This window comes from uncultured Pseudokineococcus sp., assembly GCF_947495735.1.
In the GTDB taxonomy this organism is placed as follows: Bacteria; Actinomycetota; Actinomycetes; order Actinomycetales; family Quadrisphaeraceae; genus Pseudokineococcus.
On record NZ_CANMAA010000007.1, the window covers coordinates 56,189 to 113,859 of the forward strand.

The window sequence follows — 57,671 nt, forward strand, 5'->3', positions numbered from 1 at the left end:
AGGCGGTCCAGGCGCCCGCCGCCAGGACGAGCACGACGCCGACCAGCAGCACCCACCCGACGGCGCGGCGCATCAGACCTTCTTCAGCCTCGCGGAGGCGTACGAGCGCATCGGGGTCGTGGGCGTCGCCACGTCCAGCGCCCAGAGCAGGTCGCCGTCGACCGCCCCGTAGATGCGCTGGCCGGCGGTGTACGTCCCCGTCGAGGTCGACGTGCGCGCCACGAGGTCGGTGGTGAGCTCGACCTTGGTGCCCGAGGCGCGGCCGACGTAGATCTCGACGGCGCCCTCGGGCTGGGCCAGCAGCAGCTCGACCTGGACGCCGCCGCTGCCGTCGTCCCCCGTGCGCCAGACGCCCGACTCGGACGTCATCGGCTCGGTGGGAGTGCCGTCGTCGTCGAGGTACCAGCTCTGCGCGCGGTAGGCGAGCCCCCCGCGCCCGTCGTGGGCCAGGACGACCTCCTGCCCGAAGCGGCGCTCGGGGACGTCGTCGTAGCCGACGACGCCGGCGCCCTCCCAGCGGCCCTCCATCCAGGCCAGGGGCACGAGGGAGGCGGGCAGGTCAGCGCGGATCTCGAACGGCATGCGGGCTCCTCCGTGGTGTCGGTCTCCCCGGGCCGGGGCGGCCGGGGGCGGGCGCCCGGGTGCGTGCGGCTCCGCCGGGCGGCCAGATCGTGCCCCGTCCACCCGGCGGGAGCGAGCGGAGCCAGGTCAGCGCTGACCGGTGAACAGCTTGTAGACGACGTAGACCGAGAACCACCCGATGACCAGCGAGGACAGCACCAGCAGGGACGTGTAGAAGACCTCGAGCGCGTGGAGGTCGTCCTGGGTCAGCTCCATGCGCGAAGGGTAGCCCTGCCGCGCCGCGAGCTCGCCCGGGGCCGCCAGCGCCCCGGGGCCGTCAGCGGGAGGGGCGCCCGGCACCCGCCGGACGGCCGAGGCCGTGCGCGGCGGCGCGGCGCCTCGCGCGCAGCCAGGCCGCCGCCGCGACGGCCGCGAGCGGGGGCACGAGGAGGTCCGCCACGGTCACGCCGCGACCGGGGGCGAGCTCGACGAGCACGGCGCCCTCGACCGGTCCGTTGACGAGCCACCACGCCACGCCGGCCGCGAGCACCGCCCCGACCGACCAGGCGGCCGGGCACCAGAGCGCCACGGCCGTCGCGCCGAGCAGCGACAACAGCACCACCCCGACGACCACCGCACGACCGTAGTGCTCTGCGGCCCAGCGCACCTCGCCGACCGGGCGGCCGTCACCCGCGCTGGTCGCCCGGTCGGCGGTCAGGGAGCGACCACGAGCTCCTGGGCGGCGGTGACCGCCCCTCCCGCGGGGAGCGCGGCCAGCAGCACGGCGTCGGCCGGGGTCGAGCGCTTGACCACGGCCAGCGCCACCGGACCGAGCTCGTGGTGGCGGGCCGCGGTGGTCACCGCGCCCACCGCGCGCCCGGGGGCGCCGTCCTCGCCCGTCAGGGAGACGACGCTGCCGGCGGGCGGCAGGTCGTGCCCGTAGCCGTCCAGGTGGAGCGCCACGAGCCGGCGGGGCGGGCGGCCGAGGTTGTGCACGCGCGCCACCGTCTCCTGGCCGCGGTAGCAGCCCTTGCGCAGGTGCACCGCCGTGCGCAGCCAGTCGAGCTCGTGGGGGATGGTGCGGTGGTCGGTCTCCGCCCCCGCGCGGGGGCGCCAGGCCTCCACGCGCAGGGCCTCCGCCGCCCAGGTCCCGGCCAGGTCGCGGTCGGCGGTGAAGCCCACCAGCTCCTCGCGCGGCACGAGCACCTCGCGCCACGCGCGCGAGGCCCCGGGGTGCTCGGCGTCGGGGACGGCGGCGTACGCCACCCCGGACGGCGCCGTCGCCGGCCACGGGTCCACCCAGGCCAGGGGCTCCCCCGGGGCGCTCTCGCGCCGCACCGGCTCGCCGACCACGGCCACGCGGTCGGTGACGTCCTCGACCTCCACGCGCAGCATGAACCGCATCCGGTCCAGGAAGGTCACGAGGGCGGCCTGCGCGCCGGGCTCCACGGTGATCCACGTCGCCTCGCCGTCGTCGACGACGTGCATGGCCTGCTCGACGTGGCCCTTCGGGCTCAGCAGGAGGGCCTCGGCGCTGGTGCGGGGCGCCAGGTCGGCGAGCGCCTGGGTGGTCAGGGAGTGCAGCCACGAGAGGCGGTCCGGCCCGGCGACGCGCACGACCCCGCGCGTGGACAGGTCCACGAGCGCCAGGCCCTGCTGCAGGAGCCGCTGCTCGCGCACCGGGTCCCCGTAGTGCCAGGCCGTGCCCGCGTCGACCCCCTCGGCCGGCACGGCGCCGGGCAGGTCGAGCAGGGGGGACGCCGGCTGCGCGGGTGCCGCGTCCGGCCCGGCTCCGGTGCTGTCCCCGGGGGCGGGTGAGGCCTCGGGCGGGGCGGAGGGGGTGCTCGCCGTCATGGCCGTGCCAGCGCTCGCCGGTCCGCGGCTGTTCCCCGCGCCCGCCCGGGCCGGGCGCGGGCGGCTCAGCGCCGCGGGTCCTCCGGGCGCTCGGCGTCCACCTCGACGGCCCACCCGTCCCGCTGGCCCACCTCGTACCAGTCGATCCGCCCCTCGATCCGCACCCCGCGGTCGGCGTACTTGCGGCGCGCGCGCTGCAGGTAGGTGCGCACCGTCGCCTCCCCGACGCCCATCTGCCGCGCGACGGTGCGCAGCAGCAGGCCCGAGCCGAAGAGCACCAGGGCCCGGCTCTCCTGCGGGCTCAGCGCCGGCCGCCACTCCTGGCCGGCGGCGAGGACCTCGGCCAGGGCGGGCGTCACGTACGACTCGCCGGCGGCGGCCGCCCGGACGGCCGCGAGCAGCTCGGCCCGCCCGCTGACCTTGGGCACGTACGCGAGGGCGCCGGCCTCGACGGCGCGCTGGACGGACGCCGGCTCGGCGTCGGCGCTGATGACCACGACGGCGCAGCCCTCGGCGACCAGGCCGGCGACGCCCGCTCCCGGGGAGGACCCGTCGTCGAGGACGAGGTCGAGCACCACGACGTCGGCCGGGTGGGCCGGCGAGGCGCGCAGCGAGGCCAGGTCGCCGTGCGTGCCGACCAGCTCGACCTCGTCCTGGGCCGCGCCCATCCAGGCGGCGATGCCGTCGAGGATGACGGGGTGGTCGTCGACGACCGCCACGCGCGCGCGCCCGCTCACGGGGCGCCCTCCACCGCCGGGGCGCCGACCTCGAGGACGAGGAGCTCCTCCTCCTCGATCCAGGCGGCGCCGAGCTCGTCCAGCAGGTCCGCCGCGAGCCCGTCGCCCGCCAGCTGCGGCGCCCCGCGCACGGCCACCACGGCCCCGCCCGCGAGGAGGACCACCGACACCTCGCCCCCGAGCGCGCCGGCCCGGCGCACGAGCGCGACGAGCGGGCCGCGCAGGCCGGCGCCCAGGTCGTCCTCGCCGTCGACGGCGCGCACCACCACCGCGGGCGCGGCGCCGCCCCCGACCTCGCCGGCCAGGGCGTCGTCCAGCCAGGAGCGCGCGTCCCCGCGCAGCAGCCGCGCCCGCAGCCGGCGGCTGCTGGCGACCGCCGCGGCGGCGTCGGCCGGCTCCAGCGGCACGGGCGCCCCGGCGACGACCCGCTCCAGCAGCGGGCCGACCTCCGCCCGCGCCGCCGCGAGCCGCACGGCGCCCTCCTGGGCGGCGGCGGCCGCGGCCCGGCGCTCGCCCTCCTCGCGCGCCGCCGCGGCGTCGGAGGCGCGACCGGACTCCACGAGACGGGCGACGAGCACGAGGTAGGTCGCCCACGCCACGACGGGCACCGCCCCGACCGCCGCCATCTCCGTCCCCCGGGCGAGCGCGAGCCCGGGCGCCGCCGTCTCGTGGCGCAGCGAGCCCCCCAGCATCACGAGCGCGTGCAGCCCCCCGGCGACGACGACCACGCCGAGCGGCCGGACCGCCAGCAGGCACAGGACCGCCACGCCGACCCCGGTGGCGGCGAACAGCCCCTCCCCGTAGACGCCGCGGTGGGCGGTCTGGGCGATCACGACGACGTCCACGCCCAGCAGCACGGCGACCACCGCCACGACCACCGGGCGCGAGCGCACGAGCCGGTGGGAGGACAGCGCCACGAGCAGGCCCGGGACGGCGACGAGCACGGCCAGCGCCCCCGCGGCGACCGCGGCCGAGGCGTAGGTGCCGGGCGGGGAGACGAGAGCGCGGAGCACCGCCTGCAGGGCGACGACCGCGACGAGGACGAAGAGCGTGGGCCGGGCGCCGGGCAGGACCTCCTCCTGCCGGACCCGCCACCAGCGGCCCTCGCCGGGGACCGCGGCCGCGGCGCCCCGCGACCACGAGCGCCCGGCCCCGCGGGCCCCCCGCGCCGCGGCGTCCGCGGCGCTCACGCCCCGCACCCCCTCGGGCCGGGGCGCGGGGCGGGAGAGGTGCCGCGCGCCCGCACGGGCCGCAGCGGCGCCTCCACCTGCACGACGGTCCCGCGCCCGGGGCGCGAGCGCACGGAGGCGCTGCCCCCGACGTCCTCCAGGCGCCCGCGCACCGACCGGGCCAGGCCCAGGGAGCCGGCCGGGACGGCCGCGGGGTCGAAGCCCGCCCCGGCGTCGACGACGAGCACCCGCGCGCTCCCCGGCCCCGCCGCCCACACCAGCAGCGCCGAGCTCGTGCCCGCGTGGCGCTCGACGTTGCGCAGGCACTCCCCGACCGCGCCGAGCAGCGCCTCGACGACCTCGGGCTCGGGCTCCGGCTCGGGGACCGCGGGGCGGACGGCGCCCGAGCAGGCGTCACCGGCCCGGACCGGGGCGGCACCGGGCTGCGCGGCGGCCTCGTGCCGCAGCTCCACCACGAGCCCGGTCTCCGCGGCGCGCGCCACGAGCCGGACCAGACCCGCCTCCAGCGCGGAGAGCGGCTGGTCCGGGGCGGTCGGGGCGTCGACGTCGCGCCCGGCGCCCTCGGCGGGCTCCCGCCGCCCGGGAGCCCGCACCGGGGCGTCCGCGGCGTCCGGCCCGGCGGCCACGAGCAGCGCGAGGGCCTCGGCCGCGAGCTCCCGGACGGCGGGGGCACGGGCGGCGTCGGCGGTGACCATCGTGGCGAGCGAGCCCAGGACGATGTCGTGCAGGCGCACGTCGAGCCGCCGCCGGGCGGTGGCGAGCTCGCGGGCGACGAGGAGGTCGACGGCGGCGACGCGCCGCGCCGCGAGCGAGCGCTCGGCCCGGGCGGCGCACCCGTGCGCCACCAGCAGCGAGGCGACGGCGAGCAGCGCGGTGACGAGGGGGCCCACGACGTCCAGGCGCCCGAGTCCCACGAGCCCCGCCGACACCGAGGCCAGGGCGAGGGCCGCGGCGCCGACCACGACGGCGCGCACGAGCACCGGGGCCACGCGCCCCGGCGTCCCGGCGAGCAGCCACAGCACCGCCGAGGCGGTGGTGGGCAGCACGCGCAGGACGCCCTCCTCCTCGACGGGGGTGCCCGCCGCGACCAGCGGGGGCAGCGCGGCCGCGCAGACGAGGCCCACGAGCACGAGCAGCGGGACGGGCAGCCCTCGCACGAGGTGGGCGACGGCGAGGGCGAGCCACCCCGCCGCCAGCGCGGCCCCGACCACCACCGACGGGCTCCCCCCGCCCGGGGCGAGGGCCGCCCCGGTCAGGGCGGCGACGACGACGAGCAGCTGCAGCACCACGACGACCGCCGTGTAGACCCGGCGCCCCCGCTCCAGGACCTCCCGGAGCTGCCGGGACCCGGTGTCGAAGCCGGTGTCGGGGTCGCTCCACCCCCCGCGGCCGGGAGCGGGACCTGCGCCGGGACCGGGGGCCCCTCGACCTGCCGGCGCGCCCGGAGCCCGGTCGGCGTTCGTCGCGGGCGCGGCGGCCTCGCGGGTGACCACGGCCGCGGCTCAGCCGCGGTCGGCGCCCGGTCGCCGCCGCAGCGGCTCGGGCGGTCCGGCGTCCGGGCCCAGGACCCGCGCGAGCACCTCCACCGCGGCGGCCACGACCGCGGCGCTGTCGGCGAAGCCTCCCGCGGGGCCGGCCAGCGGGTCGGGCACGTCGTCGTCCTCGGGGCGCCGGGGCGGCGGGGCCCCGGCGCGCAGCCGTGCCGCCGTGCCGGCGGCGGCGCGCACCCGCGCCGACGGGTCGCGGCCGGGCACCCGGGCGCCGTCGAGCACCCGCGCGAGCTCGCGCAGCGTGAACGTCCACCGCGCCGCCCGCGGTGCGGTGCGGGCCACGTCCGCGGCGTGCACGCGGGTCAGGGCGATGACGAGGTCGGCGCCGAGCAGGGAGCTCGCGTCCACGCGCCGGGAGCGGAAGTCCTCGACGGAGCCGCCGTGCTCGAGGACCTGGCCGACCGCACCCGGTGCCATGGCGGACCCCGGCGCGGCGCGCATGCCCGCGCTGGACACCTGCACCCCCGGGCCGAGGGCGGGCGCCAGCAGCCGCTCCACCATGGGCGAGCGGCAGGTGCCCTCGCCGCAGACGGCGAGGACCCGGGCCGTGCCGGTCAGCGTCGGGCTCACGGGCGCACCACCTGGGCGAGGAGCTGGACGGGGACGGCGGAGAGGCTCACGGCCACCAGCCCGATGACGCCCGCGAGCCGTCGCGACGTCGACCGCGGGAGCGCCACGAGGAGGCGGTCGACCGAGCCGACGACGACGGCGAGCACGACGCCGAGCACGGCGCCCTCGACCGCGGTGACGGCCTCGACGAGCCCGCCGACCACCGCCGCCGCCGCACCGGCGGCCACGAGCGCGAGCGCCCCGGTGAGCCGCTGCGGCCACGGCAGGGCCGTGACGAGCAGGGCCGCCGCCAGGCCCCCGACGCCGACGAGCACGGCGTCCGGCTGCACGGCCGCGGCCGACACCCAGCCGGTGGCCACGCCGGCGACGGCGGCGCCCGCCACCGTCGCCGCCACGGACTCGGCCAGCCGCGGGCGACCGTCGCGGCGCAGGATCTGGTGCACGAAGGCGAGGACGACCGACAGGCCCAGGGCGGCGAGGACGGCCTGGGCGGCCCCCGCGGGCCCGAGGACGTCGGCCACCCCGGCACCACCGGCGTCGCCCGCCCCCGCAGGACCCGGGGGTCCCGCCACGGCGACGGCGGCCGTGGCGGCGAGGCCGGCCACCACGACGACGGCGGTCGTCCCCGAGGGCGACGGCAGCGCGAGGAGGCGGGGCCAGCCGAGGGCCACGAGGACGGTGACGACGGCGACCACGGGGGCGACGGCGACGGGCAGCCACAGGACGCCGGCCGCGAGGAGGCCGGCGGACGCGATTCCGGCCGCAGCGGGCAGGACGCGGCTCACCGCCCGGGTCTCCTCACGCGGGGCATCCTCGCAGACACCTCCCAGGGAGTCCCGCTCCGCGGGACCGCAGCGGCGGGAGGCGCCCCTCCCCCTATCCTTCGTCCCGGACGGAGCCCCCGCCGCTCGGCGGCCCGCCGCGGGCGCCGGCCCCGGTGCGCCGCGCCGGCGCGGGCGCGAGGGGCCGCGAGGTCCGAGGGAGGTCGCCGTGGCGCAGCTGCTGATGCTCACCAACGCCCTGGCCCCCTCGGCGGAGGTCCTCCCCGCGCTCGGCCTGCTGCCCCACCACGTGCGGGTGCTGCCCGCGGAGCCGTCGGTGCTGGTCGACGCGCCCTCCGCCGACGCCGTCCTGGTCGACGGCCGGCGCGAGCTCGTGGCGGCCCGGTCGCTCACCCGGCTCCTGCGCACCACGGGCGTGTCCTGCCCGCTGCTGCTGGTCCTGACCGAGGGGGGCCTCGCCGCGGTCGCCGCGGACTGGGGCGCCGACGACGTCCTGCTGGACACGGCGGGGCCCGCCGAGGTCGAGGCCCGCCTGCGGCTCGCGACCGGGCGCGCGCGCCTGGCCGAGGACGACGCCGAGGTCTCCGACGAGATCCGCGCCGGGGACGTCGTCATCGAGGAGTCCACCTACACCGCCCGCGTCCGCGGCCGGGTGCTCGACCTCACCTACAAGGAGTTCGAGCTCCTCAAGCACCTCGCCCAGCACCCGGGCCGCGTGTTCACGCGCGCCCAGCTGCTGCAGGAGGTCTGGGGCTACGACTACTTCGGCGGCACGCGGACGGTCGACGTCCACGTGCGCCGCCTGCGCGCCAAGCTCGGCGTCGACCACGAGCAGCTCATCGGCACCGTCCGCAACGTCGGCTACCGCTTCGTGCCGCCCGCGCGCGAGCGCTCGGGCGCGGAGCCCGTCGAGGCCTGACGCACGCCGTCGGCAGCCCGTCGCGCCCCGCTCCGCCCCTCGCCCCGCACCCGGACGGCTCCCTCGCGTCGCGGGAATGGTTGCCCGGAGCATAAGGTTGCTTCCTGCACGCAACGAGGAGGCGACGGGTGATCACCACGAGCACGGCCGAGGCCCTGCTGGAGCAGGCGCGCGGGCTGCACCGCTCCAGCCGGGCGATGCTGCGCGCGTCGGCTCCCGACCGCACGGGCGCCGCCGCCGAGGCCGTGCTCGGCGTGGTCGCCGAGGCGGGCGAGTCGCGCCCGGGCGCCCTCGCCTGCCGCCTCGGCACCTCGCCGTCCGTGCTGAGCCGCCAGCTGGCCGAGCTGGAGGACGCCGGCCTCCTCGACCGCCGCGCGGACCCGGCGGACGGCAGGGCGCACCTCGTCCGCGTCTCGACCGAGGGCGCGGCCCTGCTGGCCGAGACGGCCGCCGCCCGCGCCGAGCGCCTGCGGCGCGCGCTGGACGGCTGGACCGAGGACGAGGCGCGCAGCGCGCTGGAGTCGCTCGCGCGCCTGCGCCGCGACCTCGAGGCCTCCGGCCCCGGGCGGGTCCTCCCCGCCCCCGACGACCACCGGCTCCCGCCGGCGACCGGCGGACGACGACGTCCTGCGGTGCAGCACCACGACCCGACGACCGCAGCGACCGGCCCCCGGGCCGCCCGCGCAGAGCAGGAGGTGGGCGCGTGAGCGCCCTGTCGACATCCCGGAGCGCCCCGCCGCCCGGTACCACGGGGCCGACCGCGGCCTCCGTCCCGCCGGGGGCCGCCGGGCCCGGCGGCAGCCCCGCCGGCCCCACCGGCCAGGCGCCCGGCATGAGCCACCGCCAGGTGCTCCAGGTCCTCGCGGGCCTGCTCGCGGGCCTGTTCACGGCGCTGCTGTCGACGACGATCGTCGCCACCGCGCTGCCCACGATCATCGGCGACCTCGGCGGCACGCAGACCGCCTACACGTGGGTCGTCACCGCGGCGCTGCTGGCCAACGCCGTCTCCACCCCGCTGTGGGGCAAGCTCGCCGACCTCTTCAGCAAGAAGCTCCTCGTCCAGCTCTCCCTCGTCGTCTTCGTCGTCGGGTCGATGGTCGCGGGCCTGTCCCAGGACGTGGGCCAGCTCATCGCCGCCCGCGTCGTGCAGGGCGTCGGCATGGGCGGCCTGACCGCCCTCGTCGTCGCGATCATCGGCTCGGTCATCCCGCCCCGGCAGCGCGGGCGCTACTCCGGCTACATGGGCGCCGTCATGGCGGTCGCCATGTCCGGCGGCCCGCTCGTCGGGGGCGCCATCGTCGGCGTCGTCAGCTGGCGCTGGACCTTCTTCGCCTGCGTGCCCCTCGCGGTCCTCGCCCTCCTCCTCATCCAGCGCACGCTGGTCCTGGTCGAGGAGAAGCGGCGGCCCAGCATCGACTGGCCGGGCGCCGTCCTGCTGACGACGGGCGTGAGCCTGCTCCTGGTGTGGGTGTCCTTCGTCGGCGACTCCTTCGCCTGGGCCTCCTGGCAGACCGCGGCGATGGTCGGCGGCGGGCTCGCGCTGTGCACCGCCCTCGTGCTCGTCGAGCAGCGCACCGCCGAGCCGATCATCCCGCTGGCCGTCCTGCGCGAGCGGACGACGGCGCTGGCCGTCGTCGCGAGCGTCGCCGTCGGCATCGCGCTGTTCGGCTCGAGCGTCTTCCTCGGCCAGTACTTCCAGACCTCGCGCGGCTACAGCGCCTTCGACGCCGGCCTGCTCACGCTCCCCAACGTCGCCGGCTCCCTCGTCGGCACCATCGTCTCGGGGCGCCTGATCACCCGCTACGGGCGGTGGAAGAGGTTCCTCGTCGGCGGGGCGCTGCTGATGATCGCCGGCCTCGGCCTCATGGGCACCGTCGACCACCTGACCCCGCTGTGGCACGTGGGCGTCTTCATCGCCCTCATCGGCCTCGGCACGGGCTGCCTCATGCAGAACACCGTCCTCGCCGTCCAGAACACCGTGGCCCTCAAGGACATCGGCTCGGCGTCCAGCTCCGTGGCCTTCTTCCGCACGCTCGGCGGCACCATCGGCGTCTCGGTCCTCGGCTCGGTCCTGGCCTCCCGCGTGGCCGCCCTGACCACGCAGGGCTTCGCCGACGCCGGCGTCGTCACCGGCTCCGACCAGCCCTCCACCGGCGGCGGCAGCCTCGACATCGGCGCGCTCCCGGGCCCGGTGCAGGAGGTCGTGCGCGCGGCCTACGGCGACGCCACGGGGCGCATCTTCCTGATCGCCGCCGCCGTCGCGGTCGTCACGCTCGTGGCGGTCGCCCTCATCCGCGAGGTGCCGCTGCGCACCACCGTCGACGTGGCCGCCCCGCGCGCCGACGCCGCGTCCACCGCGGCGCCCGTCCCCGCGGGGGCCGGCGCCGCAGCGGCCGTCCCCGCAACCGGCGACGCCGAGCCCGCGCCCGAGCGCCCCCGGGGCCGCCACGTCGACCCGACGGCCGACGTCGACGGCGGGCGCACCGCCACCGGGTCCCCCGGGGGCCGGCACGCCGGGAGCCCGCGCAGCGGCGACTGACCCGCCCGGGCCCGGCCGGCGACCCGTCGACGCAGGTCGGGACCCCGCCCGGGCCCTCCGGGGCGGCCGTCGCCGGACGCGGGCACCCGCGGCTGCCTAGGGTGGTCGCCCGTGGCCGAGACCCCCGAGCACCCCGCCCCGACAGCCCCCGAGGGCGCCGACGGCGTGCGCCTCGTCCCGGCGCTCGCGCCGTCCGAGGTCGGCGAGGTGCTCGCCCTCGTGGCGGAGGCCGAGCGGGCCGACGGCGCGCCCCCGGTCTCCGAGCAGGGCCTGCTGCAGCTGCGGGCCGGGGACGCCCGCCAGCAGCACCTGCTCGCCCGGGCCGGCGGGCGCGTCGTCGGGTACGGCAGCCTGCTGGCGGAGCCGGACGAGGACGGCGCGCCCGGCGCCCTGGTCGGCGAGCTGGTCGTGGCCCCGGCCGACCGCGGCCGCGGCACCGGTCGGGCGCTGGTCGAGGCGGCCCTGGCCGCCCGCGGCGAGCGGGCCCTGCGCCTGTGGATGCACGGGGACCTCCCCGCCGCCCGGGCCCTCGCGGAGCGCGCCGGCCTCGTGCGCGTGCGCGAGCTGATGACGATGCGCGCGGACCTGTCCGCGCCGCTCCCGCCGCTGCCGGAGGTCGCGGGCGTGCGGCTGCGCACCTTCGCGGTGGGACGCGACGAGGAGGCCTGGCTCGCCGTCAACGCCCGCGCCTTCGCCGACCACCCCGAGCAGGGCGCCTGGACGCTCGAGGACGTCCGCGCCCGCGAGGCCGAGCCGTGGTTCGACCCGGCCGGCGTGCTGCTGGCCGAGGACGAGCGCACGGGCGCGCTCCTGGGCTCGCACTGGACCAAGACGACGACCGGCGAGGACGGGGCGCTGGAGGGGGAGGTCTACGTCGTGGGCGTCGACCCGGCGGCCCAGGGCCGGGGCATCGGGCGCCTGGTGACCCTGGCCGGCCTGGCGTCCCTGCGCGAGCGGGGGGTCCGCGTCGTCGAGCTGTACGTGGAGGCCGACAACGCCGCCGCGGTCGCCGTCTACCGGCGGCTGGGCTTCGAGCGCTCCGGCGCCGACGTCGTCGTCGCGGCGCCCTCCCGGGCCGGGGCCGCGTGAGCGCCGGGCGCCGCGAGCGACGCCGGCGCCGCTCGCAGCGGGACGCCCGCGGCGGGGCGCCGACCGGGCCCGCCGGTGGCAGCATGGCGGGGGTGACGACGTCGACCACGCCCGGCTCCAGCTCCTCCGCGGACTCCGCGCCCGCGGGCGCGTCCCGCGGCGACGGCAGCCCCGCGGCCAGCGGGGAGGGCGTCCTCGCGCAGCCGGACGCCGTCGCCGAGGTCACCGGTCGGGGGCCCGGCGCCTCGCGCTCGCTCGACATCGAGACGGCGGCGCACCTCGGCGACGCCGCCCCCATGCCGGTGCCCGGGTCGGCCGCCGGGGACGACGAGCCGCTGCCGGAGGACCGCTTCCTGGACCGCGAGCTCTCGTGGCTGGCCTTCAACGACCGCGTCCTGCAGCTCGCCGAGGACGAGGACCTGCCGCTGCTCGAGCGCGCCCGCTTCCTCGCGATCTTCGCGTCCAACCTCGACGAGTTCTTCATGGTGCGCGTGGCGGGGCTCAAGCGCCGCATCGCCACCGGCCTCGCCGTGACGGCCGCGTCGGGGCTGCAGCCCCGCGAGGTCCTGTCCCAGATCTCCCGCCGGGCCCACGAGCTGATGGAGCGCCACGCGGCCGTGCACTCCGAGGTGGTGCGGCCGCGGCTCGCCGAGGCCGGCATCCGGCTGGTGCGGTGGGAGGAGCTGGACGAGGAGGAGAGGGCGACCCTCGGGACCTTCTTCTCCCGCCGGGTCTTCCCCGTGCTCACTCCGCTGGCCGTCGACCCGGCGCACCCCTTCCCCTACATCTCCGGGCTCTCGCTCAACCTCGCCGTGGTCGCCCGCAACCCCTCCACGGGCACCGAGCACTTCGCGCGGATCAAGGTTCCCCCGCTGCTGCCGCGGCTGGTCCCCGTCGACGACGACGACGACGCCGGGGCCCGCGGCGCACCCGCCGAGGTGCGGTTCCTCCCCCTCGAGGAGCTCGTCGGGGCGCACCTGGACCAGCTCTTCCCCGGCATGACCGTGGTGGCGAGCTCGGCCTTCCGCGTCACCCGCAACGAGGACCTCGAGGTGGAGGAGGACGACGCCGAGAACATCCTCCAGGCGCTGGAGAAGGAGCTCCTGCGGCGGCGCTTCGGCCCCCCGGTGCGCCTGGAGGTGGCCCACGACACCGACGAGCACGTCCGCGAGCTGCTCGTGCGGGAGCTCGGCGTGCGCGGCAGCGAGGTCTACGAGCTGCCCGCCCCGCTCGACCTGCGCTGCCTCAACGCGGTCGCCGACCTGGACCGGCCGGAGCTGCACTACCCCAAGGCGGTCTCCCGCACCCACCACCTGCTCACCGAGGGCCGCGAGACCTCCGCGCCCGGCGACGTGTTCACGGCGATCCGCAAGCACGACATCCTCCTGCACCACCCCTACGACGCCTTCTCCACGAGCGTCCAGGAGTTCCTGCGGCAGGCGGCCGCCGACCCCGACGTCCTGGCGATCAAGCAGACGCTGTACCGCACGAGCGGGGACTCGCCCATCGTCGACGCCCTCATCGACGCGGCGGACGCGGGCAAGCAGGTCGTGGCCCTGGTGGAGATCAAGGCCCGCTTCGACGAGCAGGCCAACATCTCCTGGGCGCGCAAGCTCGAGCAGGCCGGCGTCCACGTCGTCTACGGGATCGTCGGGCTCAAGACGCACGCCAAGCTGTGCCTCGTCGTCCGCCAGGAGCGCGACGGCCTGCGCCGCTACTGCCACATCGGCACCGGCAACTACAACCCCAAGACGGCGCGCCTCTACGAGGACATGGGCCTGCTTACGGCCGACGAGGTCGTCGGCGAGGACGTCACCAAGCTGTTCAACCAGCTCTCCGGCTACGCGCCGCGGACGACGTTCTCGCGCCTGCTCGTCGCCCCCCGCTCGCTGCGGGCGGGGCTCGTCGAGCGCATCGAGCGGGAGGTCGAGCACCACCGCGCCGGCCGGCCCGCCAGCGTCGGCGTCAAGATGAACTCCATCGTCGACGAGACGGTCATCGACGCCCTCTACCGCGCGTCGCGCGCCGGCGTCCCCGTCACGATCGTCGTCCGCGGCATCTGCTCCCTGCGCCCCGGCATCCCCGGCCTGTCCGAGACCGTGCGCGTGCGCTCGGTGCTCGGGCGCTACCTGGAGCACAGCCGGATCTTCGCCTTCGCGGCCGGCGGCACGCCGGAGGTGTGGATCGGCAGCGCCGACATGATGCACCGCAACCTCGACCGCCGCGTCGAGGCGCTCGTCAAGATCGACGACGGCGCCGAGGTGGCCGAGCTGCTCGAGTACCTCGAGCTGCAGGCCGACGACGGCACGGCCTCGTGGCACCTGGGCCCGGACGGCACCTGGACCCGGCACAGCCACGACGCCGACGGCCGGCGCCTGCTGGACGTCCAGCAGCACCTGCTGGAGCGGCGGCACACCTCCGCCGCGCGGTCCTGAGCCCGCAGGGGGCGCCCGAGCCGCGGGCTCCCCGTCCCGGACCGCCGCCCGGCCGCCGGGCGGCGCCCCTCCCCCTGCCCGAGAGGGCGTCCGGCTCGCCCCGCCCGCCGTCCGCGCCGGACGGGGTCGGCCCCGCGAGGTGGCAGCATCGGCGGATGGACCCCGCGCCCCGACCCCGCCCGGGCCCCGACCCCTCGACGCGGCGCCTCGCGGCGGCGCCCTCGCCCGCCGTGGCGCAGCGGCCCGCCGAGCCGTCGGCGGCGACGTCGGCACCCGTTGCGCTGCAGCCCGTCCCGCGCTCGTCCGCGCCCTCGGGCCGGCAGGCCCGCGGGGGCGGCCCGAGCGCGGCCGAGGAGCCCGACGCCGCCCGCGAGGCCGGGGACGACGGCCCCGGCCGCGCCGACCCCGTCCGCGCGGCCGGCGCGCTCGTCTGGCGGCTGCGCGGTGACCGGCTCCAGGTCGTCCTCGTGCACCGCCCGCGCTACGACGACTGGTCGTTCCCCAAGGGCAAGCTCGAGAAGGGCGAGACGGCCGTCGCCGCGGCCGTCCGGGAGGTGGCCGAGGAGACCGGGCTGCGCATCGCGCTGGGCCAGCCCCTGCCCGCGGCCCGGTACGTGCTCGGGGCCGGGACGGGCGACCGCGTCGTCAAGCACGTGGCCTACTGGACCGCTCCCGCCCCGGCCGGCGACCTGCCGCGGCCCCCGCGCCCGGACGAGGTCGACCGCACGGAGTGGGTCGACGTCGACGAGGCGTTCCGGCGCCTGACGCGCCGCGGCGACCAGGTGCAGCTGCGCGCGCTGGCCGCCCTGCACGCCGACAGCTGCCTGGACACCTGGCCGCTCGTCGTCGTGCGCCACGGCCACGCGCGGCCCACGACGGTCTGGGCCCACGACGAGGCCGACCGGCCGCTCGTCGCCTCCGGTCGGCGCGAGGCCGCCCAGCTCGTGCCGGTGCTGGCCGCCCGGGCCCCGGCGCGCGTCGTCTCCAGCCCGTGGGACCGCTGCGTGCAGACGGTGCGGCCCTTCGTCGAGGCCTCGGGCACCAGGCTGCGCACCAAGGGGCGTCTCACCGAGTCGGCGCACCGCCGCGACCCCGACAAGGTGGCCCGCTACGTCGGCCACCTCGTCGACAAGGGGCGACCGGTCGTCGTCTGCACCCACCGGCCGGTGCTGGGCACGCTGCTCGGCGCGCTCGCCGGCCGGGCGGCGGGCGGCAGCGGGGCCGCGGCGGCCATCCCCGCCACGGACCCGTTCCTGGCCCCGGGGGAGGCGCTCGTCGCGCACGTGTCGCGGCGCTCGGGGCGGGTCGTCGCGGTGGAGAGGCACCTCCCCCAGCCCTGACCACCGGGCGTGGCTCCTCGGCGCCGCCCGTGGCGGCGCGGCGCCGGCTCGGCGAGCGGACGTCAGCGGAGCGTGGCCACGGCGTCGGAGCGTGGCCGGACCGCCCGACCCCGGACCTCCGGACACGCCTCGTTCACCCCTGGTTCACCGAGCCCCCTGGGTCGCGACACCTCCCCTGCCTACCGTCGGCCCCGCCGGCGGGACTCCCCGCCGCTCGACGGCCGCAACCCGGCCGCCCTACGACGGAAGGCCTCTCCCTGATGCGCAGCTCCACCACGCGCGCGGCGCGCGCCGCCCTGGCGACGACGTCCGCCGCGGCCCTCGCCCTCACCCTGGCCGCCTGCGGCGCCTCGAACGAGACCGGCGGCGAGACGCCGGAGGCCGAGCTCCCCAGCGGCGTCTCCTCCGAGGACCTCGCCGGCTCCATCGCCGGTGCGGGCGCCAGCACGCAGCAGGCCGCCTTCCAGGCGTGGCAGGTCGCCTTCGGCGAGGCCGCCGGCACCACCGTCAACTACGACCCGGTCGGCTCCGGCTCGGGCCGCGAGCAGTTCCTCTCCGGCGGCGTGGACTTCGCCGGCTCGGACGCCTACCTGGACGAGGAGGAGCTGGCGACGGCCGACGAGCGCTGCACGGACGGCGCCATCGACCTGCCCGTCTACGTCTCCCCCATCGCGGTGGCCTTCAACCTCGAGGGCGTGGACGAGCTCCAGCTCACCCCCGCGGCGCTCGCCGGGATCATGTCCCAGCAGATCACCACCTGGAACGACCCGGCCATCGCCGAGTCCAACCCCGACGTCGAGCTCCCCGACACGACCATCACGCCGGTCAACCGCTCGGACGACTCCGGCACCACGGAGAACTTCACCGAGTACCTGGACGCCACGGCGCCCGAGGCGTGGACCTACGGCCCCGTCGAGACGTGGCCGATCCCCGGCGGCGAGGCGGCCCAGGGCACCTCCGGGGTCGTCCAGGCCATCACGAACGGCAACGGCACCATCGGCTACGCCGACGCCAGCCAGCTGGGCGACCTGCCCGCCGCGACCGTCCAGGTCGGCGAGGAGTACGTCGGGCCCACGCCCGAGGCGGCGGCCGCCATCCTCGACAACTCCACCCGCGTCGAGGGCCGCCCCGAGGGCGACATCGCCATCGACCTGGACCGCCAGACCGAGGCGGCGGGCACCTACCCGATCGTGCTCGTCAGCTACCAGGTCGTCTGCAAGGGCTACGAGGACCCGGCGATCGGCGAGACCGTCGCCGCGTTCGTCGAGTACGTCGCCTCGGAGGAGGGCCAGCAGGCCGCCGCCGACCAGGCCGGCAGCGCGCCGATCTCCGAGGACCTGCGCTCGGACATCATGACCTCGCTCGAGCTCGTCACCGGCAGCTGAGGAGCACCTCCCAGGTGACCACCACCACGCCCGCCCTCACGGGCAGCCGCCGCCGTCCCGGGGACAAGATCTTCTCCGGGACGGCGGCGGCGAGCGCCGTCCTCATCCTGCTGATCCTCGCCGGCGTCGGCCTCTTCCTCCTGGCCGAGGCCTACCCGGCCCTCGTCGCCCCGTCGGAGGACATCGAGGGCGGGCGTGGCCTGGTCCTGTACCTGTGGCCGATCCTGTTCGGCACGCTCATCACGTCGATCATCGCGATGGTCGTGGCCGTGCCGGTGGCCGTGGGCATCGCCCTGTTCATCTCGCACTACGCCCCGCGCCGGCTGTCCCAGGGGCTCGGCTACACGATCGACCTCCTGGCCGCCGTCCCGAGCATCGTCTACGGCTTCTGGGGCGTGCAGGTCTTCGCCCTCGCCCTCGTGCCGCTGTACCAGTGGCTGGAGGAGAACCTCGGCTGGATCCCGCTCTTCGCGGGACCGGCGTCGACGACGGGCAAGACCATCCTCACGGCCTCGCTCGTGCTCGCGGTGATGATCCTGCCGATCATCTCGGCGCTGTCCCGCGAGGTCTTCCTGCAGACGCCGCGCCTGCACGAGGAGGCGGCCATGGCCCTCGGGGCGACCCGCTGGGAGATGATCAAGTACGCCGTCATCCCCTACGGACGCTCCGGCGTGGTGAGCGCCTCGATGCTCGGCCTCGGCCGCGCCCTCGGCGAGACGATGGCCGTGACGCTGGTGCTCTCGGCCTCCGGCGGGGTGAGCTTCAACCTCATCAACAGCGGGAACCCGCCGACGCTGGCCGCCGAGATCGCCCTGAACTTCCCCGAGGCGACCGGGCTGCGCCTGTCCGAGCTCATCACCGCCGGGCTGCTGCTCTTCCTGCTCACCTTCGCCGTGAACTTCGCGGCGCGGGCGCTCGTCACCCGTCAGAAGGGCGGCTCCACCTGATGTCCACCCCCAGCACGCGCGAGCCCGCGCAGCGGGACGAGGAGCACCAGCACGGCCCCGGGGACGCCGGCGCGCTGTCGAAGCACCAGCCGCCGTCCCTCGCGGACTCGATGCACGGCTCGCTCCCCCGCTGGGCGGGTGCGGCCGCTGCCGGCCTCGCGGTCCTCGTCGCGGCGGCGCTGCTGGCCGTGACGGGGCTGCACGTCGCCCTCGCGGTCATCGTCGGCGTCGTCGTCGGGGTCGCGGCGTTCGTCATCGCCTCCCGGGCCGTCGAGGGCGAGCGCGCGGCGACCGACCGCTTCGTCACCGCCCTGGTGACGGTCGCCTTCGTCGTCGCCCTGCTGCCGCTGCTCTCCGTGGTCTGGACGACGGTGTCGCGCGGCGCCGCCCGCTTCGACGTCGCCTTCTTCACCCAGTCGATGTCGGGGATCGTCGGCGAGGGCGGCGGCGCTTACCACGCCATCATGGGCACGCTGATCATCACGGGGCTGGCCACGCTGATCTCCGTGCCGATCGGCACGATGACGGCGATCTACCTCGTCGAGTACGGCGGCGACAACAAGCTCTCCAAGGTCGTCACCTTCCTCGTGGACGTCATGACGGGCATCCCGTCGATCGTGGCCGGGCTGTTCTCGCTGGCCCTGTTCACGCTCATCTTCGGCCCGGGCCTGCGCCTGGGGATCATGGGGGCGATCGCCCTGTCCGTGCTGATGATCCCGATCGTCGTGCGGGCCGTGGAGGAGATGCTCCGGATCGTGCCGGCCCGCCTGCGGGAGTCGGCCTACGCCCTCGGGGTGCCCAAGTGGCGCACGATCGTCAAGGTCGTCCTCCCGACGGCGGCCTCCGGCATCGCGAGCGGCATCGTGATCGCCATCGCCCGCGTGATGGGCGAGACGGCGCCCCTGCTCGTCACCGTGGGCCTGACCAGCGCGACGAACTTCAACCCGTTCGACGGGCGCATGCCGGTCCTGCCGGTCTTCGCCTACTACCAGATCATCACGCCCGGCATCCCGCCGCAGGCGTTCATCGACCGGGCCTGGACGAGCGCCCTCGTGCTCATCCTCTTCGTCATGGTCCTCAACGTCGCCGCGCGGGTCCTGGCCAAGGCCCTGGCGCCCAAGACCCGCTGAGAGGCAGCATGAGCATCCTCACGCGCTCCCCCCGCCGCGAGGCGCAGTCCGGCGACCGCCGGGACGAGCGCCCTCCCCGATCCGCAGGAGCAGTCATGAGCCGCCAGATCGACGTCTCCGACCTCGACATCTACTACGGCTCGTTCCTCGCCGTGGAGAAGGTCACGATGGAGATCAAGCCGCGGAGCATCACCGCGCTGATCGGCCCCTCCGGCTGCGGCAAGTCGACCTTCCTGCGCTCGCTCAACCGCATGCACGAGGTCATCCCCGGCGCCCGCGTGGAGGGCAAGGTCGTGCTGGACGGGCAGGACCTCTACGGCCCCGGGGTCGACCCGGTCGCCGTCCGCCGCTCCGTGGGCATGGTGTTCCAGAACCCGAACCCGTTCCCGACGATGTCGATCTACGACAACGTGCTCGCGGGCATGCGCCTGAACAACAAGCGCATGAAGCGGGCCGACGCCGACGAGGTCGTCGAGCAGTCGCTGCGCGGCGCCAACCTGTGGAACGAGGTCAAGGACCGCCTCGACCGGCCGGGTGCGGGCCTGTCCGGCGGCCAGCAGCAGCGCCTGTGCATCGCCCGCGCCATCGCGGTGCAGCCGCAGGTGCTGCTCATGGACGAGCCGTGCTCCGCGCTCGACCCCATCTCGACCCTCGCGATCGAGGACCTGATGGGCGAGCTGAAGAAGGAGTACACGATCGTGATCGTGACCCACAACATGCAGCAGGCCTCGCGCGTCTCCGACCGCACCGGCTTCTTCAACATCGAGGGCACCGGCAAGCCCGGCAAGCTCGTCGAGATGGACGCCACCGACACGATCTTCTCCAACCCGTCGGTCAAGGCCACCGAGGACTACGTCAGCGGCCGCTTCGGCTGAGCCGCCCCTGCAGGCCGGCAGCGATCGCAGGGCCCGACGGGACGCTCCCGTCGGGCCCTCCGCCGTCCCGGACCGTCCGCCCTCTCGCCCCCAGCACTGCGGTGCCGAGGGGCGCCGACCAGGCCCCCTCCCCGGCACCCCGGCACAGTGCCGACACAGTGCGCCAGAACAGCCCCCTCCCCGGCACAGTGCCGACGCAGTGCGCCGACCAAGCCCCCTCCCCGGCACACTGCCGACACAGTGCGCCGACCAAGCCCCCTCCCCGGCACAGTGCCGACGAAGTGCGCCAGAACAGGCCCCTTCCCGGCACGGTGGCGACGAAGTGCGCTGGGCGGGTGCTGCCCGCCCCCCGCCCGGAGGCGACGGGCGCGCAGGAGGTGGGGCGGGCCTCAGGACCCGACGGGCACCAGCGACACGAGGACGTGCGCGAGGGCGGCGAGCAGCCCCGCGGCGGGGACGGTCGCGAGCCAGGCGAGCGCCACGCGACCGACGACGCGCCAGCGCACGCGGTGCAGCGAGGGCACCGCGGCGGCGCCGACCACCGCGGAGGAGACCGTCAGCGACGTCGAGACGGGCGTCCGCAGGAGCACCGCGGACGCGTGCAGCACCAGCGTGGCCGTCGCCTGCGCCACGAAGGCCGTCGACGGCGCCAGCGGGGCGAGCCGCTCGCCGACCGTGCGCACGATGCGCCAGCCCCCGGTGAGGACGCCGGCCGCCAGGGCGACCGCGACGACGACGACCGTCCAGGCCGGGCGTCCGCCCGGGGCGTCCGCGACGAGGGTCACGCCCGAGGCGGCCAGGCCGTAGACGACGACGGCGGCGGTGCGCTGGGCGTCGAGGACGCCGAGGCCGACGGCCGTCGCGGCGGCGGCCACGACCTGCGCGGTGCGCAGCCGCCGGTTCGCGCGGGAGGGCATCACCCCGCGCAGGAGCCAGAGGAGGGCCACGACGCCCAGGCTCGAGAGCAGGGCCGCGACGACCACGACCGCGAGCCCCGGGACGACGACGCCCACGAGCAGCACGTCCCAGCGCACGGAGGCCGCGGGCGCGGCGAGCGCCGCCCCCGCGAGCCCGCCGAACAGCGCGTGCGTCGTGGAGGTGGGCATCCCCCACCGCCACGTCAGGAGGTTCCAGGTGATCGCGCCGAGCAGGGCCGCCACGAGCAGCCGCAGGCCCGGGGCGCCCAGGGGCACGACGGCCGCGTCGGGCACCCCGACGACGACGAACCAGCTCCCGAGCAGGCCGCCGAGCAGCGCGAAGCCGGCGGCCATGACGACGGCGACGCGCGGCACGAGCGCCCGCGTGGCCACGGACGTGGCCACGGCGCCGGCCGCGCCGTGCAGGCCGTTGGTGACCGCGAACGCGAGCGCCAGCACGACGACCGCGCCGAGGAGGACGCCCACCCGCTCAGGGCTCCACGAGGGCGATGACCTCGACGACGTGGGCGAGGCGCTCGAAGGCGCCGACGGAGCGGTGCAGGCCGTCGGCCACGTCGCGCAGGCGCAGCGCCCGGCGCAGGTCCGGGTCGTCGAGCAGGTCGGCGCGCAGCTGCAGGAGCAGGGCGTCGGCGCGGTTGTCGAGCCGGTTGACCTCGACCCAGTACTCGGCGAGGCGGTCGGCGGCGTCGACGCCGGCCATCGCCCGGTGCGTCAGCTCCGCGAGGCGCACCAGCACGGGCGCGACGTCGAGGAAGGCGGGGGGCAGGGCCCCGAGCCGGTGGACGCGCACGACCTGCGCGGTCGCCGTCATCTCGTCGAGGCAGGAGTCCAGGGCCTGGGCCAGCGCGTGCACGTCGCGGCGCGCGAACGGGGGCGAGAACGTCGACGTGAGCCGCCGGGAGACGAGGTGCACGCGGTCGTCGGCGGCCCGCTCGACCTCCTGGAGGGCCTGCACGACGGCCTCGCGCTCCTCGGGCGCCGAGGCGAGCACCTCGGCCAGGAGCAGCGCGCCCCGGTGGACCTGGTCGGCGACGTCGACGAACAGGGCCGCGAACGAGGGCTCGCGCGGTGTCAGGCGCAGGCGCACGACCGTCCTTCCTCGAGAACCCCCCAGCCGCGCCCGGCGTGATCGTCGAGCGGCGGACAGGCTAGGGCACGACGACGGCGCGCTGACGCCCGCGCGGGGCCGGCGGCTACCAGCCGGGGCCGCTCGCCCGTCCGGCGCGGTCGGCCGGCATCCCGAGCGCCTCGTCGATCTCGGCGGCCGTGAGGCAGCCGTCCTTCTCGGAGGCGGCCACGACCACGGCGCCGTAGAGCTCGATCTCGTCGGCGAGGGCGTCGTCGCCCAGCGACGTCGCCCGCAGCCGTCGCGCCGGACCGCCTGCCGGCTGCGCCGGGGCCGCCGGTGCCGGGTGCTCCTCCACGTCCTCTCCCGCTCTCCCCCGTGCCACCTCGGTCTGCTGCGGGTGGTCGAGAGGCCCTCCGGCCCTCGACCACCCCGAGGACGGCGGGTCCCCGCACCCGCCGGACGCCGTGCTCCGACAGCCGCGGGGGCCTGGCGGGGGTGGGCGCTGGGCGGCACCGTACGCCGCCGCCGGCCTCCCCGTGGCCGACTCGCACAGGTCGCCCGCGGGCCTACCGTCGTGGACGTGAGCAGCAGCGGAGGGACCGGCGCCCCGGACGAGGACGACCTGCACGCGCGGGTGCTGGCGGCCCTGCGCCGGACGGCGTTCCTGCTGGAGCGGGAGCTGGCCAGCACGCACCGCGTCAAGGCGTTCCGCGCGGCCGCCACCACCGTGACGCGAACGCCCCCCGCGGAGCTGGCGCGGCGGGTCGCCGAGGGCTCCGTCGAGGAGCTGCCGGGCGTCGGGCGCACCACCGCGGCCCTGGTGGCCGACGTCGCGGCCGGTCGCCGACCCGCCTACCTCGTCGAGCTCGAGGAGCGGGTCGCGCCGCTGGTCGACCCCGGTGACGAGGGCGCCGAGGGCGGCGCCGCGCTGCGGGCGGCGCTGCGGGGCGACCTGCACCTGCACTCGGACTGGAGCGACGGCGGCAGCCCCGTGGAGGACATGGCCGTCACCGCCGTCGAGCTCGGCCACTCCTACGCCGCCCTGACCGACCACTCGCCCCGCCTCAAGGTCGCCCGCGGCCTCAGCCCGGCCCGGCTGCGCCGCCAGCTCGCGCTGCTGGAGGAGCTCGCCGCGCCGCTCGCCCCGTTCCGCCTGCTGTCCGGGATCGAGGTGGACGTCCTGTCCGACGGCTCCCTGGACCAGGAGGAGGGGGTCCTCGAGCAGCTGGACGTCGTCGTCGCGTCCGTCCACTCCGAGCTGCGGATGGAGCGGCGCGCCATGACGCGCCGCATGGTCCGCGCGGTGCGCGACCCCCGCACCGACGTCCTCGGGCACTGCACGGGGCGGTACGTGCAGCCGCGCGAGGGCGTCGGGAAGGCGCGCCCGGAGAGCGAGTTCGACGCCGAGGAAATCTTCGCGGCGTGCGCCGAGGCCGGCGTCGCGGTCGAGGTCAACAGCCGTCCCGAGCGCCTGGACCCGCCGCTGCGGCTGCTGCGGCTGGCCGTCGAGGCGGGGTGCCTGTTCAGCATCGACACCGACGCCCACGCCCCGGGGCAGCTGGACTGGCAGGAGCGGGGCTGCGCCCGGGCCGCGCGCTGCGGCGTCCCGCCGGAGCGGGTGGTGAACACCTGGCCGGTGGAGGACCTGCTCGCCTGGACCGCCGACCACGCCCACCGGCCGGGCTGAGCGCCCGGCCGGTGAGCGCCGCGTCACTGCGGGTCCGCGGTCCCGAAGAGCCTGTTGACCCGCTCGTTCGCCTCCACGAGGGACTCGACCGGCGCGGTGGAGCCGACGACGCGGTCCATGGCGGGCCCCATGATCGCGTTGACCTCCGCGCCGTTCTCGGTGATGGGCACCGGGATCGTCGTGCCCTCCTCCACGTGCACGGTGAAGGCCTTGATGTCGACGCCCGTGGCGGCCAGGGTCTGCTCGGCCTCCGCCACCACCTCGGTGCGGGCCGGCAGCACCACGCCGCCGCGGGCGACCACGGACTGGCACTCGACCGTGCCGAGGTGCTTGACCCACGCCCAGGCCGCGCCCTTGCGCGGGGAGGAGGTGGAGATCGAGTCGGCGAGCGAGTTGAACATGGCGGCGCGCTCGCCGGAGGGCCCGACGGGCGTCGGGAACGTGCCCAGCTCGATGCCCTGCAGGCGTGTGAGGTTGTTGATGTTCCAGGACCCCTGGGTGGCCATGGCGTACCGGTCGGCCTGCAGCTGCTGGTCCACCGACCCGCCGACCGTCTGGGCCAGCGGGGGCATGTAGCCCTTGTCCACCAGGCCGCGCCACCAGGCGATGGTGGCCTGGAAGCGGGGGTCGTCGTACTGGTACTCGGTCCCCCACAGCGGCTGGTCGGTGTGGGTCCAGCCCGTGGCGCCCGTGTACATCGACCACTCGGTCTGGCCGAAGCCCTCGCCGGCCCCCTCGAGGGCGAGCCCGTAGGTGGCCACCGAGGTCTTGTCGAAGCCCGGCTCGTCGCCCCGCACGCCGTTCCGGTCCACCGTCAGGCGGGCGATGAGCTCCTCGTAGGAGCCGCCGTCCTCGGGGTTCCAGTCCAGCTCCCAGAGGTCCTCCGGCGCGTACCCCGCGTCGGCCATCATCTCCGCGTTGTAGAAGACGCCGACCGTGTCGAAGTCCTTGGGCAGCCCGTAGCGGCTCCCGTCGGGCCCCACCCACAGGTCCGTCGTCCCCTCGACGTAGACGGACAGGTCGACGCCGTCCCGCTCCACGAGGTCGTCGAGGGGCTGGAGGAGCCCGCGGGTGGCGTAGTCGGCGTAGCGGGACGTGTGGTCGACGAAGACGTCGGGCGCCGAGTTCGAGACGAACGCCGTGAACAGCTTGTCCCAGTAGTCGTCCCAGCCGAACTGCTCGATCACGACGTCGACGTCGGGGTTGTCCGCCTCGAACTGCTCGGCGCACTGCTGGTAGGCGGGCAGCTGCGCCGAGTCCCACATCCAGTACGTCAGCGTCCCGGTCTCCTCCCAGCCCCCCTCGCCGACCTCGCTCGTCGTGCCGCAACCGGCCACGAGCAGGCCGAGCGCGGTGCCGGCGGCTGCGGCGCGCGCGGCGCGGCCTGGGGTGCGTCGCCTCGTCATCGAGGTCCCTCCGAGGGGGTCGTGGTGGCTCACTTGATGCCCGAGAAGCCGATGGAGTTGACGATCTTCCTGCTGGTGACGGCGAACAGGAGCAGGACCGGCAGCGCCGCGACGAGGGTCGCCGCCATGAGGCCCGCCCAGTCGGGCGTCCCCTGCGGCGTCTGGCTGCGGAAGATGCCGAGCGCGACGGTGAGCACGCGCACGTCCTGGGCGCTGCCGACGAGCAGGGGCCAGAAGTACTCGTTCCAGGCCAGCACGTACTGCAGGAGCGCCAGCGTCGTGATGGGTCCCCAGCTCATCGGCACGATGATCCGCACGAAGGTGCCGACGTGCCCGGAGCCGTCCAGCCGCGCCGCCTCCTCCACCTCGGAGGAGATGCCGAGGAAGAACTGCCGCAGGAAGAAGATGGCGAAGGGCGTCATGAAGAAGAACGGCAGGATGATCGCCGGGTAGGTGTTCAGCAGCCCCAGGTCGCGCATGAGCAGGAAGTTCGGGAGCTGCGTGAAGATCGGCGGCACCATGAGCGCGGTCAGGAAGAGGAAGAACACCGCGTCCCGCCCGGGCCAGCGCATCCGCGCGAAGGCGTAGGCCGCCATGGCGCCGAAGACGACCTGGCCCGCCGTGATGACCGTCGCGACGAGGACGGAGTTGAGCAGGTACCGCCAGAAGCTGATCGCCGCGCCCGAGCCGCCCTGGGCCTGGGCCTCCTCCGTGGTGGCCAGGCCGAAGACGCGCTCGAAGGCGCCCGTCGTCGGCTCGACCGGCAGGAGCGACGAGGGCTGCGTGGCCAGGACGGAGCCGTCGGACAGGGCCGTCCGGAGCATCCAGTAGAAGGGGAAGAGGGTGATGGCCATGATGCCGACGAGCGCGGTCCAGGCCAGCACCCGGCCCGCGGTCGGGCGGGGCCGCCGGCGCGGGCGCACCCGCCCGCCCGGGTCCGCGCCGCCGCCGCCGGCGGTGCCGGTCGGGGTGTCGTCCGCCGCCGGTCGCGACGGCTCTGTCGTGACTGCCACAGGAGCCTCCTAGCCCAGGTCCGACTCGTTCGCGCGCGTCAGCCGGAGCTGGACGACGGCGACGGCCATGAGGATGAGGAGCAGGACGACCGAGACCGCCGAGGCGTAGCCGTAGTCGAGCCGCTGGAACGCCAGGTCGAAGATGTAGTACTGCAGGACGCGGGAGGCGTCCGCCGGCCCGCCCGCCGCGGTGACGGCGACGGTGTCGAAGACCTGGAACGAGCCGATCATCGTGATGACGAGGACGACGGCGAGCACGGGGCGCAGCAGCGGCAGGGTGATGGACCAGAACATCCGCCACTCCGAGGCGCCGTCGGTGCGGGCCGCCTCGTAGAGGTGCCCGGGGATCATCTGCAGGCCCGCGAAGAGCAGCAGCGCGGTGTACCCCATGTGCCGCCACACGTTGACGAGGGCGATGGTGGGGATGACCCACGCCTCGTCGCCGAAGAAGGCGACCGGGTCGAGCCCGACGCCGGCCAGCGCCTGGTTCACGATGCCGATCTGGGCGTCGAGCATCCAGAAGAAGACCAGCGCCACGACGACGTTCGCCACCAGGTACGGCATGACGACGACGGAGCGGACGAACGTCGACTGCGTGAGCCGGTGCATGAGCACCGCGATGGCGAGGGCGAGCACCGTCTGGACGCCGATGTTGATCGCCACGTACAGCAGCGTGACGCGCATGGCGTTCCAGAACGTCGGGTCCTCGAGCAGCCGCTGGTAGTTGGCGAGCCCGACGAAGGCGGGCGCCGAGAAGAAGTCGAAGTCCGTGAGGCTGAAGTACAGCCCGCGCAGGGTGGGCCAGAAGTAGAAGACGCCGAAGCCCAGCAGCGACGGGGCGATGAAGCCCGCGGCGACCAGGTTCTCGCGCCGCTGGCGGGCGCGGGCGCCGTCGCTCTGCGCACCCCTGCCCCCGCCCCGGCCCGGGGGCCTGGCGGGGACCGGCACCGGCCCGTCCCCCGCGGGTGACTGCGGCAGCGCCGGGCCGCTCGGGGCCGTGGAGCTCATCGCGCTCCGCCCCGGGCCGCCGGCGAGGGCACCTCGGTCACGCGCAGGAGCAGCAGCTGCTCGGGGTCCAGCGCGGGCGCCCGGAGGCCCGCGGAGGCCAGCACGGAGCCCGGCAGCACGACGCCGTCGTCCTCCGCGAGCCAGGGCGTGAGCCGCTGGCGGCGCACGCGCGGGAGGTCGCCCGGCGCCTGGGCGACCACGCGGTAGGTCGCCTCCGGGCGCAGGCCGGGCAGCCGGACGCTGCCGGGCACCGACGTCAGGGCGGTCGTCAGCTGCACGAGCGCGAACAGGGCGTCGGAGCCGTCCGGGGCCACGACGCCGTGCAGGGCGACGGCCGGGTCCCACTGGTCGGCCCGGACGACCGTGCCGGTGTGGAGCAGGCCGCGGACCTCCTGGTACAGCGACACCCAGCCCGCCAGCTCCTGGCGCTCCTCCGCGCTCGCCGAGGAGATGTCCCACTCGATGCCGAAGGAGCAGAACAGCGCGGTGCCGGCCCGGAAGGACAGGTCGTGCGTGCGCCCCGTGGTGTGCGAGTGCGGGCTGCCGACGTGGCTGCCGACCAGCTCGGGCGGCACGAGCTGGGTCGTCCAGCGCTGGATCTGCTGGCGCTCCAGCGGGTCGATGCAGTCGCTGCCCCACACGCGGTCGGTGCGCTCGAGGATGCCCAGGTCCACCCGCAGACCGCCGGAGCTGCAGGACTCGATCTCGACCTCGGGGTGCCGGCGCCGCAGCTCGTCGAGCAGGCCGTAGACGGCGAGGGTCTGCGCGTGCACGCCGGCCGCGCGCACCGGCCCGGAGCCCGCGTCGAGGAGGTCGCGGTTGTGGTCCCACTTGACGTAGCTGATGTCGTACTCGGTCAGGAGGCTGTCCAGCCGCTCCAGGATGTGCGCGCGGGCGTCCGGGTTGCCGAGGTCGAGCACCTGCTGGCGCCGGGAGAGCAGCGGCTCCCGCCCGCCCGTCCTCAGGATCCAGTCGGGGTGCGCCCGGGCGAGGTCGGAGTCGGGGTTGACCATCTCGGGCTCGAACCAGAGGCCGAACTCCATGCCGTGCGCGCGCACGGCGTCGACCAGGGGCGCGAGCCCCTGCGGCCACACGTCCTCGTCGACGTACCAGTCGCCGAGGCCCGCCGAGTCGTCCCGTCGGTGGCGGAACCAGCCGTCGTCGAGCACGAAGCGCTCGGCGCCGACCTCCGCGCCCAGGCGCGCGAGGTCGACGAGCCGGTCGAGGTCGTGGTCGAAGTAGACCGCCTCCCAGACGTTCATCACGACCGGGCGCGGCGAGCCGGGGTGCTGCTCCCGCGCGCGCAGGTCGGTGTGGAAGCGCGCGGCGACGCCGTCGAGGCCGTCCGCCGCGTGCGCGCCGTACAGCCACGGGCCGACGTACTCCTCGCCCTCGGCCAGGCGCACCTCCCCCGGCAGCAGCAGCTCACCGCCGGACAGGAGGCGCCCGCCCTCGGCGACCCGCTCGGCGCACGTCACGTGGTTGCCGCTCCACGCCGTGTGGACGGCCCACACCTCCCCGGTGCGGAAGCCGAACCCCTCCGCGCCCGCGGCGAGGACCAGGGGGGCGTCCGGGCCGGTGCGGCCCCGCCGGTTCTCCCGGCTGTGCGCTCCGACGGCGAAGGGCACCCGCTGCGGGGCGCGCTCGCGACCCCAGCGACCGGCGAGGTCGAGCAGCTCGGTCGCCGTCTCGGGCACCGGCAGCGCCGGCACGAGCCCGTCGACGACGTAGGCCTCGGCGAGGAGGTTGCGCACCGCCGCGCGGGTGCGGACCAGCCCGGAGGGGCGCAGCTCGAGCTCCAGCCGCACGGCGAGGCCGGCGTCCGCGTCCTCCCCCTCGAAGACCGCGCTCCCGCCCTGCCCCGGCCCGGAGGGCCGGACGTCCCACCGGACGAGGCGGGCCGACGGCGACCAGCCGGCGCCGTCGCGGTGGCCGCTCAGCCCGGGCCGCCCGCGCCACCCGGTCGCCATCTCCGGGAGGAGGCCGACGGGCACGTGCACGTCGAGGTCGTTGTTCACGACCTGCGGCACGGTGGCCGCCCGCAGGACCGCCAGGTCGTGCTCGGAGACCTCGCCGAGGTCCGGCCCCCAGTGCAGGACGGAGGGCAGGCGGCCGTCCTGCACGGACAGCACGACGCTGACCCCCGCGGCCCGCAGGTGCGCGAAGCCGTCGCCGCTGGTGCGCGAGGGAGGAGCCTCCGCGGGCGCGGGGTCGATCGGTGCGGTGCTCGTCACGGGGGCCTCCGGGGCGGATGTCGGGGCGGGGGGCTGGCGACCGCTGGGCGGGCCCCGGGAGGACCGGGGAGCGCGGTGGAGAGCGCAGCGGCGGACGCCGCCGGCGTCGGTGCCGGGCGGGTGTCACGGGTCTCTCGTCGTCGAGCAGGACGCTGCGAGTTCTACGTCGGAACACGAGCGCGCGTCAAGGCCCCTCCCCGCACAGGTCCGGCCATTGGCATCTGGGGTGGCGTTTCGCGGCGGAACCATCGGTGGGGCTGGTGCAGAATCGTCGGACGCACGGCGGGCGCCCGCGCCGCCACCGGACCGAGCACCGTGGGAGCCGCTGTGAGAGCGCCGCAGTGGAGCCCGCTGGAGGGCTCCTCCCTCAGCGTGGCCCTGGAGGTGCTGCGCCGGGGGCCCCTGTCCCGCAGCGAGCTGGCGCGCCGGCTCGGCCTCTCCCGCGGGAGCCTCACGCGCCTGGCGCGCCCGCTCCTGGAGAGCGGGCTGCTCGTCGAGTCCGGCGGTCCGGAGGCGTCGGGCTCGCGTCCCCTCGACGTCGCGGTCGACCAGCACCGCTTCGTCGGGGTCAAGGTGACGGCCGACGCCGTCCACGCCGTGGCGACGGACCTGCGGGCCCGGACGCTCTCCGGCGCCGAGGTGCCGCTCGCCGGCACGTCCCCGCGGGAGGTCGTCGACGCCGTCGGGGACCTGGTGGACCTCCTCCGCGCCGACGCGGCCGGGGCGCCCGTCGCCGCCGTCGGCGTCGGCGTCGGCGGCCTGGTCGAGGGCCTCGGCCGCGTCCGCAGCGCGCGGTACCTGCGGTGGGAGGACGTCGACCTCGGCTCGCTCCTGGGCGAGCGGACCGGGCTGCCCGTCGTCGTGGACAACGACGTGCTCTCCCTCGCCCGCGCCGAGCAGTGGTTCGGCGCGGCGCGCGGCTGCGACTCCTTCGCCGTCCTCACGATCGGGGAGGGCATCGGCTACGCGCTGGTCGTCCACGACCGGGTCGTCGCGGGCCCGGACGCCGGCATCGGGCTGCTCGGGCACGTGCCGCTGGCGGCGTCCGGGCCGACGTGCCCCCTCGGCCACGTCGGCTGCGCCGACGCGCTGCTGACCGTCGACGCCGTCGAGGCCCGGGCGTCCGTCGCGCTGCGCCGCCCCGTCCCCTACGCCGAGGTGCTCCGCCTCGCCTCGGCGGGAGACCCCGCGGCGGGTCGCGTCGTCGAGGACTCCGCTCGCGCGCTCGGCCGCCTCGTGGCCCTGGTCGCCAACACGACCATGCCGGAGAAGGTCGTGCTCTCGGGCGACGGCGTCGCCCTCGCCGAGGTCGGTCGCCCGGCGCTCGACGCCGCCGTGGCCGCGGACCGCGACCCCCGCGCCCGGGCGGTCGACGTGGACGTCCAGGCGGTCGGCTTCGCCGAGTGGGCGCGCGGCGCCGCCGTGACGGCGATCCAGACCTTCGTCCTCGGGCCCGGGATGCACCACTCCTGAGACCGGGTCAGAGCCCGGCGCCCCTCCCCGGCGGTCTCTGCGCGCGCGGGCGCGGGCGCCGGGCGCGTGGCAGCGTGCGCAGCCACCGGCACCGAGGAGGACACCGTGGGCGCACCCCGCGACGACGACCAGCCCGGCACGGCAGCGCAGGAGCACGCCGACCTCGACTTCTACTTCGACCCCGTCTGCCCCTTCGCCTGGATGACGAGCACGTGGGTGCGCGAGGTGGCGCGCCAGCGCGACTACCGCGTGGCCTGGCGCCCGGTCTCGCTGCGCCTGCTCAACGCCGCCGTGGACTACGACGCCCAGTTCCCGCCGGAGTACGAGGCGGGCCACACCGCGGGGCTGCGGCTGCTGCGCGTGGTGGAGCGGGTGCGCGCGGAGCACGGCGAGGACGCGGTGGCCCGCCTGCACGAGGCCCTGGGCGCCCGCGTGTTCGAGTCCGCCCCGCTGCCCTCCCCCGCGCCGGGGGAGCCCGACGTCCGCGGGACGGCGGGCTTCCTCGCCCCCGTCCTGGAGGAGCTGGGCCTGCCCGCCGCCCTGGCGGGGGCGCTCGAGGACGACCGCTGGGACGAGGTGGTGCGGGCTGGGACGGAGGAGGCCCTCTCCCTCGCGGGGCGCGACGTCGGCACGCCCGTCCTGCACGTGGACCCGCCGTCGGGGCTGGCCTTCTTCGGCCCCGTCATCAGCCGGCGCCCGACCCCCGAGGAGGCCGTCGAGCTCTGGGACCACGTGCTCGGCCTCGCGCGCTTCCCCGGCTTCGCCGAGCTCAAGCGCAGCCTGCGCGAGCTGCCCCGGCTGCCCGGCCTGGGCGTCGCCGAGGACGAGACCGGCCCCGTCGAGGACTGGCACGGCGGCAGCCGGCGCCAGCACCGCTGAGCGCACCCGTCGCCCGGAGGGGCTCCCGGGCGACCTGCGCGGCTACCGGTCGGAGGGCAGCTGGTCGCGCCAGCCGGGCGGCTCCGGCTCGGCGTCCGCGACCGCGGGCGTCTGCCCCGTGTCGTCCCGCCCGCGGGCCTCGTCGGCCCGGCGGCGGTCCTCCATCTCCTCCTCGCTCGGGCCGGAGAAGTTCTGGGCCCGGGCGAGCGCCTCGACGCTGCCGGTGAAGAGCCCGGTGTCGTACTGCCGCGCGGGCCGCTCCGGCGGCGCCCCGGCGCGCTCCGCGGCGGGCGAGGACCCGCCCCGGGGCGCCGGACGGGACGGCGAAGCCCCCTCGGCGGAGGTGACGACGCGCGTGCGCGGCAGCGCGTCGGGGGCGTTGCGCTGCAGCCAGACGACGAGCGCCTCGCGCAGGCCGGTGCGCAGGTCCCAGAGCGTGGCGCCGTCCTTGGCGCTGACGAGCGCGCGCAGGCTGATGGTGCCGCCGACCGCCTCCACGACCGTGAGGCCGGCGACGCGCCCGTCCCAGTTCTCGGTCGACTCGACGTAGCAGTGCATCTCCTCGCGCAGGCCGTCGAGGGGCACGTCCCAGTCGACGTCGAGCATGACCGAGCCGAGCACCTCGGAGTCCTTGCGCGTCCAGTTCTCGATCGGCGTGGTCGTGAAGTACGTCGAGGGCACCACGAGGCGCCGGTCGTCCCAGATGTGCACGACGACGTAGGTGAGCGTGATCTCCTCGATCCGCCCGAACTCGCCCTCGACGACCACCACGTCGTCGACGCGGATGGCGTCGGTGAAGGTGATCTGGAGCCCGGCGAACACGTTGGCCAGCGAGGTCTGCGCGGCGAGGCCGGCGACCAGGCCGACGACGCCCGCGGAGGCGAAGACCGTGGCGCCCCACTCCCGCGCGGCGGGGATGGTCAGCAGCATGGCACCGAGGGCGAAGACGACGACCACGGCGACCGTGAGGCGGCGCAGCAGCGACACCTGGGTCCGCACCCGTCGGGCGCGGCGGTTGTCCGGCCCGTCCAGCCGGTACCGGTCGAGGGTCACGTCCTCGAGGACGAACGCGACCGCGACGACCATCCACGCGACCATCGCGATGATCGCGATGTTGACCACGTGGGCGAGCGGCTCGGCCCACGACGACTGCAGGGTCGCCGCCTCGAGCACGACGCGGGCGACGACGAGGACCAGCACGACGCGGAAGGGTCGGCGCGCCCGGACCTCGACGTCGCGGACGACGCTCGAGCGCCGGCCGACCCGGCGCAGGACGGCGGTGACGACGAGGCCGACGAGGAACGCCGCGGCGACGCCGACGGCCAGGTAGCCGAGCACCGTGGTGGCCGAGGCGTCGACGATGTCCTGGGGCAGGGCGTCGCGGGTGACGGAGCTCTCCTCGGCCTCCGAGGCGAGCAGGGACGGGCGGATCACGCGGGGCCTCCTGGTGGGTTCGCGGGCGGGCTCGCGGCGACGTCAGCGGCGCCCGACCAGCGCTCTACGGTGGCCGGTCGTCCGGGGGACGTGCAAGCCCCCGGCGGCCCGCGCGCCTGGGAGGGTGCTGGCAGTCCCCGGGCGAGCGGCCGCGAGCCCCCTGGGCCCGGAGCTCCCGGGTCGCCTAGGGTCGCGGCTCGTGCCCCTGCCGACCGCCCAGCGCCCCCGGCCGTCGGCCGACCCGCGGCTCGCCGTCGTCGTCATCACCCACCGGCGCCGAGCCGAGGTGCTGGCGGCGCTGGAGCGGCTGCGCGACCTCCCCGAGCGCCCCGCCGTCGCCGTCGTGGACAACGGCTCGGACGACGGGAGCGCGCAGGCGGTCGCCGAGCAGCACCCGTGGGCGCTGCTCGTGGCGAGCCCGGAGAACCTCGGCGCCCTGGGCCGCGACGTCGGCGTCGCCGCGCTCGAGCGGGCCCTGGACCCGCCGCCCGAGCTGATCGCGTTCTGCGACGACGACACGTGGTGGGAGCCCGGGTCCCTGGCCCGTGCGGCGGACGTGCTCGAGGCGCACCCGGCGCTCGCCTGCGTGACGGCGCAGATCCTCGTCGAGCCGGGCGGCCGGCAGGACGCCATCAACGTCGAGCTGCGCGACTCCCCCGTCGAGGGGCCGGCCTGGCTGCCGGGCCCGGCGCTGGGGTCCTTCCTCGCCGGCGCCTCCGTGGTCCGCCGCAGCGCCTTCCGCGAGGTGGGCGGCTTCTCGAGGCGCCTGTGGCTGGGCGGCGAGGAGGAGCTCATGGCCTCCGACCTGGCCGCAGCGGGCTGGGAGCTCTGCTACCTGCCCGAGCTGGTGGTCCACCACCAGCCCTCGCCCGCGCGCGAGCGGCTGCGCCGGCGCCGCGACGGCGTCCGCAACACCCTGTGGTTCACGTGGCTGCGCCGGCCGCTCCCGGCCGCGGCCCGGCGCACCGCCCACCTGCTGGCCACGATCCCGCGCGACCGCACGAGCGCCGCCGGCGTGGGCCTGGCGCTGGCCGGCCTCCCGTGGGTCGTGCGCGAGCGCCGCACCCTGCCCCCGTGCGCCGAGGCCCGGTTCACGGCGCTGGAGGACAGCCAGCGCCGCTCGAGCGCCCGCCACTACGGCTGAGCGGGCCCCGGCTCAGCCGCGGCCGTCGCCGCCCACGGCCCGCGCGAGGTCGTCGGGCGTGACGACCGGCCCCGCCTCGGCCGGCCGCGGCCGGTCGTGCGGGTGCACCCGCACGGCGAGCAGGGCGACGTCGTCCTCGACGTCCGTGCCGACGTCCGCCAGGAGGCCGTCCAGCAGCTCCGCGAGCGTCGCGCCCTCGCGAGCGCGCCGCTCGACGCTCTCGCGCAGCCACGCGAGGCCCTCGCTGAGGTGCGACCGGCGCCGCTCGACCAGCCCGTCGGTGACCAGGAGGAAGACGCTCCCGGACGGCAGCGGCACGGTGTGGTCGTGGCGCGCACCGCCCGTGGACAGCCCCAGCAGGAGGTCGCTGCGCCGCTGGAGGAGCTCGGTGCGGCCGTCGGGGTGCACCAGGAGCGGCGGCAGGTGGCCGGCGCTCGACCAGCGCACCAGGTAGCCGCCGTCCTCGTCCTCCTCGAGCCGGGCGAGCACGGCCGTGGCCAGCGACCCCACGGCGAGGTCGCGCATCGCCCGGTCGAGCTCGGAGAGGACCGCTGCGGGCGGCTCGCCCAGGGCGTGCCCGATGCCGCGCAGGACGTTGCGCACCTGCGCCATGGCGATCGCGGCGCCGGCGTCGTGGCCGCTGACGTCGCCGACGACGAAGGAGGTGCCGCCGTCCGCGGTGGTGAAGGCGTCGTACCAGTCGCCGCCCACGGCCATCTCGGAGGCGGCCGGCTGGTAGCGCGCGGCCAGCTCGACGTGGTCGGGCTGCGGCAGCGGGGTGAGCAGGTCGCGCTGGAGCGCCTCCGACATCGAGCGCGCCAGCTGGCCGGAGGCGCGCTCGTCCGCCCGGGCGTGCGCCCGCTCGAGCGCCGTGCCCAGCACGCCGGCCACGAGCACGAGCCACTCCAGCAGGACCTGGTCGGCGACGACCTCGGGCACGACCTCCGCGACGAGCACCGGCCGCCGGCCGCTCGGGCGGACCCCGGGCAGCCTCAGGAGGACGCGCCGCCGCAGGTGCGGGCCCTCCCCCAGCTCCTCGACGACGACGTCGCGGTCGTCGGGGGCCAGCGGGTCGTCCGGGGGGAGCAGCGCGGGGTCGAGCAGGTCGTGCCGGGCGCTGCGGAGCACGGGCAGCGCGGCGGCGGCCAGCCCCTCGGGGTCCTCGAGGTCGGTGAGGCGGTCGGTCAGGCGCGCCAGCAGGGCCAGCCGGCGGCGGTCGACGACCTGGCGCGTCGTCTCCGCGGTGATGTCCAGGACCCCGGCCACGTCGCCGTCCGGGGTCGTCACGGGCGAGTAGGAGTAGGTGAAGTAGCACTCCTGCGAGCGCCCTCCGCGGCGCACGAGGGGCATCAGCACGTCCTCGGTCCAGGTGGGCCCGCCACCCGCCATGACGTCGGCCAGCATGGGTCCGATCACCGGCCACGCCTCCGGGAAGACCTCCTCGCACGGCCGGCCCAGCGCCGCCGGGTGCTTGTCCTCGACGAGCCCGGCGTAGGCCTCGTTGTAGAGGAGCACGTGGTCGGCCCCCCCACAGGAGCGTGACCGGGAAGCGCGTGGTGAGGGCCAGCCCGAGGGCCCCCCGGAGCGTGGCGTCCCACGTCTCCGGAGCGCCGAGCGAGGTCGACGCCCAGTCCACGGCCTCGTACAGGGGCAGCAGCGGCCCGGCCGCCGCGTAGGGGGCGCTCAGCGCCACGTCGTCACGAGTCCGCCCGCGGGCCGCTCGGGGTCGAGTCGCCCAGGCGGCGCTTCTGCAGCGTCAGGACGACCGAGGCGGCGAGCGCCGAGACGAGCGAGCCCACGAGCACCGCGACCTTGGCGCCGTCCTGGGTGTCGCCGACCTCGAAGGCCAGCTCCGTGATGAGCAGGGAGACGGTGAAGCCGATGCCGGCGAGGAAGGCGACGCCCAGCAGGTCCAGGGTCTTCAGGCCCTCCGGGAGCGAGAGCGGCGTCGCCCTCATGATGATCGCGGTCAGGCCCAGGATGCCGAGGACCTTGCCGAGCACGAGGCCGAGGACGACCGCGACGGCGACCGGCTGGGCGAGCACCGAGCCCAGGCCGCCCGCGTCGACCACGGAGACGCCGGCGGCGAAGAAGGCGAAGACGGGCAGGGCGAAGGCCGCGGAGAAGGGGCGCACCGCGTGCTCGAACCGCTCGGCGACCGAGACGTCCTCGCCGCGGCGGGCGAGGGCGGGCACGGTGAAGCCGAGCACGACGCCGGCGACGGTGGCGTGGACGCCCGACTCGTGCACCATCGTCCAGGCGACCGCCGCGGCGACCAGCATCCCCGCGAGGAGCAGGACGCGGAGCCCCGTGCCGCCGGGACGGACGCGGGAGAGCAGGGCGAAGACGACGACCGCGGGCAGCGCGGCGAGGAGCCAGAGCACCGCCAGGTCGGCCGTGTAGAAGACCGCGATGATCGTGATGGCGAGCAGGTCGTCGACGACCGCGAGCGTCAGCAGGAAGGTGCGCAGCCCCACGGGCAGTCCCTTGCCGACGACCGCGAGGACGGCGACGGCGAAGGCGATGTCGGTGGCCGTGGGGACGGCCCAGCCCTGCAGGCCCTCCGCGCCGAAGAGGAGCAGGACGACGACGTAGACGAGCGCCGGCAGCGCCATGCCGCCGACGGCCGCGATGGCCGGGACCGCCGCCGTCCGCGGGTCGCGCAGGCTCCCGGCGACGATCTCGCGCTTGAGCTCGAGGCCGACGACGAAGAAGAAGATGGCGAGCAGGCCGTCCGCGGCCCACGTCGCCAGGGACAGGTCGAGGTGGACCGCCGACGGGCCGACGACCGTCCCGGCCAGGTCGGCGTAGGCCTCGCGCCACGGCGAGTTCGCCCAGACGAGCGCTACCGCGGCCCCGAGCAGCAGGAGCACGCCGCCGAGGCGCTCGCCGGAGAGCAGGTCCCCGAGGCCCTTGCGCCCCGACGGCAGGGGGTGGGTGCCCAGGTCGGTGGGGCTCTGCGGCGTGTGGTCCGCGCGCTGCTGGTCCGCGGACCGCGGGTCCACGTGCTGGTCGTAGCGGCCCTCCGGGCCGGCTCCGGGGTGGGACGGGGTCATGGGCTCTCCTGGGGTCGACGAGGACGGTGCCGACCAGACTTCCCGGCTCACCACCCGCGCCACGGCACGGGGACTCCCGAGGGTAGAGGTCGGAGCGGGCGGCCGTCTCGCTCGCCCGGCCTGCGGGACGCCCGGCGCGGCGGGCAGGAGCCCGAGCCGGTCAGTGCACGAGCACGTCCCGGCCGCCCCAGGCCTCGCGCTGGGCCCCCTCGGGGTCGTCCACCACGCGGTCCTCGACGTCGAGGACGAGCGTGGCGCGCCGGTCGGCGTCGTAGCGGGGCCAGGGCCCCACGGCCGGGTCGGGCCGGCCGTGGGTGACGAAGTGCAGCCAGTGGCGCTGCACGCGGTCGGTGAGGTCGGCCACGCGCCCGTCGCGGTCGAGGCGCTGCAGCACCCGTCGCATGGGCGCGTACGGCCACAGCAGGTACAGCTCGACGCCGTGCGTGGCGCCGAGCCCGAAGGCGCTGGGGCCCCAGTCGACCCGGTAGCGCCAGGTCGGGCTCCTGCGGGAGTGCGCCTCGCTGTGGTGGATGCTCGGCATGGTGAAGACGAGGTGGGACCCCAGGTCGGTGAGGCCGCGCTCGTCGCGGGGGTAGGCGGCCAGGATCCGGTCGACCTCGTCGGGCTCCGCCGCGTCGTCCAGCGCCTGCGCCAGCCGCGCCCGGGTCTCGGGCAGGACGTCGCGCGCGAACGTCCGGAAGAGCGTGTGCTCGTCGCGGTTGCTCCCCGCCAGCAGGGGGATCGGCGGCGTGCTCGTCGCGTGCGCGGCCGACAGCGAGCCCGGGAGCAGGTCGTCGTCGAACCACGGCCGGGTCACCAGGCCCTGCGGCCGCGTGGCGGACACGGCGCTGACGGCCTGCAGCAGGTCCCGGGTGGACGCGCGCCACAGCCCCTCGGGCTCCTCGCGGCTCACGCCGAGCTGCGCGCAGAGCTCGCGGCCCAGCCGCGTGGCGTCCTCGCGGTCGGTGGCGATGGACAGCGCCCCGCTCTGGCAGATGGCGCCGGAGAACAGCCCCCGGGCGGCCGAGCTGGTCATGAGCAGCGCCACCGACGCCGAGCCGGCCGACTCCCCGGCGAGCGTGACGCGCGCCGGGTCGCCGCCGAAGGCCTCGACCTGGTCGCGCACCCACTCCAGGGCGAGCACCTGGTCGCGCAGGCCGAGGTTGCTCGGCACCCGCTCGGGGTCGACGCCGCCGCCCCCGGGCCGGGTGCGGGCGACGACGTCCGCCAGGTCGACGAAGCCGAAGGCGCCCAGGCGGTAGTTCACGCAGACGACGACCACGTCCCCGCGGGCGGCCAGCACCGAGCCGTCGTACTCCCCCGAGCTGCCGCTGCCGAAGGCCCCGCCGTGCACCCACACGAGCACGGGACGCCGGCGCCCGTCCTCGGCCGCGCCGGCCGGCGCGTGCACGTCGACGGTCAGGCAGTCCTCGGTGCGGCGCCCGCTCGTGCCGAGGACGAGGCCCAGCGGCCCCGGCAGGACGGGCACGACCTGCGCGCACGCGGGACCGGGCCCGGTGGCCTCGCGCACGCCCGTCCACGGCTCGTGCGGCACGGCCGCCGCGAAGCGGTGCTCACCGACCGGGGGCCGGGCGTAGGGGACGCCGCGCCAGGAGTCCGCCTCGCCGTGCGGCGTGCTGCGCCGCACGCCCCGCACCGACCCGGTGGGCGGGTGCGCCACGACGTCGGGACCCCCTCGGCGCCCCCCGGCCAGGGGCAGGCCCGGGAGGCCGGGCAGCCCCGACCGGCGGGGCGCGGTCCCGCCCTGCTCGGGACCGGTCGCCTCGGGCGCGGCCTCGGCGGGACGCGGGTGGTCGGGCGCGCCCTCGGGCGACTCGTCCGAGCGGGCGGAGGAGGGGCCGGTGATCACCCGCCCAGGGTCGCGGCACCCCGCGGCGCGCACCACCCGGACGGGGCGACCGCCGCACGGGGCTCCCAGCCGGCGCCCAGGTGGCTCCTGGGACCCTGGGGCATGCCCGCGATCCCCGCGCCGCCGTCGTCCCCCCGCTCGCGAGCCCGCATCCGCACCGCCTTCCGCGTCCTCGCGGTCGTCGAGGCGCTGACGTGGGCGGGGCTGCTGGCCTCGATGGGGTGGCACTACCTCCTGGACGGCAGCCGCCACGGCATCGAGGTCTTCGGCAGCCTCCACGGCGGCGCGTTCCTGCTCTACGGCGCGGTGGCGCTGCTCACGTGGGCGGTGCAGCGCTGGTCGTCCGGCGTCGGGCTGCTCGCCCTGCTCGCGGCCCTCCCGCCCGGCGGCACCGTCGTCTTCGAGGTGTGGGCGCAGCGCCGGGGTCTCCTCGACGACCGCCCCGGCCCCTCCTCGGCCAGCGCCCGCACCCGCCCCTGAGGGTCGGCCGGTCCGACGGGTGCACCGCGCCCCCGGGGCGCCCCGCCGGGCGGGGGCGCCGCCGTCAGTGGTCGCCGGTGCCGGGCGCGGCGGCGGGGGCGTCGGCCCCGCCGTCGGGCGTCGTCGGCGCCGGCGCGCCCCGCAGGTGCAGGAACCAGTACGCCAGCGCGACGAAGAGGACGCCGCCGACGGCGTTGCCCATCGCCGCGAACACCCAGTTGCCGAGGATGTCCCCCCACCCGATGCCCGGGGTCCCCGCCCACCGCGCCGCCGGCAGGAAGAACATGTTGGCCACGACGTGGTCGAAGCCGAGGGCCACGAACGCCGTGATGGGGAAGAAGATGGCCAGGACCTTGCCGCCGATGTCCTCGGCGGACAGGGACATCCACACCGCCAGGCAGACCAGCCAGTTGCAGCCGATCGCGCGCAGGAACACGGCGGCGTCGCTCTCCTCCACCGCCTTCCCGGTGGCGATGGCGGACAGCCGCTCGAACGACGCGGCGGCCGCGCCGCCCTCGACCGCGTCCGGTCCGCCGATGACGCCGCTCTGCACGGCCAGGAAGTAGGCCACGAACAGGGCGCCGAGGAGGTTGCCGACCAGCACGACGGACCAGTTGCGCCCCAGGCGCAGCAGGGTGGCGCGCCGGGTCAGCACCGCCAGCGGCAGCAGCGCCATGTTGCCCGTCAGCAGGTCGGCGCCGGCGACCAGCACGAGCACCAGCCCGAGGGTGAACACGACACCGGTCATGAGGGTGGCCATGCCGCCCCAGATCTCCCGGTCCATCCCGGCGCTGACGTCGACGGCCAGCAGCCCGGCGAAGGCGATGTACGCCCCCGCCAGGAACCCGCTGACGAGCATCTTGGGGACGCTCATCCGCGCCTTCTTCGCCCCGGTCTCGGCGGCGAGGACGGCGATCTGGTCAGGTGTCTTGAACGCCACGCCCGGTCCTCACTCCCCGGCGGTCTCGCGGGCGGCGATGCGCTCCCGCTGCGGGCGCACGACGTACTTGGGGTCCAGCGTGGACGCGACACCGGCCTCGAAGACGGCCATCCGCGTCAGGAACGACCCGGTGAGCAGGCCGGCCCCGGCCAGCGCCGACACCAGGCGCGAGCGCCGGCCGACGACCGCCCCGACCGCGCCCGCGACGGTCAGCGCCCGCGCGGCCCGCAGCATCTTCCCCGGACGGCCCTCGTGGAAGGGCTCGCTGACGACCCCGTGCGCGCTCTCCATCCGGTGGGCGGCGACGAGCTCGGCCGCGGCGCCGATGACCGCCACGCGCGCGGCCGGCCCCGACTGCGCCACCGGCGACAGCACGAGGCCCGCCCCGGCCCCGGCGGCCAGGGCGCTGCCGCCGAAGACGAAGGGCAGCTCCCGGAACGGCTCGTGCCAGGAGGGGACGGCGGTGTCGGCGAGCAGCACCGCCGTGTACGTGGCCAGGAGCGGACCGGTCACGGCGGCCCCGGCCCCCGCGGCGGAGGCCAGCGGCGGCGCCACCCGGCGGGCGAGCCCCGGCAGGCCGCGCTCCGGCAGCAGCGCGGCGGCCTCGAGCACGGCCGCCGCCCCGCTCAGCGGGCCGAAGGCCGTGAGGATCCACGTCCCGACCGACATCGGGGAGGTGATCTTGGCGACGCGGAGCATGTTGTAGAAGCGCTCGGGGCGGCCCAGGTCGGCGATGAGGAAGTAGGCGCTGGCCCCGACCGCCGCCAGCGAGGTCACCCGCAGGCCCCGGCGGGCCTCGACGTCGCCGCGGGCGTCGGCGACGACCGCCAGCATCGACGTCCCCGCCGCCACCCCGCCGCAGAACAGGTAGTAGGCGATCTCGTGCGTCCACACCGGCGGCTTGAGGACGGCGCGGCCGTAGTAGGAGGAGAACTCGGCCTCGGGCACCACCGCGTTCGCGTCGCCCTTGCGGCCCCTCCCCTTCCCCTTGCCGCCGCCCTTCTCGCGCCGGCCCATCCCCGCGTCCCACATGCGCGCGGCCTGGCCGCCGACGGGGTCGGTGCCGGGGACGTGCTGCCCCGGCTGGTCGGGCTGGCCCGGCTGGCGCGGGGTCGCCTGCGCCGGGGCGTCGTTCCCCGGGCTCATCGCCGGCCCGCCGCAGCCGCCGCGGCCGCCGCGACGCCTACGACCATGAAGCCGGCCGCGGCGAGCATGTGCCGGTACATGGAGGGCAGCTCGCGCGTGGTGACGACCGGGTCCGGCGGCAGGCCGTAGACCTCGGGCTCGTCGAGCAGCAGGAAGAACGCGCCGTCGCCGCCGACCCCGTCGTCGGGGTCCTCGCCGTACAGGCGGGCCTCGGTGACGCCCACGTCGTGCAGCTGCTGGCGGCGGCGCTCGGCGCGCTCGCGCAGCTCGTCGAGGTCGCCGAACTGGATGGACTCCGTCGGGCAGGCCTGGGCGCAGGCGGGCGTCTGCCCCTCCCCCAGCCGGTCGTAGCACAGGGTGCACTTCCAGGCCCGGCCGTCCGACTCGCGCTTGTCGATGACGCCGTAGGGGCACGCCGAGACGCAGTAGCCGCACCCGTTGCAGATGTCCTCCTGCACGACCACCGTCCCGAACTCCGTGCGGAACAGGGAGCCGGTGGGGCAGACGTCCAGGCAGGCGGCGTGCGTGCAGTGCTTGCAGACGTTGGACATCATCAGCCAGCGCAGGTCCTGGCGGCCCTCGCCGTCCGGCACCGCGGCGGGCGCCAGCATCCCGGGCATGCCCAGGAACGCCCCCTCCTGGACGGCCGTGGCGGCCGGGGCGGACGAGCCGCACCCGCCGCTGGGCTTCGGGCCGGCCTTCGCGCCGGAACCGCACCCGCCGCCGCCACCGCCGGAGCCGCAGCCGCCCCCCCGGGTGGTCTGGGCCGCGGCCACGTCGGCCAGGGGCTGGCCCCCGGGCACCTCGGTGCCCAGCCGGGCCGCCGCCTCGAACACGTCGGTCGCCGCGGCGACGACGTCCTGCTGCATCGCGTCCGACGACGCCCCGGTGGCGGCGCCGGCGAAGGGCGAGCCCTGGTTCCCCACGGGACGGGCCTGCTCGATGAACGCGACCGCCCGCCAGGAGTCCGCCCCGAGGCCGCCGGTGTTGTCGTAGGACATGCCCAGGAGGTCCAGGCCGTCCTCCGGCACCATGTTCCACTCCTTGCACGCCACCTCGCAGGCCTTGCAGCCGATGCAGACCGAGGTGTCGGTGAAGAAGCCCTTGCGCGGGGGCGGGTCCGCGTACCCGGCGTCGCGCGCCGGGTCCAGGAGCCGGCCGGAGAAGCTGTTGGCGTGGATCGTCAGGCCGCCGACCTCCCGGTCGCCGGTGATCACGTCGCGAGCCATCAGCTCTCCTCCAGGGTGGTGTCGGGGTGCGCGTCCAGGACGGCGGCCTCGACGCCGTTCTGCTGGGCCTGCCCCGGTCGGGACCGCACGTCGTGCCGCACGGACAGCACCTGCTCCATCTGGTCGGCGCGGTGCCCGGTGCCGGACGGCGTCGTGCCGGCCGACGCCTGCTCGGCGCGGTCCTTGCCCTGCGGGTCGAGGAGCTCGGCCGTCACCGCGACGGCTCCGGAGGCCATCGTCACCCCGCCGCGGACGCGGTAGGAGTCGATGAGCTCCAGCGACGCGGCGCCTCGCGGCCGCCGTCCCGGCTGCACGTCGCACGTCCCGGCCTTGAACTCCTGGATGTGCACGTTGGGGTCCAGGGTCAGGTGCGCGAGGTCGTTGACCACGTCGCCGGTCGTCAGCCCGCCCTGGCCCCAGTGGTAGGGCAGCCAGACCTGGTGGACGACGTCGTTCTGGATCCGCAGCGGCGCGAGCCGGTCGGTCACCAGCACCCGCGCCTCGACGACGGCGCGCGCGGTGATGACGTGCGCCCAGCCCAGGTGCTCCAGGCCGCGCCCGGCGGCCAGCTCCGGGGACACCTCCATGAACAGCGCGGGCTGCAGCTCGGACAGGTACGGCAGGAAGCGGCTCATGCCGCCCGCCGTGTGGTGCTCGGTGAGCCGGGAGGTCATCCACACGAACGGGAAGACGCTGCTCCCGCGCTCGGGCGGCGAGGGGTGCACCTGGTTGAGGTGGTTGGTGTAGATCGCCCGCGCCGGGTTCGCCTGCTGGGTGTACAGGCTGTTGCGGAACGGGGACTCCGCCGGCTCGTAGTGCGTCGGCAGGGGGCCGTCCACGACCCCCTTGGGCGCGTAGAGCCAGCCCTTGCCGTCGCTCTGCATGATGAACGGGTCGTCGCCGGCGATCGCCTCGACGCCGGTCGCGCCCTTCCGGGGGCGGTACGACGGGGCCTTCGTCAGCTCGAAGTCGGGGACGTCGTCACCGGTCCACCGCCCGGCCTCCTCGTCCCACCACACCAGCGCCTTGCGCTCGCTCCACGGCTTGCCGTCGGGGTCGGCCGAGGCGCGGTTGTAGAGCATGCGCCGGTTCATCGGCCAGGCCCAGCCCCACTCGGGCGCGTGCAGGGACTGCTCGCGCCCGGGCTTGCGCCGCGCCGCCTGGTTGACGCCGTCGGCGTACACCCCGGAGTAGATCCAGCAGCCGCTGGAGGTCGACCCGTCGGCCTCGAGCGCGGTGTACCCCGGCAGCAGCTCGCCGCTGGCGACGTCGCGACCGTTGATCTCCTGGAGCACCGCCTCGGCGCTCGGCTCCTGGTCCTCCCCGTGGACGGGGTACTCCCAGGTCACGTCGAGCAGCAGCCGGTCGCGGGGGTCGGTCGAGCCCGCGAGCTTCTCCCGCATGCGCCGGCCCAGGTGGTAGAAGAACCACAGGTCGCTCGTGCAGTCGCCGCGGGGGTCGACGGCCTTCTCGCGCCACTGCAGCAGGCGCTGGGTCTGGGTGAAGGTGCCCTCCTTCTCCACGTGCGCGGCGGCGGGCATGAAGAAGACCTCGGTGCGGCACTCCTCCGTGACGATCTCGCCCGTCTCGACCTCGGGGGCGTCCTTCCAGAACGTGGCGCTCTCGATCATCACGAGGTCGCGGACCACGAGCCAGTCCAGGTTCGCCATCCCCAGGCGCTGGGCCCGGCCGTTGGCCGACCCGACCGCCGGGTTCTGGCCCAGGAGGAAGTACCCGAAGATCTTCCCGCCCTCGATCATGTCCATGACCTGGGAGTAGGTCCCGTGGTCGCCGTTGATCTTGGGCATGGACTCGAACAGGTAGTCGTTCTCGGCCGTCGCGGCGTCGCCGAAGTAGGCCTTCAGCAGGCTGACCATGTAGGCGTCCGCGTTGCCCCAGTAGCCCTTCTGGTTGCGGCCCTTGATGTCGTCGACGTACTCCGCGAGGGTGCGGTGCTTCTCCGCGTTCGGCATCTGCAGGTACCCGGGCAGCAGGTTGTAGAGCGTGGGGATGTCCGTGGAGCCCTGGATGCTGGCGTGGCCGCGCAGCGCCATGATCCCGCCGCCGGGACGGCCCATGTTCCCCAGCAGCAGCTGGAGGATGGCGCCGGTCCGGATGTACTGGACGCCCGTCCCGCGCTGGGTCCAGCCCACGGAGTAGACGAGGGCTCCCGTCTTGTCGCGGCCGGAGTTGGAGATCCACGCCTCGGCGACCTCGTCGAAGAGGTCCGTCGGGATGCCGCAGACCTCCTGCACCATCTCGGGGGTGTAGCGGGCGAAGTGGCGCTTCATGACCTGCCACACCGTCTGCGGGTGCTGCAGCGTCGGGTCGCGCCGGATGCTCTGGTGGTCGACGGGGGCGCCGCCGGAGCCCATGGACTGCCCGGCCTCGGTCTCGCTGTCCTCGTCCGTGGAGTCCTTGTCGTCGCCCTGCTCCTGCTGGCCGCCGGCGTACTGCCAGGACGCGGTGTCGTAGGTGCGGGTCTCGGAGTCGAAGCCGGAGAAGAGCCCGTCGAGGTCCTCGGTGTCCTGGAAGTCCTCGCTGATCAGCCAGGAGGCGTTCGTGTACGCCAGGACGTACTCGCGGAAGTCCCGCTCCTGCGTCAGGACGCGGTTGATGATCGCGCCGAGCAGCACGATGTCCGTGCCCGTGCGGATGGGGACGTAGGTGTCCGCCAGCGCGCTGGTGCGGGTGAAGCGGGGGTCGATGTGGATGACCTTCGTGCCCCGCGCCTTGGCCTCCATGACCCACTGGAAGCCCACGGGGTGGCACTCGGCCATGTTGGAGCCCTGGATGACGATGACGTCGGCGTTGCTCAGGTCCTGCAGGTCACCGGTCGCTCCGCCGCGACCGAACGAGGCGCCCAGACCGGGCACCGTGGCGGAGTGTCATATGCGCGCCTGGTTCTCCACCTGGATCGCGCCCATGGCGGTGAACAGCTTCTTGATGAGGTAGTTCTCCTCGTTGTCCAGCGCCGCACCGCCGAGGCTGGCGATCCCCATCGTGCGGTTGAGCCGGTTGCCCTGGCTGTCGAGGTCCTGCCACCCGCGCCGGCGCGCGTCGATCACCCGGTCGGTGATCATGTCCATGGCCGTGTCGCGGTCGAGCTCGGTCCACTCCGTGGCGTACGGGGCCCGGTACTTGATGCTCGTCATCCGGCTGTCGCCGTTGACGAGCTGCTCGCTGGCCGCGCCCTTGGGGCACAGCCGGCCGCGCGAGTGCGGGCTGTCGGGGTCGCCCTCGATCTGGGTGACGCGGCCGTCCTTGACGAAGACCCGCTGGCCGCAGCCGACGGCGCAGTACGGGCAGACCGACTTCGCGACGGAGTCGGCCTCGACCGTGCGCGGGGTGAGGGCCAGCGACCGCTTGGACTGGGTCGCGGCGCCGCGCCCCAGCGGGTCGTCGCCGGTGAGCTGGCGGTAGACCGGCCACCCCTCGATGAAGGTCTTGAGCCCCATTGCGGTCTCCCTGTCGTGTGACGTGCCGAGCCCCCGGTGGGTGCAGGCGGTGCAGCGTACGTCGTGCTCCGCCGTCAGCGCGTCGTGCGTGCGGCGCGGCGGTCTCCGGGACGGCGACCGGCCCCGGGCGGGGGCGCCCCGGACGCACGAGGGCCCCGCCGACGTCGTCGGCGGGGCCCTCGTCGTGCGGGGCGGCGATCAGCTGGCGGGCTCGTCGCGGTCGCGGCGGACCATGGCCTTGCGGCCCTTGATGGTGCTGCCGCGCAGGGCGGCCACGACGTCGTCGGCGGCGCTCTCGGGCACCTCGACGAGCGAGAAGCGCTCGGTGATCTCGATGGCGCCGATGTCGCGGCCGCTCACCGGCGACTCGTTGGCGATGGCGCCCACGAGGTCGCCCGGGCGGACGCCGGCCCTGCGGCCGACGCCGACGAAGAGCTTCGCGTTCCCGGCGGCCGGGCCGGTGCGCGCGCCCGGACGTCCGCCGCGGGAGGCCGGGCCCCGGCTGTCACGGCTGTCGCGGCCGCGAGGACCGCTGTCGCGGCCGACGCCCGCGCGGGGGCGCGTGTCGGCGGCCGGGATCTCCTGGTCGTCCACCGCGCCCTGGGCCCGGTGGGCGAGGCGCAGCGCCGCGAGGGCGACCTCCTCGGCGCCGTGCTCGGCGAGCAGCGCGTCCAGGACGCCGCGGACCTCGTCGAGCTCGGCGCGGTCCCCGTCGAGCGCGCCGGCGACGGCGGCCCGGGTCTCCTGCAGGCGGTGGGCCCGCAGGTCGGCGACGGTGGGCAGCGGCGCGACGGCGATGGGCGCGCCGGCGACCCGCTCGATGACCGAGAGCTGGCGGCGCTCGCGCGGCTCGGCGAGCGTGAGGGCGACGCCCTCGCGCCCGGCGCGACCGACGCGGCCGATGCGGTGCACGTAGGACTCCGGAGCCGCCGGGACGTCGAAGTTCACGACGTGGGAGAGCTGCTCGACGTCGAGCCCGCGGGCGGCGACGTCGGTCGCGATCAGCAGCTGAGCAGCCCCGGCGCGCAGGCGGGAGACCACCTTGTCGCGCTGCTCCTGGCCCATGCCGCCGTGCAGCGCCTCGGCGCGGTAGCCGCGGGCGCCCAGGCGCTCGGTGATCGTGTCGACCTCCTCGCGCGTGCGGCAGAAGACGATCGCCGCGGTCGGCTGCTCGAGGTCGAGGATCCGGCCCAGGGCGGCGACCTTGTGCTGGCGGCCGACGACGTAGGCCGTCTGGCGCACCTGCGGCGCCTCGCCCTCGGCGGTGCGCTTCTTCGCGATGCTGATGCGCACCGGCTGGTTCAGGTGCTTGCGGGCGATCCGGTCGATGCGCGGCGGCATCGTGGCGGAGAAGAGGACCGTCTGCCGCTCCTGCGGGGCCGCGGACAGGATCTCCTCGATGTCCTCGGCGAAGCCCATGTCGAGCATCTCGTCGGCCTCGTCGAGCACGACGGTCTGCACGGCGGCCAGGGGCAGCGTGCCGCGGCCGATGTGGTCGATGGCGCGGCCCGGCGTGGCCACGACGATGTCGACGCCGCGCTCGAGCTCGCGCAGCTGGCGACCGATCGGGGTGCCGCCGTAGACGGCGAGGACGCGGGCGCCCAGCTGCTTGCCGTAGGTGGTGATCGCCTCGGAGACCTGCAGCGCGAGCTCGCGGGTCGGGACCAGCACCAGGCCCACGGGACGACGACCGCCGCCGGCCGGGATCTTCTCGAGCAGCGGCAGCGCGAAGGCCGCCGTCTTGCCGGTGCCGGTGGCGGCCTGGCCGAGGAGGTCGTGGCCGGCCAGGAGCGGGCGGATGGACTCCGCCTGGATCGGGGTGGGCTCCTCGTAGCCGAGGGCGCTCAGCGCGCGCAGCACCTCGGGGCGCAGCCCGAGGTCGGCGAAGGTGGGACCGCTCTCCTCGTCCGCGGCGGGCGCGGGGGCGTCGTCGCGGCGGCCCTGCGCCGGCACGCCCGGGGCGGCGTCGTCGGTCGCGGCGTCCGGCGAGGTGGTCTCGTCGGCGGGGGTCTCGACGTCCTGGACGCCCTCGGCGGGGGTCTCGACGTCGGCGGGGTCGCGGTCCAGAGCGGGTGCGGTCAAGGCAGGAGTCTCCTCGGATGGGTCGGCCGTCGTCGGCCTGTCGGCAGGTCGCAGCCGGACTGGTGGCTGCTGCGGAGGGGACCTGTCGGCCGTGGACCCTGTGGAGATCGCTGCCCTGATGTCGCGTTCACGTGCCCGCTGCGCGGGCTCACCTGGCTGCTCGACCTGCGTCGGCCCCGTCCGAGCGCCCAGGGCGCTCGCTCCTCCGTCAGGCACAAGTGTGACGCACGCGCGGGCATTCCCCGACCACGCCCGCGCCCGACCGGCGCCGGTCGCCCGAACGCCGGACCAGAGCCGCACTCTGTCGGCACCACGCCGCGGACAGCTCCCCGGAGCCGCACCCTGTCGGCACATCGCCGTGGAGTGGCCCCGTCCTCGGCGATGTGCCGACAGAGTGCGGAGGGGTGGGAGGTGTGGGGGGGGGCGGGGGACGACGGGGCCCCGGCCGAGCGGCGCCGCTCAGGTGACGGGGTCGGCCCCGCGCGTGGGGCCCGGGCCGGCCGGGGCCCCGAAGCGAGCCACGAGCTCGCGCTTGAGGACCTTCCCGCTCGGCCCGAGGGGCAGCTCGTCGACGACCTCGATGCGCCGCGGGTACTTGTACGCCGCGATCTGGTCGGCGGCGTGCCGGCGCAGGTCCTCGGCCGTCGTCGTCGACCCCTCGACGAGCACCACCGCGGCGGCGACCTCCTCGCCGTGCCGCTCGTCGGCGACGCCGAAGACGGCCACGCGGGCGACGTCGGGGTGGGCGGCCAGCACCTCCTCGACCTCGCGCGGGTACACGTTGTAGCCGTTGCGCAGGATCATGTCCTTGGTGCGGTCGACGATCGTGACGTAGTCGTCCTCGTCCTTCGTCCCGAGGTCACCGGTGCGGAACCAGCCGTCGACGACGGCGGCCGCGGTGTCCTCCGGGCGCCCGAGGTAGCCCTTCATGAGGTTGTGCCCGCGCACGACGACCTCGCCCAGCTCCCCCCGGGGCAGCAGCTCGACGCGCTCGAGGACGTCGTGGCGGGCCACCTCCACCTCGACGCCCCAGATCGGGATCCCGACCGTGCCCGGCCGCGGCGCGCGTCCCACCGGGTTGAACGTCGCGACGGGCGAGGTCTCGGTGAGGCCGTAGCCCTCGTGGATCGGCGCGCCGAAGACGTGCTCGAAGCGCTCGATGACGGCGAGCGGGATCGCCGCGCCGCCCGAGACGCCGTACTGCAGCGGCGGCCGTCGCTCGTCCTGCGCCGCCGCCTCCAGGAAGGCCATGTACATGGTCGGCACCCCCATGACGACCGTGCAGCCGTGCTCGACCATCAGCGACAGCGCCGTCGCGCCGTCGAACTTCGGCACGAGCACGAGGGTGGCCCCGGCGCGGAAGGCGGTGTTCATCGCGCAGGTCTGCCCGAAGGTGTGGAAGAGCGGCAGGCACCCGAGGACGACGTCGTCGGGTCCGAGGCGGAAGGTGTCCAGCAGCGAGGTCTCCACCTGCGACACGAGCGAGAGGTGGCAGCCCTCGGCGCCCTTGGGGCGCCCCGTCGTCCCGCTCGTGTAGAGGATCGTCGCGGTGTCGTCGGGCTGCCGGGGCTCGACCGCGGCGATCGGGGTCGCGGCGGCGGCGAGCTCCTCCAGCCGCGCCAGCCCGTGCTCCTCGGCGAGCTCGGCGGGCGCCAGCACGGTCACCACGTCCACCCCCGCGGCGCGGGCGCCGCGCAGCCCCTGGGCCAGCAGCGGCGCCGCGCAGACCAGCAGGGACGCCTCGCTGTCGCGCAGGACGTACTCGACCTCCGGCCCCTGCAGCAGGGCGTGCACGGGCACGACGACACCGCCCAGCGCCAGCACCGCGTAGTACGCCCGCGGGAAGTCGGCGACGTTGGGCAGCAGGAGCGCCACCCGCGTGCCGGGACCGACGCCCCGCTCGCGCAGGGCGCCGGCGACGGCGCGCGTCTGGTCCCAGAGCTCGCGGTAGGTGATCCGCGCGTCCCCCACCACCACGGCGGTGCGGTCGGCGTGCCGGACGGCCGACTCGGCGAGGATCGTGGCGACGGACAGCGTGGCGAAGCCCTGCATGGCGCGCTCCTGAGCCCGGGGCCGCACCGTCGCGGCCCGCGTGGCGGCAGGGTAGGCGCCGACCGCGGGGGCGGCCAGGCTCCCCGGCCCCACCGTCGCGGGCGGCTCCTCCGGCGGCGTCGGCTCGAGCGGGCGCCGGCTCAGGCGGGCGCCGGCTCAGGCGGGCGCTGGCGCGGGCGGCTGCCGGCTCCGGGAGGCCGCGACGATCCCGGCCCGGGCCAGCCTGCGGACCAGCACGACGAGCACGACGGCGCCCAGGGCCGTCCACGACGTCCCGGAGGTCAGGCGCAGGAGCCCGGCGACGAGCAGCAGGTCCAGCAGCACCGCCGACGGCCGGCGGGTGGCGGCGAGCACGAGGGCGGACAGCACCAGCGCGGCGACCGCCGCCGCTGTGGCCGCCGCCGCGACCAGCTCGCTCACGCCGGGCTCGAGCCCCGGGGGCCGGGCGACGCGGCGCCGCCCGCGCTCCCGCTGCCCCCGGTCTCCTCCCTCTCCGCCTTCTCGTCGAGGATCCGTCGCTCCTCGGCGATCTCCCGGGCGAGGAAGAAGTTGAGGGCCGTGCGGATGGCGGCGACGGCCGCGAGCTTGCCGAGCTCCTCGTAGCTCGGGGCGACCGCGGTGCGCAGGACGTCCGAGGCCAGCTGGAACTCCAGGCCGAGCGCCAGGAAGCGCCCGAGCGACAGGCGCACGGGCACGAAGGCGTCGGGGTCGCGCTGCGGGAGTGCGCGCGCGAACCCCACGACGGCGACGAGGGCGCCCACGAAGATGATGACCGCGCCCGCCGCCTCGACGACCTGGACGAAGGCGTCGACGACGGTGTGCAGGAGGTCCTCGGTGGTGGTGCCGGCGGTGCTCTCCCCCGCCGTGGCCCAGGTGCCTGTCACGGGCCGACGGTAGGCGGGAGCGCGCTGGCGCGCCGGTCGGGGACGCCGGGCCCCGAGCGGCCCGCCGTCCCGGCTCGTGGTGGGCTGCTCCCGTGGCGCGAGCGGACGGCGGCGGAAGACGGAGGGCCCCGGGGCCGCGGGGCCCGGTCGGCCGCCTCGCCCTCGCCGCGGGCGCGCTGGCCGCCGGGCTGCTGGCCCTGCTCGTCGTCGCCGCGTCCTCGGGCCGGGTGTCGGTGGCGGGGGTCGCCCTCGTCGGCGTCGGCCTCGTCACGGGGGCCACCGCGCTGCGGGACCGGCGCCGCGAGGACCGCGCGGGCCGCTGACGCCGAGCGACCTGCGGATGTCCCGGTGGCACCGCGTCACCGCAGGTCAGCGGCCCGTGCCTGGCACGACGCGCGACCTCTGCAGGTCGCCGCGCCCCTCAGGCCCTCACGCACCAGGGCCCTCACGCACCGGGAGCCGCGCCCCGCGCCCGGCGACGACGTCGCGGGCGACCTACCGTGCGGGGCATGAGCGACCCCGGCGCCGCCCCGCAGAACACCACCTTCCCCCGCCCCGGCGGCGAGGAGGGCCACGGCTACCTCGAGCTGCCGCCGTCCGGTCGCGGGCCGGGGCTCGTGGTCGTGCAGGAGTGGTGGGGGCTCACCGAGCACATCGCCGACCTCGTGCGCCGCTTCGCCGCCGAGGGCTTCGTCGCGCTGGCCCCCGACCTCTACGGCGGCCGCACCACGCACGACGGCGAGGAGGCGATGCAGCTGATGCGGGAGCTGCCCGTCGAGCGTGCAGCGCGCGACCTGGCCGGCGCCGTCGACCTCCTCCTCGGCCACGAGGCGGTCACCAGCAGCACCGTCGGCGTCGCGGGCTTCTGCATGGGCGGCTCCTTCGCGCTCACCCTCGCCAGCCAGCAGGGGGAGCGCGTCGGCGCGGTCACGCCCTTCTACGGCCTACCCGACCCGGAGACGACGGACTGGTCGGGCGTGCGCGCCGCCGTCCAGGGCCACTACGCGCGGGAGGACCGCATCGACCTCGACGTGGTGCGCGGCGTCTTCGACGACCTGCGCGGGCGGCTCGAGGTCCCCGTGGAGCTGCACGTCTACGACGCCCAGCACGCCTTCGTCAACGACACGGGCCCCGCCCACGACGAGGCCGCGGCCTCCCTCGCGTGGGGCCGCGCGACGCAGTTCCTGCGCGAGCACGTGCGCTGAGCCGCGCGGGCGGCCCGACGCGACGGGGTCGACGGCGGGGCGGTGCGGGATCTCGGCGCGGACGAGGCACCCTGGTGCCGTGAGCGCCCCCTCCCTCGCCCGCGCCGAGGTCGACCCGGCCCTCGCGGCGCTGCGGGCCGCCGGCCTGGTGGGCGACGAGGCGGGCGAGGACCTCGTCGCCGCGGGCGGCGCCCCGACCGACGAGGTCGCGCCCGACGCCCCGCTCCTGCTGGCCGTCGACGGCAACAGCCTCCTGCACCGCGCCCACCACGCCCACGCCGCGGGCCAGCACCGCGACGCGGCCGGGCGCCCGGTGTGGGCGCTGCGCGGCGTCGTCAGCCTCATCGCGAGCGCCGCCGCGCGGCTGACGCCCGACGCGCTCGTCGTCGGCTTCGACTGCACGGACGCGTCGGTGCGCCGGGCGGAGCACCCCGCCTACAAGGCGCACCGGCCGGACAAGCACCCCGACCTGCGCGCGCAGCTCGACGACGCCCCGGCGCTGCTCGCCGAGGCGGGCCTGCCCGTCGTCGTCGCCGAGGGCTTCGAGGCCGACGACGTCCTGTGCTCGGCCGCCGCGCTCGCCCGCCGCAGCGGCTGGCGCTGCACGGCCGTGACGAGCGACCGCGACTCCTTCGCGCTCGTCGACGGCTCGACGTCGGTGCTGCGCGTGCTCAACGGCGGCATCGGCGGCTCACCCGTGCTCACCCCGCGCACCCTCCCGCTGGTCACCGGGGTGCGCGCGGGGCAGTACCGCTGCCTGGCGGCGCTGCGCGGGGACGCCTCGGACAACCTCCCGGGCGCGGCGGGCATCGGCCCGAAGACGGCCGCCCGGCTGCTCGCCGTCTTCGACAGCGTCGACGACGTCTACGCCGCCCTGGACGGCGGCCGCGAGGACGAGGTGCTGGCGGCCGTGGGGGCCGGCGCGGTGGCGCGCCTGCGCACGCCGGAGGCCCGTGAGAACGTCGCCCGCAACCAGCGGCTCATGGCGATGCGCGACGACCTGGCACTGCCCCCGGTCGACGACCTGCGCCTGCCGCTGGACCTCGTGCGACTGCAGGCGGCGCTCGGCGCCCGGGACGTCCGCCTCGGCCCGTCCCTGTGGGCCCTCGTCGGCGGCGCCCCGGCCGCCGACCGCTGGGGCGGCCTGCCGGCGTGGGCCGCCGACGCGCCCCTGCCCGACGGCCCGCCGACCGACGACGGGGCGGCCCCGCCCGACCTCGCGGCGCCGGCCGCGACGGCCTGGGGAGCTCTCCCGGGCCCGACCGTGACCGCTCCGGCGGAACCGGCCCCGGAGCCCGCTCCCGCCCCGGCGCCCCTGGGCGCCCGCGGCCTCGCCAGGGCCCGCAAGGACCCGGGCGAGGACCAGCTCGACCTCTTCGGCTGAGCCCTCGGGCATGCGCAGGCCCGCCCGCGACGAGGCCCGGACCCCGCCGCGGGCCCGGGCCCCGTCGGCCCCCGTCGACGGGAGCCGCCGGTCAGAAGGTGAGCAGCACCTTGCTGCTGCCGGTGCTGCGGTCGCCGGCCACCTGCAGCGCGCGCTCGACGTCGGCGACGTCGAACTCGTGCGTCACCACCGCGCTGACGTCGGTGCCCGCGGCCATCGCGGCCAGGGCGTCGTCGATCTCGTCCACGAAGCGGTAGGAGCCCACCCACGTGATCTCCCGGGTGACGAGCGCGGCCAGCAGAGCCGGCGCCGCCTCCCCCGGCAGGTTGCCGACCTGCACCAGCAGGCCGCCGCGCGCGACGGCGCCGAGCACGCCTCCGAGGGCCGCGGGGTGGCCGGACGCCTCCAGCGCCACCTCGACGTCGGCGGGCAGCGCGTCCCCGGCGGACAGGTCGCGGACGTCGTCGGCGCCGAGCGCCCGCGCCACCTCGAGCGAGGAGCGCTGCAGGTCGGCGGCGACCACCTCGCCCGCGCCGCGGGCCTTCAGCGCCGCCACGACGAGCGCGCCGATGGGGCCGACGCCGTTGACGAGGACCCGCTTGCCGCGGACGTCGCCCGCGCGCGCCACGGCGTGCAGCGCCACCCCGAAGGGCTCGGCGAGCGCACCCTGGCGCGTGGTGACGCCCCCCGGGAGCGGCCGGACCTGGTCCGCCCGCACCACGACCCGCTCGGCGAACCCGCCGTCGGTGTGGGGGTCGAGGGCCGCCGACCCCAGGTAGCTCGTCCGCGCGTGGAGGTTCGTCCGGCCGGCGAGGCGCTCGGGCAGCGCCTCGTCCCCGAGCACGCTGGCGGGGTGCACGGTGGCGGGCAGGCCGACCTCCAGGCCGGTGACCCCCTCGCCGAGCGCCGCGACCCGACCGGCGACCTCGTGGCCGAGGACCAGCGGGTGCTTGAGCACCGCCGTGCCCGAGCCGCCGTGGCGCCAGTAGGACAGGTCGGACCCGCAGATCCCGCCGTGCTCGACGGCGAGCACCACCTCGCCCGGGCCGGCCTGCGGCTCGGCGCGCTCCTCGACCCGCACGTCCCCCGGGCCGTGGGCGACGACCGCCCTCACGCCGCGTCCTGCAGCTGCACGAGGTCGCGGCCGCGGGTCTCCGGCGCGAGGCGCGCGGCGACGAGCGCGCAGGCCGAGTAGGCGACGATCATCACGGCGATCGGCCAGCCCGAGCCGGTGGCCACCGTCAGCGCGGCGGCGAGCACGGGGCCGATGGCCGTGGCGAGCACGCCACCGATCTCCTTCGCGAGCGCCAGCTGGGTGAAGCGCGAGCGGCCCCCGAACAGCTCGGCCATCGTGACGCTCTCCATGGAGAACAGGCCGAGGACGCCGAGGTTCAGCGCGACGACGATGGCGATGCTCACGAGCAGCGGGTCCCGGGTGTCCAGCATCGCCACCATCGGGAAGGCGTAGGCCATGGTGAAGATCGTCAGCACGGTGTAGACCGGCCGCCGCCCGAAGCGGTCGCCCGCCATCCCGGCCAGCGGCACCGTGAGGAACCCGATGGCCGAGCCGATGAGGATCGCCGTCGTGCCGACGGTGCCCTCCAGGAGGAGCTCGGTCGCGAGGTAGCCGAGCAGGAACGTCTGGATGATCCCCGAGTTGCCGGCCTGGCCGAAGCGGAGGCCGAAGGCGAGGAAGAACGCCCGGCCCTTGCGCTGCTCCAGACCGCTCTCGATGACGCCCCGGTCGGCGGCGGACTCCTGCGCCGCGATCTCGGCGCGGGTGAGGGCGACGCCGTCCTGCACGTCGGCCCGCTGCTCGAAGACCGGGCTCTCCTTGAGGTGACGGCGGATGTAGACGGTCATCAGGAGCAGCACGATGCTCAGCAGGAACGGCAGTCGCCAGCCCCAGGAGAGCAGCTGGTCCTGGGTGAGGACCTGCAGCAGGATCGCCCAGATGCCCGACGCCAGCAGGGTGCCGGTGTTGGTGCCCAGCGCGACGAGCGAGGCGATGAGGCCGCGGCGGCGGACCGGCGCGTACTCGACGAGCATCACCGTGGCGCCGGCGATCTCGGCGCCCGCGCCGAAGCCCTGCACCAGCCGCAGCGCCACGAGCAGCGCGGGGGCCAGGAGGCCCACCTGCTCGTACGTGGGCAGGACGCCGATGAGGGTCGTCGACCCGCCCATCAGGGCGATCGTGATGACGAGGACCCTCTTGCGCCCGAGCCGGTCGCCCATCCGGCCGAAGTAGACGGCGCCGGCGAGCCGGGCCACGTACCCGACGCCGTAGACGCCCATGGCGGCGATGAGGGCCACGCCCGGCTCGTCCGACGGGAAGAACAGGAAGGCGAAGACCAGCGCCGTGGCGAGGGAGTACAGCTGGTAGTCCATGAACTCCAGCGCGGTGCCCAGCCAGCCGGAGACGGCGGCCCGGGCGAGGTCCTTGGTGCTGCGCTCGCCCTCCGCGGGCGGGGCGCCCCCGGACGCCGTCGGTGTCCTGGGTGTGCTCATGTCCGCTCCTCCATCGCAGCGACAGCCTGACGGCCGCGTCAGTCGGCTACCATACAAGTATGTCCCGGCACTCTGGCACACTCCGCAGGTGACAGTCCACGACGCCGCCCGACGCGCCCCCCGGGGCCGGGTGGTGATGCCCCGGGGCGCGCGCGCCCACGTGCTCGAGCTGCTGCGCCACCGCATCATCACGCTGCAGATCCCTCCGGGCGCCCCGCTGTCGGAGAACGAGCTCGCCGCCCAGCTCGGGGTCAGCCGGACCCCCGTGCGCGAGAGCGTCATCCTCCTGGCCGAGCAGGGGCTCGTCAGCGTCGTCCCGCAGGTGGGGACCTACGTGGCCCCCCTGCGCCTCAGCGACATCGCCAGCGCCCAGTTCGTGCGCGAGGCCCTCGAGGTCGCCTCCCTCGCAGAGGCTCTCGACAAGGTGGGCGACCAGGACGTCGCCGACCTGCGCGCCCTCGTCGCGGCGCAGCGGAACGCCGCCCCCGACGCGTTCTTCCCCCTCGACGAGGAGTTCCACCTGCGCCTGCTGAGCATCAGCGGGCACGCCTCGGCGTGGCGGGCCGTCAGCCACGCGAAGGCCCACCTGGACCGGGCGCGCCACCTCAGCCTGCCCCTGCCCCGCCAGGTCGACGTGCTCGTCGACCAGCACGAGGCCGTCGTCGACGCCCTGGCGCAGGGGCGCGCCGAGGAGGCGACCGACGCGCTGCGCACCCACCTGCGCAAGGTCTTCGACGACGTCGCGGTCGTCCGCCAGCAGCACCCCGACTACTTCGTCGACGACCCCGCCTGAGCGACGACGCGACGCCCTGCCGTCGCGCTCAGGCGGCGGACGCGCCCCGGTGCGGGCCGAGCGCCTCGACCGCCTCCCGGGCCAGCCGCTCGACCTCGCCGAAGCGGCCCTCGGCCACGACCGACGCGGGGGTGAGCCAGCTCCCCCCGACGCAGGGCACGTTCGAGAGGCCGAGGTAGTCCGGCGCGCTCGCCTGGCTGATCCCGCCCGTGGGGCAGAACCGCAGCTGCGGCAGCGGGGAGCGCAGCGCGCCGAGGAACGGCGCCCCGCCCGCCTGCTCGGCGGGGAAGAACTTCAGGTCGCGGACGCCGAGCTCGAGGGCCGCGAGGGCCTCGGAGACCGTCGAGACCCCGGGCAGGACCGCGACGCCCGACTCCTGCGCCGCCCGGATGATCG

50 protein-coding genes and 1 pseudogene (2 of these 51 running past the window's edge) are annotated in these 57,671 nt (G+C 76.4%); 19 read left to right on the plus strand and 32 right to left on the minus strand.

Annotated elements, in window-relative coordinates:
* The 10 genes from Q0848_RS11135 to Q0848_RS11180 form a co-directional block, all read right to left on the minus strand.
* Nucleotides 1-73 carry the 5' end (the start) of a hypothetical protein gene (locus Q0848_RS11135; protein WP_299037527.1) on the minus strand. 758 nt of this gene lie to the left of the window's left edge, so the window shows 73 of its 831 coding nt (coding positions 1-73); it begins with the start codon at nt 71-73; its stop codon lies off the left edge, out of view.
* The gene (locus Q0848_RS11140) at nt 73-582 is read right to left on the minus strand and encodes an FABP family protein (RefSeq protein ID WP_299037529.1); all 510 of its coding nucleotides are present in this window, start codon (nt 580-582) and stop codon (nt 73-75) included. The genes Q0848_RS11135 and Q0848_RS11140 overlap by 1 nt, the downstream gene beginning before the upstream one ends.
* 126 nt (nt 583-708) lie before the next feature.
* Entirely contained in the window at nt 709-837 is a 129-nt protein-coding gene (locus Q0848_RS11145; protein ID WP_299037531.1) for a hypothetical protein, read from the minus strand.
* 61 nt (nt 838-898) lie between these two features.
* Entirely contained in the window at nt 899-1,195 is a 297-nt protein-coding gene (locus Q0848_RS11150) for a hypothetical protein (RefSeq protein WP_299037533.1), read from the minus strand.
* An 80-nt stretch (nt 1,196-1,275) separates the two neighbouring features.
* On the minus strand, nt 1,276-2,415 hold the full coding sequence (locus Q0848_RS11155) for a folate-binding protein YgfZ (RefSeq protein WP_299037534.1): 1,140 nt from the start codon (nt 2,413-2,415) through the stop codon (nt 1,276-1,278).
* Nucleotides 2,416-2,480: 65 nt separating this feature from the next.
* Nucleotides 2,481-3,152: a response regulator gene (locus Q0848_RS11160; RefSeq protein WP_299037536.1), complete on the minus strand. Its 672-nt coding sequence runs from the start codon at nt 3,150-3,152 to the stop codon at nt 2,481-2,483.
* Nucleotides 3,149-4,342: a hypothetical protein gene (locus Q0848_RS11165; protein WP_299037538.1), complete on the minus strand. Its 1,194-nt coding sequence runs from the start codon at nt 4,340-4,342 to the stop codon at nt 3,149-3,151. Before Q0848_RS11165 ends, Q0848_RS11160 begins: the two co-directional genes overlap by 4 nt.
* Complete coding sequence (locus tag Q0848_RS11170; RefSeq protein ID WP_299037539.1) at nt 4,339-5,835, minus strand: sensor histidine kinase; 1,497 nt, start codon at nt 5,833-5,835, stop codon at nt 4,339-4,341. Before Q0848_RS11170 ends, Q0848_RS11165 begins: the two co-directional genes overlap by 4 nt.
* A 9-nt stretch (nt 5,836-5,844) precedes the next feature.
* Nucleotides 5,845-6,462: a hypothetical protein gene (locus tag Q0848_RS11175; RefSeq protein WP_299037541.1), complete on the minus strand. Its 618-nt coding sequence runs from the start codon at nt 6,460-6,462 to the stop codon at nt 5,845-5,847.
* The gene (locus Q0848_RS11180; RefSeq protein WP_299037543.1) at nt 6,459-7,247 is read right to left on the minus strand and encodes a hypothetical protein; all 789 of its coding nucleotides are present in this window, start codon (nt 7,245-7,247) and stop codon (nt 6,459-6,461) included. Before Q0848_RS11180 ends, Q0848_RS11175 begins: the two co-directional genes overlap by 4 nt.
* A gap of 205 nt (nt 7,248-7,452) precedes the next feature.
* Between Q0848_RS11180 and Q0848_RS11185 the strand changes: the two genes are divergently transcribed.
* From Q0848_RS11185 to pstB, 10 genes are all read left to right on the plus strand, one after another.
* Complete coding sequence (locus tag Q0848_RS11185) at nt 7,453-8,163, plus strand: response regulator transcription factor (protein ID WP_299037545.1); 711 nt, start codon at nt 7,453-7,455, stop codon at nt 8,161-8,163.
* A 128-nt stretch (nt 8,164-8,291) separates the two neighbouring features.
* On the plus strand, nt 8,292-8,870 hold the full coding sequence (locus Q0848_RS11190; protein WP_299037548.1) for a MarR family winged helix-turn-helix transcriptional regulator: 579 nt from the start codon (nt 8,292-8,294) through the stop codon (nt 8,868-8,870).
* A 125-nt stretch (nt 8,871-8,995) separates the two neighbouring features.
* Nucleotides 8,996-10,702 carry an MDR family MFS transporter gene (locus tag Q0848_RS11195; RefSeq protein WP_366146560.1) on the plus strand — a complete coding sequence of 569 codons (1,707 nt, stop codon included), beginning with the start codon at nt 8,996-8,998 and terminating at the stop codon, nt 10,700-10,702.
* Between the two features lie 111 nt (nt 10,703-10,813).
* Nucleotides 10,814-11,791 carry a mycothiol synthase gene (mshD, locus tag Q0848_RS11200; protein WP_299037552.1) on the plus strand — a complete coding sequence of 326 codons (978 nt, stop codon included), beginning with the start codon at nt 10,814-10,816 and terminating at the stop codon, nt 11,789-11,791.
* A 296-nt stretch (nt 11,792-12,087) separates the two neighbouring features.
* A complete protein-coding gene (locus Q0848_RS11205) occupies nt 12,088-14,226 on the plus strand; it encodes an RNA degradosome polyphosphate kinase (protein ID WP_366146561.1) in 2,139 nt (712 codons plus the stop codon).
* Between the two features lie 155 nt (nt 14,227-14,381).
* Complete coding sequence (locus Q0848_RS11210; protein WP_299037556.1) at nt 14,382-15,566, plus strand: NUDIX domain-containing protein; 1,185 nt, start codon at nt 14,382-14,384, stop codon at nt 15,564-15,566.
* A gap of 260 nt (nt 15,567-15,826) precedes the next feature.
* Nucleotides 15,827-16,951 carry a phosphate ABC transporter substrate-binding protein PstS gene (gene pstS / locus Q0848_RS11215; RefSeq protein WP_299037558.1) on the plus strand — a complete coding sequence of 375 codons (1,125 nt, stop codon included), beginning with the start codon at nt 15,827-15,829 and terminating at the stop codon, nt 16,949-16,951.
* A gap of 14 nt (nt 16,952-16,965) precedes the next feature.
* Nucleotides 16,966-17,898, plus strand: a complete 933-nt coding sequence (gene pstC / locus Q0848_RS11220; RefSeq protein WP_299037559.1) for a phosphate ABC transporter permease subunit PstC — start codon at nt 16,966-16,968, stop codon at nt 17,896-17,898.
* Nucleotides 17,898-19,028 carry a phosphate ABC transporter permease PstA gene (pstA, locus tag Q0848_RS11225; protein WP_299037561.1) on the plus strand — a complete coding sequence of 377 codons (1,131 nt, stop codon included), beginning with the start codon at nt 17,898-17,900 and terminating at the stop codon, nt 19,026-19,028. Before pstC ends, pstA begins: the two co-directional genes overlap by 1 nt.
* 95 nt (nt 19,029-19,123) lie before the next feature.
* Entirely contained in the window at nt 19,124-19,903 is a 780-nt protein-coding gene (gene pstB / locus Q0848_RS11230; protein ID WP_299037563.1) for a phosphate ABC transporter ATP-binding protein PstB, read from the plus strand.
* A 389-nt stretch (nt 19,904-20,292) separates the two neighbouring features.
* Here the strand turns inward: pstB and Q0848_RS11235 are convergent, their stop codons facing one another.
* The 3 genes from Q0848_RS11235 to Q0848_RS11245 form a co-directional block, all read right to left on the minus strand.
* Nucleotides 20,293-21,306, minus strand: coding sequence for an inorganic phosphate transporter (locus Q0848_RS11235; RefSeq protein ID WP_299037566.1), 1,014 nt, complete (start codon nt 21,304-21,306; stop codon nt 20,293-20,295).
* A gap of 4 nt (nt 21,307-21,310) precedes the next feature.
* Nucleotides 21,311-21,928, minus strand: a complete 618-nt coding sequence (locus tag Q0848_RS11240) for a DUF47 domain-containing protein (RefSeq protein ID WP_299037567.1) — start codon at nt 21,926-21,928, stop codon at nt 21,311-21,313.
* Nucleotides 21,929-22,034: 106 nt separating this feature from the next.
* The gene (locus tag Q0848_RS11245) at nt 22,035-22,265 is read right to left on the minus strand and encodes a hypothetical protein (RefSeq protein ID WP_299037569.1); all 231 of its coding nucleotides are present in this window, start codon (nt 22,263-22,265) and stop codon (nt 22,035-22,037) included.
* Between the two features lie 225 nt (nt 22,266-22,490).
* Here Q0848_RS11245 and Q0848_RS11250 point away from each other — a divergent pair, with 225 nt between their 5' ends.
* Nucleotides 22,491-23,597 carry a PHP domain-containing protein gene (locus tag Q0848_RS11250; protein WP_299037571.1) on the plus strand — a complete coding sequence of 369 codons (1,107 nt, stop codon included), beginning with the start codon at nt 22,491-22,493 and terminating at the stop codon, nt 23,595-23,597.
* Between the two features lie 23 nt (nt 23,598-23,620).
* On the opposite strand, the gene Q0848_RS11255 is transcribed toward Q0848_RS11250, so the two are convergent.
* The 4 genes from Q0848_RS11255 to Q0848_RS11270 form a co-directional block, all read right to left on the minus strand.
* Nucleotides 23,621-25,003: a sugar ABC transporter substrate-binding protein gene (locus tag Q0848_RS11255; protein ID WP_299037573.1), complete on the minus strand. Its 1,383-nt coding sequence runs from the start codon at nt 25,001-25,003 to the stop codon at nt 23,621-23,623.
* Nucleotides 25,004-25,032: 29 nt separating this feature from the next.
* On the minus strand, nt 25,033-25,857 hold the full coding sequence (locus Q0848_RS11260) for a carbohydrate ABC transporter permease (RefSeq protein WP_366146562.1): 825 nt from the start codon (nt 25,855-25,857) through the stop codon (nt 25,033-25,035).
* 168 nt (nt 25,858-26,025) lie between these two features.
* Complete coding sequence (locus Q0848_RS11265) at nt 26,026-27,024, minus strand: carbohydrate ABC transporter permease (RefSeq protein ID WP_299037576.1); 999 nt, start codon at nt 27,022-27,024, stop codon at nt 26,026-26,028.
* On the minus strand, nt 27,021-29,156 hold the full coding sequence (locus Q0848_RS11270) for an alpha-galactosidase (RefSeq protein ID WP_366146563.1): 2,136 nt from the start codon (nt 29,154-29,156) through the stop codon (nt 27,021-27,023). The genes Q0848_RS11265 and Q0848_RS11270 overlap by 4 nt, the downstream gene beginning before the upstream one ends.
* A 429-nt stretch (nt 29,157-29,585) precedes the next feature.
* On the opposite strand from Q0848_RS11270, the gene Q0848_RS11275 reads away from it, so the two are divergent.
* Nucleotides 29,586-30,731 carry an ROK family transcriptional regulator gene (locus Q0848_RS11275; RefSeq protein ID WP_299037580.1) on the plus strand — a complete coding sequence of 382 codons (1,146 nt, stop codon included), beginning with the start codon at nt 29,586-29,588 and terminating at the stop codon, nt 30,729-30,731.
* Nucleotides 30,732-30,932: 201 nt separating this feature from the next.
* Nucleotides 30,933-31,610 (plus strand): hypothetical protein, encoded by a 678-nt coding sequence (locus tag Q0848_RS11280; protein WP_366146564.1) that lies wholly within the window; start codon nt 30,933-30,935, stop codon nt 31,608-31,610.
* Nucleotides 31,611-31,652: 42 nt separating this feature from the next.
* Here the strand turns inward: Q0848_RS11280 and Q0848_RS11285 are convergent, their stop codons facing one another.
* Nucleotides 31,653-33,044, minus strand: a complete 1,392-nt coding sequence (locus tag Q0848_RS11285) for a mechanosensitive ion channel family protein (RefSeq protein WP_299037584.1) — start codon at nt 33,042-33,044, stop codon at nt 31,653-31,655.
* A gap of 199 nt (nt 33,045-33,243) precedes the next feature.
* On the opposite strand from Q0848_RS11285, the gene Q0848_RS11290 reads away from it, so the two are divergent.
* Complete coding sequence (locus Q0848_RS11290; protein WP_299037586.1) at nt 33,244-34,188, plus strand: glycosyltransferase family 2 protein; 945 nt, start codon at nt 33,244-33,246, stop codon at nt 34,186-34,188.
* Nucleotides 34,189-34,200: 12 nt separating this feature from the next.
* On the opposite strand, the gene Q0848_RS11295 is transcribed toward Q0848_RS11290, so the two are convergent.
* The 3 genes from Q0848_RS11295 to Q0848_RS11305 all read right to left on the minus strand — a co-directional run bounded on the left by Q0848_RS11295 (nt 34,201) and on the right by Q0848_RS11305 (nt 39,114).
* Complete coding sequence (locus Q0848_RS11295; protein WP_299037588.1) at nt 34,201-35,703, minus strand: PP2C family protein-serine/threonine phosphatase; 1,503 nt, start codon at nt 35,701-35,703, stop codon at nt 34,201-34,203.
* A 182-nt stretch (nt 35,704-35,885) separates the two neighbouring features.
* Nucleotides 35,886-37,244: a Na+/H+ antiporter NhaA gene (gene nhaA, locus Q0848_RS11300; protein ID WP_299037590.1), complete on the minus strand. Its 1,359-nt coding sequence runs from the start codon at nt 37,242-37,244 to the stop codon at nt 35,886-35,888.
* A gap of 160 nt (nt 37,245-37,404) precedes the next feature.
* On the minus strand, nt 37,405-39,114 hold the full coding sequence (locus Q0848_RS11305) for a carboxylesterase/lipase family protein (protein ID WP_299037592.1): 1,710 nt from the start codon (nt 39,112-39,114) through the stop codon (nt 37,405-37,407).
* Between the two features lie 102 nt (nt 39,115-39,216).
* Here Q0848_RS11305 and Q0848_RS11310 point away from each other — a divergent pair, with 102 nt between their 5' ends.
* Nucleotides 39,217-39,594, plus strand: coding sequence for a DUF3817 domain-containing protein (locus Q0848_RS11310; RefSeq protein ID WP_299037594.1), 378 nt, complete (start codon nt 39,217-39,219; stop codon nt 39,592-39,594).
* A 64-nt stretch (nt 39,595-39,658) separates the two neighbouring features.
* On the opposite strand, the gene Q0848_RS11315 is transcribed toward Q0848_RS11310, so the two are convergent.
* The 8 genes and pseudogenes from Q0848_RS11315 to Q0848_RS11350 form a co-directional block, all read right to left on the minus strand.
* A complete protein-coding gene (locus Q0848_RS11315; RefSeq protein WP_299037595.1) occupies nt 39,659-40,534 on the minus strand; it encodes a formate/nitrite transporter family protein in 876 nt (291 codons plus the stop codon).
* A gap of 9 nt (nt 40,535-40,543) precedes the next feature.
* The gene (gene nrfD / locus Q0848_RS11320; protein WP_299037598.1) at nt 40,544-41,680 is read right to left on the minus strand and encodes an NrfD/PsrC family molybdoenzyme membrane anchor subunit; all 1,137 of its coding nucleotides are present in this window, start codon (nt 41,678-41,680) and stop codon (nt 40,544-40,546) included.
* Nucleotides 41,677-42,909, minus strand: coding sequence for a 4Fe-4S dicluster domain-containing protein (locus Q0848_RS11325; protein WP_299037600.1), 1,233 nt, complete (start codon nt 42,907-42,909; stop codon nt 41,677-41,679). Before Q0848_RS11325 ends, nrfD begins: the two co-directional genes overlap by 4 nt.
* 224 nt (nt 42,910-43,133) lie before the next feature.
* Nucleotides 43,134-46,367: pseudogene (gene fdh, locus Q0848_RS11330) on the minus strand (formate dehydrogenase); the annotation flags it as partial.
* A 198-nt stretch (nt 46,368-46,565) separates the two neighbouring features.
* Nucleotides 46,566-48,320 carry a DEAD/DEAH box helicase gene (locus Q0848_RS11335; protein WP_366146565.1) on the minus strand — a complete coding sequence of 585 codons (1,755 nt, stop codon included), beginning with the start codon at nt 48,318-48,320 and terminating at the stop codon, nt 46,566-46,568.
* A gap of 588 nt (nt 48,321-48,908) precedes the next feature.
* Nucleotides 48,909-50,501: a long-chain fatty acid--CoA ligase gene (locus tag Q0848_RS11340; protein WP_299037604.1), complete on the minus strand. Its 1,593-nt coding sequence runs from the start codon at nt 50,499-50,501 to the stop codon at nt 48,909-48,911.
* Between the two features lie 156 nt (nt 50,502-50,657).
* Nucleotides 50,658-50,921, minus strand: a complete 264-nt coding sequence (locus tag Q0848_RS11345; RefSeq protein ID WP_299037607.1) for a hypothetical protein — start codon at nt 50,919-50,921, stop codon at nt 50,658-50,660.
* Nucleotides 50,918-51,325 (minus strand): DUF1622 domain-containing protein, encoded by a 408-nt coding sequence (locus Q0848_RS11350; RefSeq protein ID WP_366146566.1) that lies wholly within the window; start codon nt 51,323-51,325, stop codon nt 50,918-50,920. The genes Q0848_RS11345 and Q0848_RS11350 overlap by 4 nt, the downstream gene beginning before the upstream one ends.
* Nucleotides 51,326-51,477: 152 nt before the next feature.
* On the opposite strand from Q0848_RS11350, the gene Q0848_RS11355 reads away from it, so the two are divergent.
* From Q0848_RS11355 to Q0848_RS11365, 3 genes are all read left to right on the plus strand, one after another.
* Nucleotides 51,478-51,708 (plus strand): hypothetical protein, encoded by a 231-nt coding sequence (locus tag Q0848_RS11355; RefSeq protein WP_299037611.1) that lies wholly within the window; start codon nt 51,478-51,480, stop codon nt 51,706-51,708.
* Nucleotides 51,709-51,894: 186 nt separating this feature from the next.
* The gene (locus tag Q0848_RS11360; protein ID WP_299037613.1) at nt 51,895-52,590 is read left to right on the plus strand and encodes a dienelactone hydrolase family protein; all 696 of its coding nucleotides are present in this window, start codon (nt 51,895-51,897) and stop codon (nt 52,588-52,590) included.
* Between the two features lie 79 nt (nt 52,591-52,669).
* Nucleotides 52,670-53,974 (plus strand): 5'-3' exonuclease H3TH domain-containing protein, encoded by a 1,305-nt coding sequence (locus Q0848_RS11365; RefSeq protein ID WP_299037615.1) that lies wholly within the window; start codon nt 52,670-52,672, stop codon nt 53,972-53,974.
* A gap of 91 nt (nt 53,975-54,065) precedes the next feature.
* Here the strand turns inward: Q0848_RS11365 and Q0848_RS11370 are convergent, their stop codons facing one another.
* Complete coding sequence (locus Q0848_RS11370) at nt 54,066-55,088, minus strand: L-idonate 5-dehydrogenase (RefSeq protein ID WP_299037617.1); 1,023 nt, start codon at nt 55,086-55,088, stop codon at nt 54,066-54,068.
* On the minus strand, nt 55,085-56,482 hold the full coding sequence (locus Q0848_RS11375) for an MFS transporter (RefSeq protein ID WP_299037619.1): 1,398 nt from the start codon (nt 56,480-56,482) through the stop codon (nt 55,085-55,087). The genes Q0848_RS11370 and Q0848_RS11375 overlap by 4 nt, the downstream gene beginning before the upstream one ends.
* A gap of 88 nt (nt 56,483-56,570) precedes the next feature.
* On the opposite strand from Q0848_RS11375, the gene Q0848_RS11380 reads away from it, so the two are divergent.
* Entirely contained in the window at nt 56,571-57,275 is a 705-nt protein-coding gene (locus Q0848_RS11380; protein ID WP_299037620.1) for a GntR family transcriptional regulator, read from the plus strand.
* A gap of 28 nt (nt 57,276-57,303) precedes the next feature.
* Here Q0848_RS11380 and eda read toward each other — a convergent pair whose 3' ends face one another.
* Nucleotides 57,304-57,671, minus strand: the 3' portion of a protein-coding gene (eda, locus tag Q0848_RS11385; protein WP_299037622.1) for a bifunctional 4-hydroxy-2-oxoglutarate aldolase/2-dehydro-3-deoxy-phosphogluconate aldolase. The gene runs 298 nt beyond the window's last position; the window shows 368 of its 666 coding nt (coding positions 299-666); the start codon falls outside the window, past its right edge — the gene reads right to left on this strand; its stop codon occupies nt 57,304-57,306.

What these genes read in the sequence shown, in the direction of transcription:
- Q0848_RS11310 (WP_299037594.1), top strand. Translation starts at nt 39,217, where the DNA reads ATGCCCGCGATCCCCGCGCCGCCGTCGTCCCCCCGCTCGCGAGCCCGC.
- pstA (WP_299037561.1), top strand. Translation starts at nt 17,898, where the DNA reads ATGTCCACCCCCAGCACGCGCGAGCCCGCGCAGCGGGACGAGGAGCAC.
- Q0848_RS11205 (WP_366146561.1), top strand. Translation starts at nt 12,088, where the DNA reads ATGCCGGTGCCCGGGTCGGCCGCCGGGGACGACGAGCCGCTGCCGGAG.
- pstS (WP_299037558.1), top strand. Translation starts at nt 15,827, where the DNA reads ATGCGCAGCTCCACCACGCGCGCGGCGCGCGCCGCCCTGGCGACGACG.
- Q0848_RS11140 (WP_299037529.1), bottom strand. Translation starts at nt 582, where the DNA reads ATGCCGTTCGAGATCCGCGCTGACCTGCCCGCCTCCCTCGTGCCCCTG.
- Q0848_RS11260 (WP_366146562.1), bottom strand. Translation starts at nt 25,857, where the DNA reads ATGGCCATCACCCTCTTCCCCTTCTACTGGATGCTCCGGACGGCCCTG.
- Q0848_RS11340 (WP_299037604.1), bottom strand. Translation starts at nt 50,501, where the DNA reads ATGCAGGGCTTCGCCACGCTGTCCGTCGCCACGATCCTCGCCGAGTCG.
- Q0848_RS11255 (WP_299037573.1), bottom strand. Translation starts at nt 25,003, where the DNA reads ATGACGAGGCGACGCACCCCAGGCCGCGCCGCGCGCGCCGCAGCCGCC.
- nrfD (WP_299037598.1), bottom strand. Translation starts at nt 41,680, where the DNA reads ATGAGCCCGGGGAACGACGCCCCGGCGCAGGCGACCCCGCGCCAGCCG.
- Q0848_RS11265 (WP_299037576.1), bottom strand. Translation starts at nt 27,024, where the DNA reads ATGAGCTCCACGGCCCCGAGCGGCCCGGCGCTGCCGCAGTCACCCGCG.
- Q0848_RS11360 (WP_299037613.1), top strand. Translation starts at nt 51,895, where the DNA reads ATGAGCGACCCCGGCGCCGCCCCGCAGAACACCACCTTCCCCCGCCCC.
- nhaA (WP_299037590.1), bottom strand. Translation starts at nt 37,244, where the DNA reads ATGACCCCGTCCCACCCCGGAGCCGGCCCGGAGGGCCGCTACGACCAG.
- Q0848_RS11325 (WP_299037600.1), bottom strand. Translation starts at nt 42,909, where the DNA reads ATGGCTCGCGACGTGATCACCGGCGACCGGGAGGTCGGCGGCCTGACG.
- Q0848_RS11195 (WP_366146560.1), top strand. Translation starts at nt 8,996, where the DNA reads ATGAGCCACCGCCAGGTGCTCCAGGTCCTCGCGGGCCTGCTCGCGGGC.
- Q0848_RS11280 (WP_366146564.1), top strand. Translation starts at nt 30,933, where the DNA reads ATGACGAGCACGTGGGTGCGCGAGGTGGCGCGCCAGCGCGACTACCGC.
- Q0848_RS11145 (WP_299037531.1), bottom strand. Translation starts at nt 837, where the DNA reads ATGGAGCTGACCCAGGACGACCTCCACGCGCTCGAGGTCTTCTACACG.
- pstB (WP_299037563.1), top strand. Translation starts at nt 19,124, where the DNA reads ATGAGCCGCCAGATCGACGTCTCCGACCTCGACATCTACTACGGCTCG.
- Q0848_RS11210 (WP_299037556.1), top strand. Translation starts at nt 14,382, where the DNA reads ATGGACCCCGCGCCCCGACCCCGCCCGGGCCCCGACCCCTCGACGCGG.
- Q0848_RS11375 (WP_299037619.1), bottom strand. Translation starts at nt 56,482, where the DNA reads ATGAGCACACCCAGGACACCGACGGCGTCCGGGGGCGCCCCGCCCGCG.
- Q0848_RS11155 (WP_299037534.1), bottom strand. Translation starts at nt 2,415, where the DNA reads ATGACGGCGAGCACCCCCTCCGCCCCGCCCGAGGCCTCACCCGCCCCC.